Genomic DNA, 57,671 nt, shown 5'->3' with positions numbered 1-57,671 from the left:
AAATTACAAACACGCGATAATGGTAAGCCTTTAACCGAAACTCGTGGCTTAGTGATGAGTGCTGCGGCGACTGCACGTTATGTTGCAGCTGCATGTGAAACGTTGAATGACGAACTCACCACTCAACGTGCTCCAGACTTTATGACCATGAGTGTGCATGAACCTGTAGGCGTGGTAGCAGCAATTACTCCTTGGAACTCTCCAATTGCAAGTGAAGTTCAAAAGCTTGCTCCAGCTTTGGCAGCAGGAAATGCAGTGGTGTTAAAACCAGCAGAAGCAACTTCACTGATTGCTTTAGAGCTTGCCAAAATTTTTGAAGAAGCATGTTTACCAAAAGGCTTACTCAGTGTGTTAGTGGGGCGTGGTTCTGTGATTGGTGATGCCATTGCTCAGCACCCATTGGTTCGTAAAATTTCTTTTACAGGTGGAACAACCACTGGGCGTCATTTGGCACACATTGCCGCTGACAAACTGATTACCACTTCACTTGAGTTGGGTGGAAAGTCCCCAACCATCGTTTTGCCGGATGCAGATGTCGAACTGGCTGCTAAAGGTGTCGCGTATGGAATTTTTAGCTCGGCAGGCCAAGCGTGTATCGCAGGTTCTCGCTTGTTTATTCATAGCAGTCTTTACGATCAGTTTTTAACACGTTTGGTTGAAATTACCAAAGGCTTACGTGTGGGCCATCCGGAACAGGCTGGTGTGCATTTAGGGCCATTGGTCAATGACAAACATTTGCAGTCAGTTGACCGTTATGTGCAGCTTGCCAAAAGCGAAGGTGGTCAGGTTTTGATTGGTGGTGAAGCGCTTACGACTGGTGATTATGCCAAAGGAAGTTATTACTTACCGACCATTATCACGGGCTTAAATAATAGTGCTCAAACCTGTCAGGAAGAAATTTTTGGCCCTGTTTTAGTGGTTATGAAATATGACAACGAGCAAGATTTAATTGCTCAAGCCAATGACAGTTGTTTTGGTCTTGCCGCAGGCATCTGGACTGAAAGCTATCGCAAAGCTTGGCGTATTGCACGTGCATTAGAAGTGGGAACAGTGTGGATTAATACCTACAAAAAATTCTCGATTAGTGCACCGTTTGGTGGCTTTAAAGACAGTGGTATTGGGCGCGAGAAAGGCCGTTTGGGTATTTTATCGTACATGCAACAAAAGAGTATTTATATGGGGCTGAATGAACAGCCTAACCCTTGGTGCGATTAATAAATTCAAGGACTGAAAAAACAAATTTTGAGGAACAGACATGACTGAACGTGTAAATGTAGGCGAAGCAATCGCAAGAGTTTTAGAAGCGCACCAAGTTGATAGTATTTATGGTGTTATTTCCATCCACAATTTACCTATTGCCGATGCAGTAGGACGCCGTGAAAAAATGCGCTTTGTCGCAGCACGTGGTGAGGCGGGTGCGGTCACCATGGCAGATGCACACTCACGCTTTAAAGGCCTAGGTGTGGCGTTGACCAGTACGGGTGCTGGGGCAGGAAATGCGGTGGGTTCATTGATTGAAGCAATGAATGCAGGTAGTCCTGTATTGCATTTAACGGGTCAAGTTGAGCGTGAGTATCTCGACCGTGATGCAAGTTTCATTCATGAAACTAAAGACCAACTTACGTTTTTACGTGCATCAAGCAAAGCGGCATTTCGCATTACTAGTCCAGACAATGCTGTTGGTGTGATTCGTGAAGCCATCCGTGTGGCAACGACTGTTCCAATGGGACCTGTCAGTGTCGAGCTACCAATTGATGTACAAGCAGCAGAAATTGATTTGCCATTTAACTTAGGCCCAGTGAAAGCACTTGAATTGCCACAGGCAGAACAAGCTGAAATTGATCTTCTTGTGAGTGAAATCAAAAAAGCAAAACGCCCGATTTTCTGGATTGGTGGTGGAACTTTAAATAGTGTTGCCGAAGTTAAAGCAATTGCAGATTTAGGTATTCCGGTTGTTTCATCTACACACGGCCGCGGTGTGTTGGCAGATGACCATCCACGTAGTTTAGGTGCATTCCATAACTCGGCAGGTGTTGAGCAACTATTAAAAGATGCTGACTTAATGGTTGTGGTGGGTTCTCGTTTACGCAGTAATGAAACCAAAACTTATTCGGTTGAGTTCCCTGAAAATATTATTCAGGTTGATGCAAACCCAGTGGCTCAGCAACGTAATTACAAAATCCGCAACTTCATTTGTGGTGATGCCAAAGATGTCTTAACACGTGTGTTGGAACAGCTTCAAGGAACTTCAAAAGTTGATGCCGATTACGATGCTGCTGTAGTGGAGGCTAAACAGGCTGCAATTGATGCACTGCGTAAACAAATCGATCAGTACGCATTAATTTGTGATCACTTACGTGCAGCTTTACCGCAAGACGGCATTTTTGTACGTGACATCACCATGTCGGGTAGTACATGGGGCAGTCGTTTATTCCCTGTACAAGCACCAAACCAAAACATCCACTCACTTGCGGGTGCAATTGGTTTAGGCCTTGCAACAGCAATTGGTGCTTCGGTTGCTAACCCTGACAAAAAAGTGATTGGTTTAGTAGGCGATGGCGGCTTAATGCTTGGCATTGGCGAGATTGCAACCATGGTGCAAGAAAACACCAACATGGTCCTCATGATTATGAATGATGGTGGTTATGGCGTAATGCGTGGCATTCAAAATAACTACTTTGGTGGTCGTCAATATTTCAATGAATTGCATACACCGGACTATAAACTTCTTGGCGAATCAATGGGTGTGAAGAGCTGGAAAGTTGGTAGTGCAGATGAGTTTAAAACGGTTATTCAAGAGGCTGTCGCTTTTGAAGGACCAACTGTGCTTGAGCTCGATATGAACTCGATTGGGCCATTAAACTTTGCGGGTCCACCGCAAAAGAAACTGTATTAACCAGTTTGGATGGTTTAGTACATATGCGATGGGAGCTGCTAAGCCATCCTTTTTTTAGATAAAATTTTTTGTCTAAAAAACAATAAAAACTAAGTTTTACAGGTAAAACAAATAAAGTTCCAGCAGGACGCTGGAACTCAATCAAGGATGTAGAGATGAAAAAGACTTCATTGATCATGGCATTCATTGCACCGCTTACGCTGGGGGTAAGCGTCAATGCATTTGCAAAAGATTCATTGCTTGAATGGAAAAGTGATGATGGCACCGATTCATTAAAGTTAGGTGGGGTGGTGCGTTTAAATCAGCGTTATGAAGATTGGGAAGGGCCGAACCGTGGTTTTGGTAAGCTCCATTTTGATATTTTTAAGGTAGATCTCAAAGGTAAGTTTGATGATGCTTACATCAATGCCAGTTATATGGTTCAAGACCAACAAAAAACGTCCATTGAAAAAGCATATGTCGGCTATAACTTAGATGCCAATAACAGCATTGAAGCAGGTCTGGTTTATAAACCATTTACGATTTATCCCTATCCACAAAATGGCTGGACCTACCACATTCCATTCTTTTTAGGTTATGGCAACAACATTGCGCCCGGGATCAACTGGAATTATCACAACAAAGATTGGGATGTAAAACTCGGTTATTACCCGCAAATGTTAGAGACGAACTTGCGTTATTCACCTGAGAGTGCAACTTATGATGACTTGGCAGGAAATGCATTTCCATCTCAAAAAGCCTATCAAAATGAAAAGCGCAATCAGGTGAATACCCGCATTGTTCGCAAGTTAGAAACTGATTTTGGTAAACAAGAGTTTGGTGTTTCGGGTGCAATTGCTCAGCTACATAATGATATTACCGATAAAGACGGTAAATATTATGCAGTCGGTTTGCATACCGAAAACAACTACAAGCGCTTTAACTTACAAAGTTCGGTCATTCACTATCAGTACGATGCTAAAAATCCAGATGGTGTAAATAATGATATGACTTTGATGGGGGCAAATGGTCTTACACCTGCTTATTTCATTGCTTCGGAAGGGACCATTGCCAGTTTAAACCTTGCTTATACGTTGCCTGTGACCAATATGGGTAAGCTAAAAGCCATTAAGTTTTATAATGACTATAGTTATCTCGATAAAAAACGTGATGATTGGTCAGACTCGCAAATGAATACCACAGGGATGATGTTTATTGCTTCACCATTTATGGTTTGGGCGGATTATACGTGGGGTAAAAACTCCAACATTATTGGTGGCTCTACAAACTCAACGGGTTATACCTCTGCAACCTCGCCAAACAGCGACAAATGGTTATACCGTATTAACTTTAATATTGGGTTTACTTTCTAAACTGAACTGCATTAAAAAACCACGCAATCCGCGTGGTTTTTTAATGAGTAAAAACTTTTAATATCTGTTTTTTTCAAACTTATTCCAAAATACAAAAGCAGTCACAAAGGCTAAAATAGTCAGCGCGAAAATATAGTACATCGCACCAATATCACTATATTGACTGAGCCAATGCACTAAAGGCAGGGTCATACCACCAACAATTGCATAAGACAAATTATAAGAAAATGAAATGCCCGAGAAACGCACAGGCGCGGGGAACATTTTAACCATACTGCTCGACACCATGCCGACAGTACCAGAGCATAGGCCCAACAGCATATATAAACCAAAAATAGTTGAATGTGCGGCATGCCCCAAACTGTTATAAAAAACTGCTGCTGTGAGTGCTACGGCAAGCGCACCAAACATCATGACTTTGCCACAACCAAAACGGTCAGCAAAATAGCCTGCCAAAATACAACCGACCATTTGCATAACAATCGCGGCACTTTGCATTTCAAAAGTCTGTGCGCGCTCAAAGCCAAACGTACCAGTTAATAAATTTGGCATGGCTAAAATCACCACTACCACACAGCCTGTTAAAAACCATGTAAATAACATGCCAATCGCAACGGCTGTTTTATGCGTTTTTAATACTTGTTTTACAGGCATTTCTTTTGAAATTTCTTTACGAGCCTGCATGGCTTTAAACACAGGCGTTTCTTTTAAATAAGTTCGTAAATAAAGTGCAACCAAACCAAAAATACCACCTGCAATGAAAGGAATACGCCATGCCCAGTCATGGATTTGTCCTTCACTAAAATTCAGTGAAATCCATAAAGACATGAGCGCGCCTAGTAAAATTCCTAAAGACAGCCCAGCGGTGAGTAACCCATTTGCCAGTCCGATTTTTCTTTCAGGTACATGTTCAGACACAAAGGTCCATGCGGCTGGAATTTCCCCCCCAATTGCAATCCCTTGTACTACACGCATGAGTAATAAAAGTAGTGGTGCCAAATACCCAATATTTTCAAAAGTTGGCAAAATCCCGATAAACAGGGTAGGCAGTGCCATCAGTAAAATAGAAAGCGAAAATAGTTTTTTACGCCCGACCAAATCACCAAAATGGGCCATAACAACCCCACCCAAAGGCCTAAAAAAATAACCTGCTGCAAAAATACCGTAAGTATTAAGCATGGCCCAAAAAGGGCTAAGCGTGCTTGGGAAAAAGAGGTCGGAAATGATTTTGGCGTAAAACACATAAATCACAAAATCGTAAAATTCTAAAGCTCCACCCAATGAAGAAAGGGCAAGGGTTCGTTTATCTTCTTTATTAAGATAGTTCGCATCCTGCAAAGTTAAGTCCTGATCCATTTTTTACTTAATTGTTGTAATTGAAGTTTGGATATTAATGGAAAAGTGAAGTAAAAGTAAATGGAGGAAATTTGTTCTATAGGACGATGTCGATTGGACTTACTCAGAACAAAAAGCTTTAAAACAAAAAACGCTTTAGATGAAACAAAAACAGATGTAGGAATGACTTTTCTTTTGAGTCGTTCAGCGACACAATAAAACTTGTCATAGCCAGTTTAATGAGAGATTCAAAGGATGAGTGTAGTTCTACCTGTCGCGAAGCGTGGCGAAGATATTTTAAAACTAATTGCGGTTCCCGTTTCGGTAAATGAGTTAAACAGTAATTGGCTTTATCAGCTTGCTGACGCTATGCATGCAACAATGCTTGAGCGTAATGGGGTAGGGATTGCAGCACCGCAAGTTTACATCTCTAAACGCGTCATTATTGTGGCGTCTCGACCAAATCCACGCTATCCGGATGCACCTGAAATGGAAGCTGTAGTCATGGTGAATCCTGAAATTTTAGAGTTCTCAAACGAAGTGTGTTTAGGTGAAGAAGGCTGCTTAAGTGTACCGGATGAGCGTGGACAAGTTGAACGTGCAGAAATGGTGAAGGTGAAATATTTAACACTTCAGGGTGAGGTGGTTGAGACAGTTTTTCATGGTTTTCCTGCTCGTATTGTTCAACATGAGGTCGATCATTTAAATGGGATCTTGTTTGTAGAAAGAATAATCTAATCTTTAGTTTAAAGTTTTGAAAAACCTATAATGAGCTTGAAATAGATAAGACATCGGAATTAGAATACTTATATCGTGATTTTTAATCCATTACAAAAGATATAATTTTAATATTATCAGCAGGTTGTGCTGAAATTTTGCGCGATGTTGTGAATCTCCTCATTTAAGGTTACTGACCATGAAAACCCCTCTCCCAGATTATTTGGCAAATGTTATAGAAGCCTGTGACATCGATAACAGCGGTCATCTCGCTGATTATATTCCTGAGTTGGCAAATGCAAACCCAGATCGATTAGCTTTAGCAATGTCTACGGTAGATGGTGAAATTTATTCGGTTGGCGATGATGATGTTGAATTCACCATACAATCGATTTCTAAACCATTCGTATATGCCTATGTTTTACAACAGCTTGGCATTGATGCAGTGCTTGATAAGGTAGGGGTAGAGCCTTCAGGTGAAGCCTTCAATGAAATTTCATTGGGTAAAGATGGCCGTCCAAAAAACCCGATGATCAACTCTGGCGCAATTACTGTACATTCCTTGATTCAGGTCAAACATGGTTTGCATAGCGCAGAAATTCTACGCCGTTTTATGAGCGAGCTTGCAGGTCGCGAATTAAGTTTTGATGAGTCTGTCTATGATTCGGAAGTCAAAACTGCTTACCGTAATCTTTCGATCGGTTATATGTTGCGAACTGTGGGGATTTTAGAAACAGACCCAGTCGATATTGTGAATGGGTACATTCGCCAATGTGCGATCATGGTTACGGTTAAAGACTTGGTACGTATGGGCAGTGTGCTTGCCAATGGTGGGGTAGACCCTAAAACTGGAAAACGCCTATTGAACCGATCTGTGGTTAGACAAGTGCTCAGTGTCATGATGAGCTGTGGTATGTACGATGCAGCGGGAGACTGGCTTTCAACTGTAGGTATTCCTGCTAAAAGTGGTGTGGCAGGTGGTATTTTAGGTGTGTTACCGGGTCAGGTGAGTATTGCCGCTTTTTCTCCTCGTTTGGATGAGCATGGTCATAGTATTCGAGGTATCGATATTTTAGAGCGATTATCTCGTGACATGGGGCTACACCTCATGGAAGGTACACCTTCTGCACAAACCATTGTCCAAAGCCATTATCGTACAGGCAAGGATGCATCATTAAGTGTGTATGTGCTTCGAGGCGTATTGAAATTTACCGAAGCTGAAATGTTGTTGCGTATTTTACAAGACGAGACTACTGACCAAAGCACAATCGTGATTGATTTAACCCAGATTTCACTTATTCATGATGTGGGTAAACGTATGTTCTTAGAAGGGGTAGACCGTCTGATTGATGATGGTCATACCCTTGTTTTGGTTGACCCCGAACAGCGCCTAGATCATGCGAGAACCGCCAAAGATCGAGAACTTCATGTCTATCATGATTTCGATGATTTATTGGAAAAGCATGAGATCCGCGCTAAAAAAAAGACTTATAGCGACATCGCGGCACTTCTAAACTGTTGAGGTGTTTTTCCTAGATGTCGCTTAAACATTGCACTAAACGCGCTGGGGTTTGTATACCCCAGTGACTCTGAAATTTGAGCAATAGATTCACCATTCGCGATTTTACTCAAGGCAAGTGCAATATGCATTTGCTGTACCCATGCCCGATAAGATAGCCCAGTTTCTTTTTGGAACATACGCATTAAAGTTCTAGAGCTCGCGCCAATATCATCAGCCCAATCTGTTAAATCTTTTGAATGGTCAGGCGTATGTAATAACTCTTGGCAAATTTTTAATAATCGTTTGTCTTTCGGCCACGGAATCTGAATAGGCAACAAATTAGCGCGATGAATTTCTTCAAAAATTAAGATTTGTAAAGAACGTGAAAGCTCTTGGGAAGTCGCAGTATTAGGCGCGTCTTCTCGTTCAATTTCATTTAAACGAATTAAAAGTTCATGCAGCAGATTACTGACTCGAATAATAAAACAATGTTGTCCCATTAGAGCGGCTGCATTTACTTCAACCAATGCCGTATTTAACTTCACGTGACTCAGTGAAATCACGCTGTGCTCAACATGTGCTGGAATCCATAACGCACACATGGGCGGCACAATCCACACATGATTGGGTGTAAAAACCTGAATATTTCCTGTAGACGCATATAAAAACTGTGCACGTGTATGCGTATGGGTAGGGGTGATTTCTCGGTAAGAATGTTCAGAAGAGAGTCCAATCACAAGTTCAGACAAATCAGACTGAATAAGAGAATCGGACATAAATTATCCTAAAAATTGTCACTTATACGATGATTATTGGAAGATAACTTTATAAGCGACAATTTACAATAAGCATCTCATTTAAAAATATTGGAGTTTTTCAGGTATGACGTCTTCAATACAATTGAAAGATGGTATTGCCAATACCGTTGTAAATGATCAGCCTCAGGGAATGATTATTAAGATTGTAGGCGCCGTGGCGGTCGCACATTTACTGAATGATTTAATTCAAGCAGTGCTACCAGCCATCTATCCAATGCTAAAAGCAAACTTTTCGCTGAGTTTTGCTCAAGTCGGCCTGATCTCGTTTGTATATCAAATTACAGGTTCGCTGCTCCAGCCTTGGATTGGACTTTATACCGATAAACATCCAAAACCATATCTGCTCCCACTCGGAATGGTGGTCACATTCTGCGGCATTATTTTGTTGGCATTTTCACCAAGTTTTGCTGTGTTGTTATGTGCATCTGCGCTAATTGGGGTAGGCTCTGCAACTTTTCATCCAGAAGCTTCGCGGGTGGCGCGAATGGCATCGGGTGGACGCTTCGGTACAGCTCAGTCCACTTTCCAAGTGGGCGGGAACACGGGTACAGCCATTGGCCCATTGTTGGCAGCTTTACTGATTGTTCCATTTGGACAGCATGCAGTTGCGGGCTTAGTGATATTTGCACTTTTAGCGATTTGGGTTTTATTTGGTGTAAGCCGTTGGACAGTGAGCCATGCTAAAAGTCAGGTGGTTACACGTGCTACCCAAGCACATACTAAATTGCATGGTCGTAAGCTAATTATTGCTTTGAGCACAATTAGTGTGTTGATGTTTGCCAAATTTACCTACATTGCCAGCATTAGTAACTACTTTACCTTTTACTTAATTCAAAAGTTCCATATCAGTATTCAAACAGCTCAGTTGCATTTATTTGCCTTTTTGGCAGCCGTTGCTTTAGGTACATTTGCAGGTGGTCCAATTGGTGACAAAATTGGCCGTAAAGCAGTGATCTGGGTTTCATTTGTTGGTATGGCACCGTTTGCATTAATGATGCCGTATGCAAACTTATTTTGGACAACAGTTTTCTCAATTATTGCAGGTTTGGTGTTGTCGTCGGCTTTTGCAGCAATGGTGGTCTACGCACAAGAAGCTGTTCCGGGCCGTGTGGGCATGATTGCAGGTTTAATGTTCGGTCTCATGTTTGGGGTAAGTGGTATTGCCGCAGCAGGCTTAGGACATTTAGCGGATATTAACGGCATTGAATGGGTATTTGGTTTATGTTCATTGTTGCCATTACTTGGTTTTGCAACTGCATTTTTACCAAACACAAAAGTTAAATAAATGAAAAGACTCTCAGTCATATTCAACTGAGAGTCTTTTTTAAATAACGTTAGTTCTAAGTAAAAAACTATTTTTGAATACCAAACTTAAATACGGTAACACTGTTATACGTTTGATTTGGGTTTAAACGTGTAGACGGGAAAGATGCTTGATTCGGGCTATCTGGAAAGTGCTGCGTTTCTAATGCTAGCGCGTCTGCCTGTCGATAGAGCACACCATTTGCGCCAACAATATTTCCTAATAAATGATTGGCTGTATACATTTGAACACTTGGTTCAGTGGTTAAAACCTGCATGGTCCGTTTAGATTTTGGATCAACCACACTAGCTGCAAGATTTAATTTCCCTTGAGACTTTTGATTAATTACCCAAGTTTGGTCATAGCCGTATCCATAGGCCAATTGCTGATGATTCGCTCGAATATCTTTCACAATGGCTTTAGGCGTCCGAAAATCAAAAGGCGTACCTGCAACTGAGACAATTTCACCTGTTGGTAAAGAGTTTTGATCGGTTACCAATATACGGTCTGCATTGAGTTGTACCACATGATCTAGTACGCCATAAGGATTATTCCCAGCGCCTGATAAGTTGAAATAACTGTGGTTGGTGAGATTAACGACTGTAGGCTGATCAGTTTTAGCCTTATATTCAATTTGGAATTCATTTCGATCTGAAAGACTGTAGATTACTTCTACATCTAGTTTTCCGGGAAAACCTTGATCTCCATTTGGACTGGTTAACTTCAGAGAAGCTCTAACGGTTTCACCTTTAGAAACGAGGGGCTTAACTTGCCATACACGTTTATCAAAACCAGGATTCCCGCTATGTAATGAATTCGGCCCATTATTTTTTTCAAGATTATACGTTTTTCCATCTAAGCTAAATTTAGCATTACCAATACGGTTAGCATAACGGCCAATCAATCCGCCAAAATGAATACCTGCATTGGTGTCAGTAACTTCATAACCTTTTAGATCATCAAAGCCCAAAACGATATTGTTTTTTTTGCCTTGGGCATCGGGAGTCAAGATTTGTGTAATTACACCACCAAAACTAATAAAAGATACCGAGACTCCATTGTTATTACTCATGGTGTATAGATCAACTTTTTGGCCGTCTTGAGTTGTGCCATATGGCTTTACATTTAATGTTGCTGCATTTGCAAGTTGCGCAAAGCTATAAATGGTAACACCTAAAATTACTAATTTTTTCATGCTTATACTCTATATTGTAATAGTTGGACTGGATGAATATAAAATTGATTTTTCATCTTTTTAAAGAGGTTTTTATTATATGTAGTGTTAATAATAATCGAGTGGTTAATATTCAATATTGGAAAACTGGTTCAATTTACGCTTATAAAGAAATTAAAATTATGAGCAATGTTTTTACTTACTTTGTATTTGTTCGAGAGATGATGCATCACTTAAGAGTTGAGAAAATTCAAATCATTTAAAAATTACTTTCTCAATCTGCCAACTCATCATGAATCCAGCTTAAAAACAGCTCAATTTTAGGAATAAACTGATGGGTCCGTGGGTATACCAAATGATGAGCAGAAATAGGAATCGACAGCTCATCTGCGAAAACTCTAACCAACTTTCCAGATTCCAAATAATTTTGAGTAAGTAAATTACTTTCTAAAACAAAACCTAGTCCATGTGTGGCTGCCTCAAGTGACATATAAGAGCGGTCAAAACTCAAAGTATAGGGAAACTCAGGAATGCTTAAACCCTGATGGGCAAACCATTGGGGCCAAGTAACTAAGGTTGAACGCGATAAAATCAGTTCTTTCTTTAATAAATCTTGAGGTTTATGCACAGGACTACGTTCAAGTAGCTTGGGGGATGCAAGCACTTCCAGCTTTTCATTACGAATGGTTCTGATTTCTACGCCTGTCCAGTTGGGCAAACCATGACGGATATCAATGTCAATCTTGTCACGGGTGAAGTGCAAATTTTCATATGAACATGACAAGTTGACCTGAATCATTGGAAATTTTTCTTTAAATGACTCGAGGCGAGGGAGCAACCAAAGCAAACCAAAACTTGGGGATGAATGAATATATAAACTGTCTTTCGGGCTTTTATCGGCAGCTTTTTCAGTTGCTAACATCAGGTTATGCAAAATGGTCGTGACATCTTGAAAATAGCGTTCGCCAGAAGGGGTCAGTGTCACACCACGGGCACCACGAATAAATAAACTCTGCCCAATCATTTCTTCAAGCTTAGCAATTTGATGACTCACTGCGGAAGGCGTGAGATTCAAATGCTCCGCTGCCTTGGCAACATTGCCGAAACGGGCGGTTTGTTCAAAAGCCTGTAATGTTTTAATTGAGGGCATCTGATTGAAATTGTTTTCACTGCTATCCATGAAATGATCCGATTTTATCTCTAAAACTTATTTGAAAATAGCATAGACATGAATTTTTTTCATGCCTTGTTGAATTCGAGCTGATTGCTGGGCTTTGTGAAAAAAGAGATTCTAAGTCAGAACTCAGGAAATAAAGCGTAAAAAGAGGATTGAACATGTTACTACAAGGAAAAGTGGCATTAATTACGGGTGCAGCATCAGAACGTGGAATTGGGCGAGCAACCGCAGAAATCTTTGCACAACAAGGTGCCAAAGTCATTATTGTTGATTTAGATCTTGCTCAAAGCCAAAACGCTGCAAAGGCGCTTGGTGAAGGACATTTAGGCCTTGCTGCAAACGTTGCGAACGAAGAACAGGTCAAAGTAGCTGTTGAACAAGCATTACAGCACTATGGCAAGATTGATATTTTAATTAACAATGCGGGTATTACTCAGCCAGTTAAAACACTTGATATTCAACGCAATGACTATGACCGCATTTTAGATGTTAGCCTGCGCGGAACACTCATTATGTCGCAAGCTGTTATTCCATCAATGAAGGCAAATGGTGGTGGAAGTATTGTGTGCCTATCTTCAGTTTCAGCACAACGCGGCGGTGGTATTTTTGGCGGGCCACATTATAGCGCTGCAAAAGCAGGTGTGTTAGGTCTGGCAAAAGCGATGGCTCGTGAGTTTGGTGGAGATCAGATTCGTGTAAATTCTCTTACTCCGGGGCTGATCCAGACTGATATTACTGGCGGTTTAATGAATGATGACCGTCGTCACGACATTTTGGCAGGTATTCCACTTGGCCGCTTAGGTAAAGCACAAGATGTTGCAAATGCAGCATTATTTTTGGCAAGTGATCTGTCAGCTTACTTAACTGGTGTCACACTCGATGTAAATGGTGGCATGCTGATTCATTAAGGCTTGTCATTTAAAAACTAAAAATAGAATGATGGTCACAAGAGGATACTGTGGCCAAATGTAAAGGGATTCGCATGATGGATACAGTATTTTCATCTGAAGTAGATACAACGGTTCGTAAATCGGCGTATCGAAAAATTGCATTTCGGCTCATGCCATTTTTAATGCTTTGTTATTTTTGTGCCTATTTAGATCGAGTAAATGTAGGTTTTGCCAAGCTCCAGATGATGAGCGATTTACAGTTTAGTGAAGCTGTATATGGGTTAGGCGCAGGGATTTTCTTTATTGGTTATTTTCTCTGTGAAGTGCCAAGTAACATTGTACTCCATAGGGTAGGTGCGAGACGTTGGATTGCCCGTATCATGATTACTTGGGGTGTTTTGTCAGGCTGTTTTGCCTTTGTTCAAACCGAATGGCAATTTTACACCTTACGTTTTTTACTGGGTGTTGCCGAAGCTGGTTTGGCTCCGGGATTGTTGCTCTATCTTACTTACTGGTTCCCGTCTTACCGCCGTGCACGCATGACTGTACTTTGGTTTATCGCGATTCCAATTTCGGGAATGATTGGTGGGCCGCTTTCAGGCTTAATCATGGACCGGATGAGCGGTGTACATGGTTGGTTTGGCTGGCAGTGGATGTTTGTGATCGAAGCTATTCCTACTGTACTTGTTGGCCTATTGGTACTCGCTGTTTTAAAAGACTCTATTCAAGATGCTAACTGGTTAACCCAAGACGAAAAAAACTTGGTGAAGCAAGAGCTTGCTCAAGATAACCAGCACAAAGAAGGTCATGCTAGCGTTAAAGATTTCATCGCAGATAAACGGTTATGGTTACTGGCGGGCATCTACTTTTGTGTAGTGATGGGCCAATACGCCATTACCTTTTGGTTGCCAACTCTTATTCGTAACTCAGGCATTAGCGATAACTGGCATATCGGTTTGCTCACAAGCCTGCCTTATATGTGTGCCATTGTGGTCATGATTTTGGCAGGGCGTAGCGGTGACCATTTCCAAGAACGCCGCTGGCACTTAATTATCCCGATGTGTGCAGGTGCTATAGCACTCACATTTGCGACCTTATTCGCTTCAAATCTAACGCTCTCTTTAATTTGCCTTTGCATCGCAGCTTCAGGTGTGCTGACGGCATCCTCTTTATTCTGGATGCTACCGACCAACTTTTTGGGTGGTGTTTCCGCAGCGGCAGGTATTGCAGCAGTGAATAGTTTCGCTAACCTTGCCGGATTTTGCTCACCTTATCTAATTGGTTGGATTACTACCAACACAGGTTCCAATGCAATCGGCATGTTCTTAATCACAGCAGTATTAATTTTCGGTGCCAGTCTGGTTCTGCGTGTTCCGGCAAAACTGGTCAATCGTTAATAAGGAAATAGTAAATGACAATATTAAATGTTGATAAAGCAGGCCAAATTGCCGAGTTGCAACAACGTGCCTACCACATTCGCCAACATGCTTTACGTATGGGGCAAGTACAAGGTCAAGGTTATGTCGGACAAGCTTTAGGTGCAGCAGATCTACTGGCAGTATCTTATTTCCATGCCATGAAATATCAGCCAGAAAACCCTGAATGGGAAGGCCGTGACCGTTTTTATCTGTCTATTGGGCACTATGCGATTGCACTTTACGCAGCCTTAATTGAAGCAAAAATTATCCCGCTTGAAGAACTTGAAACCTACGGTGCAGATGACAGCCGTCTACCGATGTCGGGCATGGCTTCATATACACCGGGCATGGAAATTACAGGTGGCTCATTGGGTCATGGTCTTGGAATTGCAGTCGGTGCATGTCTAGGACTGAAACAGAAAAAATCAGATGCTTTTGTCTATAACTTACTGTCCGATGGAGAGCTAAATGAAGGCTCAACATGGGAAGCTGTAATGTCTGCTTCTCATTGGAAACTAGATAACTTGATTGCGATTATTGATGTGAATAATCAGCAAGCAGATGGACACTCAAGCGAAATTTTAGCGTTTGAGCCGATTGTAGACCGTTGGCAGTCATTTGGTTGGTACACGCAGCGCGTAGATGGCAATGACGTGGAAGCTTTACTTACGGCATTCGACCAAGCACGAAACCATGAAGGAACATGCCCACGCGTCATTATTTGTGACACCAAAATGGGTAAGGGCGTATCGTTCTTGGAAAGCCGTGAAAAAACACACTTCATTCGTGTTGATGAACATGAATGGGATGACGCTTTAAATATTTTGACCCACTACGGACAGTAAGGAATACACCATGAGCCAGTTAGCCAATCCTCCTAAGAAAAAACTAACCACTTCGGCAATGATTGCTTCTATTGCTGCCGAGGGTCAACCGACCAAACCAGCACCATTTGGCCATGCACTGAATGCCTTGGCAAAAGAGCGTGACGATATCGTAGGTTTATCAGCAGATTTATCAAAATATACAGACCTGCATATTTTTGCTAAAGAAAACCCAGACAAGTTTTTCCAAATGGGTATGGCAGAACAACTTTTGATGAGTGCAGCAGCAGGACTTGCTCGTGAAGGATTTGTTCCTTTTGCAACAACTTATGCCGTGTTTGCATCACGCCGTGCCTACGATTTTATTTGTATGGCGATTGCAGAAGATAACCTGAATGTCAAAATTGTGGCAGCACTTCCGGGTTTAACTACGGGCTATGGCCCAAGTCACCAAGCGACAGATGATATTGCGATTTTCCGCGCTATGCCGAACTTGATGGTCATTGACCCATGTGATGCCTTAGAAATCGAACAGGCAATTCCACAAATTGCTGCGCATAATGGCCCTGTATATATGCGTTTATTACGTGGTCAGGTTCCATTAGTACTCGATAAATACAATTACCAGTTTAAATTGGGTAAGGCACAGGTGATTAAACCGGGTAAAGATTTACTCATTATTTCCACTGGTTTATTGACCATGCGTGCGCTTGAGGCAGCCGAAGACCTTGAAAAAGAGGGCATTGAAGTTTCAGTGCTGCATGTGCCTACCATTAAGCCTTTAGATGAACAAACCATTTTGGATGAAGTTGCAAAAGGTGGCCGACCTGTTTTAACTGCCGAAAATCATTCAGTCATTGGTGGCTTAGGCGAAGCAGTTGGCTCACTACTTCTAAGAAATGGACAACATCCTCGTTTTGACATGATTGGTTTGCCTGATGCATTTTTAGATGCAGGGGCATTACCTACTTTGCATGATCGCTATGGTATTTCAACTGAAGCAGTTAAAGAGAAGATTAAGTCACATTTGAATTAGAAATCTTAACTTACCAAATTGAAGAGGGCGTGACAGGATTTACCTTCACGCCCTATTTTTTAAACGGGGTTATTTAAAAGCTTAAACAATCGAATCATCTAAATTCGGCGCTAACCAACGTTTAGCTTCATCCAGTGTCCAACCTTTACGTTTCGCATAATCTTCAAGTTGGTCTTGAGAGATTTTACCCACATTAAAATATTCACTTTGAGGGTGCGAATAATAGAAACCACTTACCGAAGATGGTGGCATCATTGCAAAGTGTTCAGTGAGTTTAGTACCGATTTTGTCGGTAGAACCTAACCAATCAAACAACACTGCTTTTTCAGAGTGCTCAGGGCAAGCAGGGTAGCCTGGGGCAGGGCGAATACCGACGTATTTCTCTTTAATCAGTTCTTCATTGCTAAGCTGTTCATCAGCTTTATAACCCCAGAACTCTTTACGAATGCGTTCATGCAAGTGTTCTGCAAAGGCTTCAGCAAAACGGTCGGCTAGTGACTGAACTAAAATTGCAGAGTAGTCATCACCTTTGGCTTTGTATTCATTTGCCAATTCTTCTGCACCAAAAATCGATACAGTGAATCCGCCTAAGTAATCCTGTTGCTCACGGTCACTACGAATGTAATCTGCCAAAGACAAGTTTGGTTTGCCTGTCACTTTGTCAGATTGCTGACGTAAGTGCTCAAAAGTATGTGTAACATTTTGACCAGCTTCATCAAATACGCTCACTGTGTCGGCGTTAGTGCGCTGAGCAGGGAACATACCAAATACAGCACGTGCATCAAAACGATTATTGTCGATAATATCTTTCAACATCGCTTGAGCTTGATTGTACAAATCTGCTGCAGCTTCACCAACCACTTCATCTTCTAAAATTTTCGGGAATTTACCTGCCAAGCTCCAAGAAATGAAGAATGGTGTCCAGTCAAAATACTCTACAAGGGTTGCAAGAGGGTAGTTAGTGAGAACTTGTGTTCCCAAAAGATTTGGTTTTGGTGGTACATAGCTTTCGTCAATTTTAAAACCGTTTTCAACTGACTCTGCATAAGTCAATTTTGCAGCTTTTGGCTGTTTGTTGGCTAAACGCTCGCGAATCTTGGCATATTCCGCACGGTGCTCTGCAATAAAGTTTCCACGCATTTCTTTCGAAAGTAAGGTTGTTGCAACACCTACAGCACGTGAAGCATCAGCCACATAAATCACCGCATCGTTTTGATACTGAGGATCAATTTTTACGGCTGTATGTGCTTTAGAAGTAGTCGCACCACCAATCAATAAAGGAATGTTAAACCCTTTGCGCTGCATTTCTTTCGCAACAAACACCATCTCATCTAAAGATGGGGTAATCAGGCCAGATAAACCAATGATGTCACATTTCTCATCAATAGCAGTTTGCAAGATTTTCTCGCAAGGTACCATTACACCAAGATCAACAATGTCATAACCATTACAGCCGAGTACTACGCCTACGATATTTTTACCAATATCGTGTACGTCACCTTTAACAGTTGCCATGAGGACTTTACCTTTAGATTGGCTACCTGTTTTTTCAGCTTCAATGTACGGGTTGAGCCAAGCCACAGCCTGTTTCATGACACGTGCAGATTTCACAACCTGTGGTAAGAACATTTTGCCTGAACCAAACAAGTCACCAACCACGTTCATACCATCCATCAAAGCGCCTTCAATTACATCTAAAGGACGTTTAGCTTTGAGGCGAGCTTCTTCGGTATCTTCATCAATATAAGTCGTGATACCTTTAACTAATGCATATTCAAGACGCTTTTCTACAGATTCATTACGCCATTCAAGGTTTTCAGCTTCTTTTGCAGCACCGCCTTGTCCACGGTATTTTTCAGCCACTTCAAGCAATTTTTCAGTCGCCGCCTGACCAGACTCACCTTGGTTTTGATTTAAGATGACATCTTCAACTGCTTCTTTTAGCTCGGCTGGAATATCATCATAAATTGCCATTTGGCCAGCATTTACAATACCCATGGTCATTCCTTGCTTGATGGCATGGTACAAGAACACAGAGTGAATCGCTTCACGAACAGGTTCATTACCGCGGAATGAGAACGAAACGTTCGATACACCACCAGAAATCATGGCGTGAGGTAAGTTTTGTTTAATCCAACCTGTGGCCTCAATAAAGTCGACGCCATAGTTATTGTGTTCTTCAATACCTGTTGCTACTGCAAACACGTTCGGGTCAAAAATAATATCTTCAGCAGGGAAGCCTACATCGTTAACCAATACATCATAAGAACGTTTACAGATTTCGCGTTTGCGCTCAGCAGTGTCGGCCTGACCTTTTTCGTCAAATGCCATGACAATAATCGCAGCACCATATTGACGGCACAGGCGAGCTTTTTCGACAAACTCGTCATAACCTTCTTTTAATGAAATCGAGTTAACAACGGGTTTACCTTGTACGCATTTTAAGCCAGCTTCAATGATTTCCCATTTTGATGAGTCAATCATGATTGGCACACGTGAAATATCTGGCTCGGAAGCTACAAGGTTTAAGAAATGCACCATCGCGTTTTGCGAATCGAGCATCCCTTCATCCATATTAATGTCGATAATCTGTGCGCCAGCTTCAACTTGCTGCTGTGCCACTTCTAAAGCTTCGGCAAAGTTTTCTTCACGAATTAAGCGTAAGAATTTTTTTGAACCTGTAACGTTGGTACGTTCACCCACGTTTACGAAAAGTGAGTCATCATAAATATTAAATGGTTCTAAACCACTTAAACGACAAGCCGGTACAGTTTCAGGAACTTGACGAGGTGAAATATCTTTTACCGCATTGGCAATTGCACGGATGTGGTCAGGCGTTGTACCACAGCAACCACCGGTAATATTAATTAAGCCACTTTCTGCAAATTCTTTTAAGAATGCCGCAGTTTGCTCTGGTGTTTCATCATATTCACCAAAAGCGTTTGGTAAGCCAGCATTTGGATGTGCTGAAACAAACGTATCTGCGACATCAGAAATCGTTTTAACGTGAGGGCGCATTGCATCTGCACCAAGTGCACAGTTAAAGCCAATCGATAACAAGTCGCCATGACGTACAGAGTTCCAGAAAGCTTCAGCAGTTTGACCTGTTAAGGTACGACCTGATGCATCGGTAATAGTCCCTGAAATCATAATTGGTAATTCGTGACCAATTTGTTTAAAGACTTCTTTAACTGCAAAAATTGCTGCTTTACAGTTTAAGGTATCGAAAACGGTTTCAATTAGAATAATGTCTGCACCGCCTTCAATCAGCGCATGAGTCGCTTCAATATAGTTTTCTTTTAGCTCATCAAAGGTGATATTACGAAAGGCAGGGTCATTTACATTAGGTGAAATTGAACAAGTACGTGATGTTGGCCCAAGCACACCTGCTACAAAGCGCGGTTTATCTGGAGTCGAATACTTTTCACAAGCCGCTTTAGCTAAACGTGCTGCTTCGCGGTTAATCTCTGGAACAAGATCTTCCATGTGGTAATCAGACATTGAGACACGCGTGCCGTTAAAGCTGTTGGTTTCAATAATGTCTGCACCAGCATCAAGATAAGCTTCATGAATACCTTGAATGATTTGAGGCTGTGTCAGAACTAAAAGATCATTGTTACCTTTTAAGTCATGTGCCCAATCGGCAAAACGCTCACCACGGTAGTCTGCTTCTTCCAATTTATGGCGCTGAATCATGGTACCCATTGCACCATCAATAATCAGAATACGTTTGGCAAGAAGCGCTTTTAGGGTGGCAAGCGTGGACATATAAAACCCCGATATTGTACGAATTTAAAAATGCGGCGCTATTGTAACAGAATAGTTGCGCAATAGATGACCTATAACGACCCATCATTCACTGTAAATCATCCCCTAAACAAGTACTTTATGACAAAGTGGCGAGTGATTTTTCATCAAATATTCATCAAATGATCATGATATTGAAATATTTCATCTCCAATATTCGGTTTTATGACAATTGTGGTGTTTAAAAAATAGCCGTTTAGGTAATTTTTTAGATCTTTTTGCTTCAAAAATAGTCATAAATTAGATGGGTGGGGACTTATGTAAGTTATTGTATTTTTATAAAAAAATAAAAATCGTAGAGGAAAGGTGCATCAAATGAGGTCAAAATATGAAAAATTGACTTCATCGGGCGCTGCTTTGTCATATAATTGTCATAATTTAATTTAAGAATACAGAGGATTTTTTTATCCTCTTACCGTCTGCATGAATTCTAATCTACCCCCTGTTTCGGATTCAAAACTTGCGGCAAACCTGCAAGTCAAATCGACGAATGTACATGTCCCGACACCTAAATTTTTTATGCCGGTGTTTCTGACGATTATTGTTGCAACACTTATTTATATTGGATTTCAGGTGAGTGCTGATTTAGCACATGTACCACCTTTGAGTCTTTATTCAGTTATTCTTTTATCAACTGCACTCTTGATTGCTTTAGGCTTTGAGTTTGTAAATGGCTTCCACGATACTGCAAATGCAGTAGCAACAGTGATTTACACCAATGCTTTACCAGCACCGGTTGCAGTCATGTGGGCTGGTTTTTGTAATTTCCTTGGGGTAATGGTTGCAAGCGGCGCAGTCGCTTACGGCATTATTGCATTGTTGCCTGTTGAACTGATTATGAATATGGGCAGTGGTGCAGGTTTCGCAATGGTTTTTGCATTGCTTATTGCTGCGATTCTATGGAACTTAGGTACATGGTTCTTAGGTATTCCTGCTTCAAGCTCTCATACCTTGATTGGTTCAATCTTGGGTGTGGGTATTATGAACCATCTATTGAGTGCATCGACTGGCGTAACAACCAGTGGTGTAGACATGGATCAGGTGATTAAAGTCGGTAAGGCATTATTATTTTCACCTTTAATTGGTTTTGCTTTTGCAGCGATTGTATTCTTGTTGGTTAAAACTATTTTTAAGCGCCAGTTAGAATTATTCCAGCCGCCTGAAGGTAATAAACCACCACCAGCAATCATTCGTGCAATTTTAATTTTTACCTGTACAGGTGTAAGTTTTGCACATGGTTCTAATGACGGCCAAAAGGGTATGGGACTCATCATGCTGATTTTGGTTGGTCTAGTGCCGTTGGCTTATTCATTAAATAAAAACCTTGATACACAACAAATTCAATCATTCCATCAGCTTTCTTCTCAAACTGCCGTATTTTTGAATCAAAATCAGCCAGAATTAACCGATGAAAAAGCACGTGTTATTCTGACTACCTATATTCAAACTAAACAGCAAACTCCGGAAGTTATGCCTGCATTGGCAAGTATGACTGATCATTTGGGTGAGCGCGTTTCTAGCTATAGCAACTTAAAAGATATTCCTGAAGCTGCAATTAGCGAAATTCGTAATGACATGTATTTAAGCACCACTACATTTAAACGTTTGGATAAAGCGGATGCTTTACCAAAAATGGATCAATCACAAAAGAAACTTGTGAAAGAATACCGTAGTAGCTTAGATTCATTCTTACAATACATTCCAACTTGGGTAAAAGTCGCGGTTGCTTTAGCACTTGGCCTAGGCACAATGGTGGGTTGGAAACGTATTGTTGTGACTGTAGGTGAGCGTATTGGTAAGCATCACATGACTTATGGTCAAGGGATGTCTGCTGAGCTTGTCGCAATGAGTACAATTGCAGCTGCCGATGGTTTAGGTATGCCGGTTTCAACAACACACGTTTTAAACAGTGCTGTTGCGGGTACGATGGTCGCGAATAAATCAGGTTTAAACTTTAATACCGTGAAGACAATTTTATCTGCATGGGTATTTACTCTTCCTGCAACAATCTGCTTGTCAGGTGGTTTGTACTGGTTATTCTTACAGTTTGTATAAAAGCATTTAAAAAATTAAAGCCACTGTTCACAGTGGCTTTTTTATTTGTTTAGTTTTTAAAATTAGGACTATTTTTCATATACATTCATCTATAAATTAATAAGTTGTTATAGGTTATCAAACAGCTTTATAGGCTGGGCTTAAACTTTTATATCAGGATATATTATGAATGCGGTTCAAATAGATCAGTTAAAACAACAATTTCCACTTATTGAAACACTTCAAGCCTATCAAGAAACATTTTGGTTTACACCTCATCGTTATCCTTTAAAAGAAGCTTTAGAAAAAGTTGGACTAACCGCTAAGGATGTAAGTGAAGCAGAAGCAAGACTAGCGCGTTTCGCACCTTATTTGGCAAAGGTATTTCCCGGAACTCAAGCACAACACGGAAAAATTGAATCAGATATTGTTGAAATTGCTCATATGCAACAAGCGCTTTCTTCAGCGAAACAAGTACAACTTAATGGAAAATTCTGGCTGAAAAAGGATAGTCATTTACCTATTTCAGGTTCTATTAAAGCACGTGGTGGTATTTATGAAGTTCTTACTCATGCTGAAAAACTTGCCATGCAGGCAGGATCACTCAAATCAGAAGATGATTATAGTAAATTAGATCAAGATTCATTTCGGGCTTTCTTTTCTAAGTATCAAATTGCAGTGGGTTCTACAGGCAATCTTGGACTTTCTATAGGCATTATGAGTGCCAAACTCGGCTTTAGAGTCACTGTTCATATGTCGGCTGATGCGAGACAGTGGAAAAAAGACAAACTACGTTCCCTGGGCGTTAATGTTGTGGAATATGCGAGTGATTACGGCGTAGCTGTTGAAGAGGGGCGTAAAGCCGCAGAGCAAGATCCTCACTGCTTTTTTATTGATGATGAAAACTCAACAACATTGTTTTTAGGCTATGCCGTTGCAGGAATACGTTTAAAACAGCAATTTGAGCAAAACCAAATTAAAGTCGATGCTGAACACCCATTATTTGTTTATTTGCCGTGTGGCGTCGGTGGTGGTCCTGGTGGGGTGAGTTTTGGACTAAAACTTGCTTTTGGTGAGCATGTACATTGTATTTTTGCAGAACCAACCCATTCGCCGTGTATGTTACTTGGTGTCCACACAGGTTTGCATGATCAGATTTCAGTAAATGATATTGGTATTGATAACGTTACTGCAGCAGACGGTCTTGCGGTAGGGCGTGCTTCAGGTTTTGTCGGTCGTGCGATGCAACAGTTAATCGACGGTTACTACACCATTCATGATGAACGTTTATATGAGCTCATTGCGCTTTTAAATCAAACTGAGAATATTCAGCTGGAGCCTTCTGCGGTAGCAGGCATGATGGGACCGTATTATGTTCAGACTAACTCTGATTATTTGGCTTTACATCAGTTAACAGCTGAGCAGTTGCAGCAGGCAAATCATGTGATATGGGCGACTGGAGGCGGTATGGTGCCACCTGATGAAATGCAAAAATATCTATCGCACTTTCAAGGTAAATAAAGACACTTTAGAAAAAAGCCCAATTCTAGGATTGGGCTTTAATCAAATTATTTTTTAGATGACTTTCTAAAAGGTAGCTTTTCGGTAGCAAAGCCATAAATTGCAGCGAAAGGCAGGGCAGTTCTTGCTAAATAAGCCACACGCCATAATCCACCATGGTTAGCACCTTCCATCATCAGCTCAAGTGGATGATCCAATACAGTTTCAGGATTTGCCACAGAAGACTCATTTCTTAAATCATGAATCCAGAGCGCTGCCATAATGGCATTGGTGGTTTCAGGGCTAAATGCTTCTACATCGAAAAGCTCTGCGCCATTAAAAGCTGCTTTCAGCAATGGATTTTTAGTCACTGAGTGAGTTGTTGTCGATGGTGCAATATTAATGCTGACACGTTGCCCTTGATGGCGAGCCAAAATTGCACGCCATTGTTGAATACGTTTTGCCAAAGCATAGTTTGGTCCTTGTTCAACCACTAAACAGTCAGCAATACCATAAGTTTTTCCATTTTCACATGTAACCAAGTCTTGATATGGCGCTTGAAAAAAACGATTGAGAGAAAGTGTGGAAACACCTTTCACAGCTAATTTTTGTATTTTTTTGCGTGCTTTAAATTTCTCTTGAGCAGCCTCTGCAACTTCCTTTGGTACTGCATAAACATCGGTTGGTGTACACATAAACATAAGGCTCGTATCAGGCTTATGCTCGCTTACATATTGCATGATACTGTCCATGGCCATGGAAACACGGACATGCTTTTCACCATCTAAATAGGCGATTGCTGCCAAATCTAACTTTTGTGGAAACTGAACCAACCACTGCGCAATTTCTGGTAATTGAGTCAGTAAATTTGCACCTAGCTTATCTTTTAACTCAGAAGCTTTTGCTGAAGAATCAATTGATTCAAAACATGGTGCAATGAGTGTGGCATTCCCTTGTTGAATCGTATTTAAGATTTTGCCCCAGACTCGTGAGTTTGGTAAATCTACCGCAACAATATTCGCTTTCCATTTAGCTAACCAAGGGAGAGGACCTGCTTCTGACGCAGCTCCAAACAGCACCATGGTACGGTCAGATAAATCGAACCATTCTGGGTGAGCAATAGCTTCACGCAAAGCCTTTGCATGGCTTGGTTCAATAATACCAGCCACTTCCCAGCGTTGAATTTGGTTTAATAAGCTTTGTCCACTTAATTTTTGTCCTTTATAAGGAACATACCATTCAGGTGCTACGTCACTTTCACCTTTAAGTTTTACTGTATAAAGTGGTTTAGATGAAGCAATATGAACGGCATCTTTTAAAAGGTAGTGTTTATTATCACGATAATAATCAAAAATATGGTGAGCTTTATGCAAACCTTGCTTCGCAATAGTAATTGGGTTGTTACTGTTAGAAATTCCTTGTTTAACAAGTGCTTTAAAATATTCAGGATAGTTTTTTCGCCAGTTTTTTTCATTCAACACTTGTTGTGCGGTTTTATTATCTACAATAGATAAAGCCTCTGACAAGATCTCTTGGCCTGTAAGAGATGTGCTTTGCTTTTTTGTTGAGGCGTGTACCGGAAATTGTAGACCTTCGACTTGACTTGTGCTGGACATAAAATATCTCGTTTATACGACTGGGTTAATATACAGATGTATACATTATCTATGCCAATGAAAGGAAACGAGTGGCAATAACTGACAAAATAATATTGATTATTTGTGTGATGAAACTTGAAAGAGAAAGTTATTATGATAAATTCATCTCATTTTTGTCTGAATTTTTTTCACATTTTTATAGACTTACGTTACATAAATGATTATTTTGTATTAAGCAAATACATCAGCTTTAACCTGAAGGTAAAATGTTCAAAATGTATCAATAATAGAGATACAGAAATGATTAAAAACTAGACTTTTTTCTTAAGTGATAAGACAAGTCAAACGAAATAAGAAAGAATTGGGGTGAAACTAGATAGAAGACAACGTAAGATTGTCTTTTAAAAATCTTGGGGATATGGTGATTTTTTTTACACCATAATTTTCTAGTTTCATCCCATCTATTTTTGGGCTGGAACCCTCCATTTAGTATTCAATTTATCAATTGATTGAAGCCTGTTTCTTTAGAGTAACTTCAAAACTACTTTAAAAGAGGGTATTTCTAACAACGACCTTTTTTAGCTTGTCCTGGTGGGCAAAAGTCTCCAGGGTGTCCGTAGTGTGGTGAATCTGGGTCAATCACAATACTACCGTCGGGAGTATGGACTGCACAGGCCGATAGAGACATCGTGAAAATTGCTGCGGCGCAAAGAAGTAAAGTTTTCATGTTGTTCTCACTTTTTTATCATTCTCATTTGTACTATAAAAATATTTTGATTATTTTTCGATCTAATTTTGGTTAAAAAATATCTTTAAACAGCCTAATTAAGAAGAAATTAAGGAGATCGTAAAATTGTTCGAAATCCAACATGTGTCGCAGCTAAATCAAAATCCTGTGGATAACGGCTACTACTACGATAACGGGAACAATAATTTTGAGCACAAAGAAAAGATCCGCCTTTAATTACATATTGGGTACTAGTGATTTGTTGTTGTCGTAAATCAGAATAATTTCCCATATGTTGGTCATGAGCACCTTGATATGGAGAGGACGTCCATTCCCATACATTTCCAATCGTATCAAATAGTTTGAAATAGTTTGATGCAAAACATCCAACGGGTGCAACACCTTTAAAGTGATCTTGATTTAGGTTTTGAAAAGGGAATTCACCTTGCCAATAATTTGCTTGTGGATGTTGGTGTTCATTGGTAGGAGCTTGATGTAAAGGAGTATCCGTTTTTGAATTGGCTTTAGCTGCATATTCCCATTCTAGTTCTGTGGGTAAATCACGTCCTAGCCAGACTGCATAATGTTCAGCATCATTTTTACTTACATATCGCACAGGCTCATTAGGATTTGCTACAGCGCCTTTATCACCATTTGGGGTTTTCCACGTATATCCTGATTTTAATTGCCACCATTGCTGTGGATGATCAGAATCTGGTGAAAAAACAGCAGCCTGCTTTTGTTTTTCGGCATCGGTAATATAGCCTGTTGCTTTTACGAAGCTTGCAAATTGGGCTACGGTGACTTCGGTCTGATCAATCCAAAATCCTTTAACTTCTCGTTGTTTTGTTCCAAAATTAAGTTCATCGGGATAGGCTTTCTCAGAACCAAAATTAAAATGCCCATCGGCAATTAAAACCATCCCAGCTGTAGGTAGTTTGAGCCACCCTTGAGGCAGTCCTGTGTAGTGTTGACACTTTTCAATAGAACCCAAGTCAGCTAAAGAAGTTGGTTTTTGAGCCGAAGATGTAGACTCAGAAATTTTTGAAGATTGGCTACAGCCTGTCATAAAAGACAGGCCGATTGTGATAACTAAAAATGGTTTTAATCTCATTTGGCGTTATATTCCTGCACACCATTTTTCTCAGTATATTTTTGATAGACTGATAACAGCTCTTGAACTTTAGCTGGGTAAAGCTGTGCAACGTTTTGTCTTTCACCCCGATCCGTTTTAAGGTTATATAACTCCCAAGTTCCTGTACCTAATTCAGGGCGTCCTTGGAGTGCAATTTTCCAATCACCTTGTTTTGCATATTTACTACCATGTAACTCATCGGCAAAACTAAAATTGGCAGGGCGAATCGTAGTTGTTTTATTTTCAAGTACAGATTTCCATGAGTAGCCAGTTGGCGTATTGATAGTACGTCCATTGTATTGGCCTTGAGGTACTGGAATATGAGCATAATCTAGTAAAGTTGGGAAAACATCGAGTACAGATGCAAAGCTATGATTGGTTGCTTGTGCTTTTTTCTGATTCGGTAATTTCACAATGGCAGGGGCTGTCGTTGCACCTTCACCCGCCGTGTCTTTCCACAAGTGAAAAGGTGCGGCACTCACTTCGGCCCAACGTGGTCCAATATAATGATACGAAGTAGGTGTACCTACGTTTGCTACAGAGTTATCAAAACCAGATTCACTGCCATATCCTCCACGTACAAAACCTTCTGCGCCATTGTCTGAAACAAAGAAAATTAAGGTATTGTCATAAAGATTATTTTGTTTGAGATATTGAATAATACGACCTACATTGGCATCGAGATTCTCGATCATGCCCGCATAAATTTCCATTTTACGGGCTTCGAGTGCTTTTTGTTCAGTTGTTAACTCATCCCACTTTCCATATTTCTGTGGGGCATTTTGAGTTGTAATTGGTTCTGCTGCCTCAAAGTTTGCAGGAATAATCCCAAGCTGTTTTTGCTTAGCAATACGGGCATTACGAATTGCATCATAACCGACATCATAAACCCCGCGATATTTTTCGCGATATTCGGCTGGTGCCTGAATTGGCCAGTGAGGTGCTGTGTAGGCAGCATAAGCAAAGAATGGTTTACCACTATTTTTGCCTGAATCTAAGTAGCTTAGTAATTTATCGGTAAAATAGTTCGTCGAGAAAAAGTCGTCAGGCAATGCTGAAACAGGAACAATTTGTCCATCTTCGGTATAAGTTGAATTTCGTTTAAACGCACTTGGAGCCTGCTTAAAGTGATGGTCTAAACCTTGTAATAAAGTAAATGAGTGGTCAAAACCTTTAGCATGTGCATTAGTTTCAGATGTTAGTCCTAAATGCCATTTACCACTGATGTACGTGCGGTAACCATTGTCTTTAAGTACTTGTGCAATCGATAGCGAGCGTTCGTTTAAGTAGCCCTCATAGCCTGGTTGTCCCTTTAAATGGTCAGGTGTGAGCTCAGCCATTGCCCCAATACCAGCTAAATGGTGATCAGTACCAGAAATGAGTTGAGAGCGTGTTGGCGAACAGGTCGGGGCAGTATGATAATCCGTTAAAAGGCGACCTTCTTGAGCCAAACTATCAATATTCGGCGTATGAATTTCACCACCAAAAGCCCCTAAATCTGAATAGCCTAAGTCATCAGCCATGATAAATAAGATATTGGGTTGCTTAGGTGTACTTACGACATTTTCTTGATTATCGTTGTCATTACATCCAGCCAAAGATAAGCTAAATAATGCAATGGAAAGGCTAGATAAAATTGCTTTGTACTTCATTGTATCATCTGAATTATTAAAAGAATTGGCATGAGTTTAATCAGATGGTTTTTGCAAACAAAACAACGAATTGATCAAAGAAAATCAGAAAAAAGACTGAGAATTTATGCAGATAAATAAATAAGAAAAAAAGAAAAGCCCACATCGGGCTTTTCGTTGTTTTATTCTATTTAGAAAGGAAGGCGAGTAAGTTGGTCTAGGAAATGTGGAATAACTTTAGGTTCAAGTAAAATGGTAACGATGATCCCGTAAGCTGCACCCCACAAATGAGCACTATGATTGATATGACTATTACCTCGTTTACCTGCCCAAATACTGTACGCCACATATAAAATGGCGAAAATAATAGCGGGTACGGGAATGAAGAATACAAAAATCAGCTTCCATGGCTGAAACAGAATATAAGCAAATAAAACTGCTGAAACAGCACCTGAAGCGCCTAGACTGGCCCAATTCGCATCGTTTTTATGTTGTAAATAGCTTGGTAAAATCGCGAAGATTAAGCCACCTAAATAGAACAACACGAAACCCATGTCATAAAAATATTGGCGATAAAAACTTTCAATAATACTGCCAAAGAAGAATAGGGTAATCATGTTGAAAAGTAGATGTGTTCCATCGGCATGAATAAAACCATGCGTGATGAAACGATCAAACTGCCCACGTTGCATTGCTGGTGGCCAAAAGATCAGGCGGTTCATTACATTTTGATTGCTAAATGCAAGTAAAGAGACAATGACCGTAATAATAATAAGGGTAATGGTATGGTTAAACGGCAAATGCAACATAAGAAATATTTAAAAAATGATCAATACTGAGGTCAATAATGCCATTAAAAACTTAACTTGAAACCCTGTTGTGTATAAATCCGACAAATTTAGTTGATTTTTTTTAAATCTACCTCATCTTCGGTTAATATAAAGGCATCAGCTTGAGGAATATTGTTATGTCGACTGAGAACACCAACACTGCTGTTGCAGAAGAAATTCCAAACCTTTTGATTACACCATCTGCACAAGAGTATTTGCACGATTTACTAACGAAGCAAAATACTCCGGGAATTGGCGTTCGAATTTTTGTTGAGCATCCGGGTACGCCACGTGCGGAATGCTGTATGGCATATAGTGCGCCAGAAGAAGTGATTCCAACGGATTATAAACAGGATTATCCTGATTTTCCTGCGTATATTGATGCGCCATCTATTCCTTATCTTTTAGATGCCGTAATCGATTACAACAAAGACCGTTTTGGTGGTCAGCTCACTTTCCGTGCTCCAAATTCTAAAGTTCCACGTGTTGGTCCAGATGCTTCAATTGAAGAACGTATTACTTACATTCTTCAAGCAGAAATTAACCCAGGTCTTGCAGGGCATGGCGGAAATTGTAGCTTGGTAGAAGTACAAGATGATCCAGAACACGGTTTAACTGCTGTATTAAAATTTGGTGGCGGTTGCCAAGGCTGTTCAGCAATTGACGTTACCTTGAAACAAGGTGTCGAAACCACTCTAAGAGAGAACATTCCTGAGCTTCAACGTGTGGTTGACCAAACTGACCATACGCAAGCAGAAGGTGCTTATTTCAAATAATTAATTTATTTGAAAAGTGAAATAAAAAAGCCTCAAAATGAGGTTTTTTTATACCTATTAATTGAAAATAATTATCAATATTATTTATCTTTTTATTTAATTTTGTTACATTTGTTAAGGTGAAATTCACAATTTATCCATTATTTGATCTGCTGGAGCAGGATATGACTAAATATATTTTCCAATCTGTATTATCTCTATCGATATTTACAGTTATGTTTCCTATGGCTTACGCTTCTGAAAATGAAAATAATTTAGTTGATTCTTCAAGTGAAAATAAAAAAGAAGTTACCCAATTAGAAAAAATAGTCGTAACAGCGAGTGGTTTTGAACAAAATATAAAAAAGGCAGCCGCTTCTATTTCTGTTTTAACTCAAGATGAAATTAATAAAAAAGCATATCGTGATGTAACTGATGCACTTAAAGATGTACCAGGCGTGGTTGTTACTGGTGGTGGGAGTTCATCTGATATCAGTATTCGCGGAATGGGTAGCGCATATACCGTTATTATGGTTGATGGTAAGAAAGTAAATACACGTTCTGTGCGACCAAATAGTGATAATTCAGGTATTGAGCAAGGTTGGTTACCGGGAATCGAAAGTATCGAACGTATTGAGGTTATTCGTGGTCCAATGTCTGGCCTATATGGTTCAGATGCGATGGGTGGTGTTATTAATATCATTACTAAAAAAGTTGCAGATGTTTGGAACAGTTCGGTTAAGTTAGATACAACGATTCAGGAAAATAATAAATCTGGAAATCTTTACCAAGCCAATACTTATGTGTCGGGACCATTAATTAAGAATTTACTTGGATTAAAAGCCAACGGCACATTTTCACAAAGAGATGAAGATGAAATTATTGGTGGTTACAACAAACAAAAAATTCGTGCAGGAGGGGCGACTTTAAGCTTGACTCCTAATGATCAACATACCATTGAGCTTGAATACCAGCGTTCTATCCAAAATCGTAATGCCACAATTGGTAAAACAGTTTCACCTATTCAGACCGGTCGTAATCCACCAGCAGATTCATTAACAGACTATTATCGTACAGAATATAGTTTAACGCACCGTGGTGACATCGGTCCTGTAAAGACTCATTCTTATATTCAGCGCGAAGAAAATAACAATCCATCTAGAAATATGGAAGCTGTAAATACTACATTTAACACGCTTAATCAGATCACACTCGCAAATCATGCGCTTAGCGTGGGCGGAAGCTATTTAAAAGAAGAATTAGACGATTTAGGTAACCAGTTAAAAGTAGGTGGCTCACAACCTGTTTCTAATTTAGATCGTTATAGCTGGGCATTATTTGCAGAAGATGCATGGAATATTATTGATCCTTTCACTTTAACAATGTCATTACGAATGGATCAGGATGAAAAATTTGGAGATCACTTTAGTCCTAAAATATATGGTGTATGGACTTTAAATGATAACTGGATTATTAAAGGCGGCGTATCAACAGGTTATAAAACACCTGCACTACGAGCGACCGTAGCAGAATGGGGACAAGCTACAGGTGGTAGCAGTTCTGCTGGAGTGATTGTAGGTAATCCAAATTTAAAACCAGAGAAAAGTACCAACTATGAGCTGTCATTCGCGTGGGATAATTTAGATAATTTGAATGCTGGCTTAACGATTTTTAATAGTGAATTTAAAGACAAAATTACAGAAGTTAGAACGTGCTCAGGAGATGCAGGTGCTCGCGAGTGTAAGTGGTTAGGTCTAGATTTTGATTTTGTGAGTCAACGCACAAATGTGGATAAAGCCAATATGAGAGGTGTTGAAGCGACATTTGGTTGGTTAATTTCACCAGATTTAAAAATGAATGCCAATTATACGTATACCGATACTGAGCAAAAAAGTGGTCAATTTAAAGGTCAACCTTTAAATGAAATGCCGGAACATATGTTTAATACCACTTTAGATTGGCAAGTTAATGACTTAGTCAACATGTGGAGTCGCTTGAATTTCCGTAGTAAAACTTCTGAGTATTTAAGCCGTACCTCAATGGCTGAAGGGAAGCCTGCTTATGGACTGGTTGATGTTGGTATGAACTATAAGCCGACTGATAAAATCCAAGTTGCGGCAGGCATCTATAACTTATTTGATAAAGACATTGATGTAGCAACTTATAATTATGTCTTAGACGGACGTCGTTATAATTTAGGTATTATTTATAAATTTTAATTAGTTAAATAACAAAGGCGCTTTAAGCGCCTTTGTTATTTAAAATCTGTAATGCTTTTTCAGAATAATAAAACTTCTCTAAGTACACACGGGCACGACGTCTTAAATGTCCAGTTGTGACTAATTGTTGTAGTACGGGTACAAGCAATGCGGTCAGTTCATGCTTCACTAAACTTTCGTCAATATTGAGGTCACGAAGTAACAAGTCAAAATTACGTTCCTGATTACGTACATACCAAGTGTAAATTCCATCATGTACTTGTTGTTTTAAATAATCGGTTTGACGAATGTGGTCCCAGATTTCATGTCCTAAACCAACCGTTTTTGATAAGTCTTGAGCTTCTACATAATTTTTTAAAACAGACAGCGGCATCGTTTTAACTTTATGCCAAACATTTGCCTGAAAATGGTAGAGCTTATCATTGTCAAAATGTTGGTTTAAAACACGCTCGCTCATTTGGCTGAGTTTTAAAATATTCTTTTGCAAATAATGATTAATCGTGTCATCTAGATTTGAATCGGTTACGGTTTCTAAAACAGATTTCCCCATTTTCATGAAACGACCTACACCTGGGACACGCTTTGACATAGACTCATCTAAATAATCATGCATTGTTTGCTGAATCAATTGAGTCAAAAGTGCTGAAAAGGCAGGGTTATTCACAATCGTTTTAATCAGTTTTTTTCGGTGCTGCTCTTTACTCGCAACGTACTGTGCAATTCGGTCAATCGTTAAAACAGGAATAACATCTTCAACAGTTGCCGTTTCATTTGCAGGATGAATCAGCGCAAAACGAATATGCTCAGCGATCTGTTCAATCAGAAAATCAGAAGCGGGTGTATCTAGAATCTGCTTTTGAATCAGCCGTTGAATCTGTTCAAAAGTCCAAATGTGTTGTAATTGCCGACTTCCCAACCAATGATAAAACTGCTCAAACTCTTGTTGAATCACTTGAGTCTGAGCAAATTGCTCATCTAAAAAATCTAGATGAGCTTCAATAAGTTTTTCAATGATGGTTTGGGTAGACATAAGGTCTCACAAATTAAAAGTTTTATTTAAGGGGTAGTCGTTTTTAAAGACTGGTTTGCTTCTACTTTCAATAAAAACGGTACATATTGTTGAATGACCAACTGTTCAGCTTCCAAAATTGGCATATGACCTACGTTTTCCAAAATAATGGGAGGTTGGGCATTCTTTAAAAGCCGTTTCAGTTCATTTGCGACTTCTACATTAATAATTTTATCTTGTTTACCCCATAAAATGAGCGTCGGTGCATCAATCGTTTTGGTAAGTACGGCAAATGAATCTGGCGTATAAACCTTATTAAGTGCAATTAGTTGATCAACCAGTTTTTGTGTTTGAGGTGCCTGATCAATCATCAACTTTTCTTGAGCCTGCAAAAACTCTTTAGGAATAAACGGAGGATTAAACATGGTTTGTTTTAATAAATAATTAAAGTCACCTTTTTTAGATACTAAGAGTTGTTTTAGATAAGCAGGATCTTTTAGATAAATTGTGTTGGCTGAACGAAAAATACCGCCGCTATCTACTAAAAATAAACTTTTGGTTTCAAATGGATATTGTCCAGCATAGAGCAGGGCAATAGAGCCGCCGAGTGAGTGCCCAGCAATGTGGATCGGACCTTTTAAATTTGCAGCTTCAACAAATCGACGTAATTTTTCTGCAAGATTTGGTACCGAATAATCGAAGTCTTGGGAAACGATAGTTTCACCACTACCCGGTAAGTCAGGAATAATGACATGATAATTTGTTGTGAGATAACGGGCTACTCGGTTCCAGTTATCACGGCTGCCCGCTAGGCCATGAATGAGGAGTAAAGTTGGTTTTGTTGTAGAGCCGCCTTCGCTATATGACCAAGTCACATCGCCTACTTTTAGACTTTTACTTTGTAAACCCGCCCAGCTACGTTCTTGTTGTAAAACATTCTGGAACGTCACATCAATATTGTCGGCTGCCTGGACTTGAGAAATGCTCATGACTGACAATAAGCTACAAGCTACAGTCAGTGCGGTAGCAGTTTTTTTCATAGAGGCTTTAATTGATGTGGACAGCCTTGTCATTGATTTCATCCTTGATGCTTAAGCGAGTTTGAAAAATTATTGAAAAACTTTGCCAATGAGTCATTTGCCAAATGTTTGGAATGAAGAAAATTATAGTCAATCGGAGAAGCAAAGTATGTCTATTTTTTCGCTAAACAGCAGGGAATTGCCGTAAAACCTACATTAAATAGGATGAGGTGCTTTTCATTTTTTTCATGAAAAAGGATTTATTTTTTGTCAGTGACATTCAAATTTTGACACATTAAAATGCTTTCTAACCTTGAAAAAACAATGGAAATATAAAATGCCTACTGCGCAAGAAGTTTTAGATCGTCTGAAAGCTGGTAATCAACGATTTGTAAATGGAAATACTTCCCTTGCAAAAACCTTATCGCATCATGAACGCGCTGAAATGGCAAAGGATCAAAATCCTTTTGCGATTGTATTAGGTTGTTCAGATTCACGTGTTCCAGCAGAAATGGTATTTGATCAAGGTCTTGGTGACTTATTCGTAATCCGTGTTGCTGGTAATGTGGTTGCACCTTCACAAGTCGGTAGTGTCGAGTTCGCTGCAGAGCGTTATGACTGTCCGGTTGTAGTGGTATTGGGACATAGTCATTGTGGCGCGATTCAAGCAACAATTGATACGTTAATGAATCCTGATCACCCGCCATCATCTAACTTAATGTCGATTGTGAACCGTGTTCGCCCATCAGTTGAAATTTTAATGCAAACTGATTTAAAAAATGATTTGAAAAAACTTTCATGTCATGCGGTGCGTTCAAACGTTTTTGCTTCGGTAAATCAATTACGTCATGGTTCGGCTGTGTTAGAGAGTTTGATTGCAAAAGGTGAGTTGATTGTTGTTGGCGCTGAATATTCACTAGAAACTGGTGAAGTTACTTTTTTTGATTTCTGATCATATTAAAAAGAATACTTAAAGATAAAAGGTGCCTATAGGGCACCTTTTATATATGGATAAGCCAAATTAAGTAATTTTGACTGGGCTTGAGCATTTGGATGAATCAAATCATTTTGCATAAGCTGTTTTTGACCCGCAACGCCATCTAGAAAGAACGGTAGTAATTTCACCTGATATTTTTGGCTTACAACTTTATAATTATTTTCAAAAGCCTTGCTATATGCAGCCCCATAATTTGGCGGGATTTTCATGCCAAAAAGAATAACTTTGGCTTTTTGTTTTTGGCTTAGTTGAATAAGTTGATCTAGATTTTTTTGAATCATTTGAGGTGGTTGACCACGCAAGCCGTCATTTCCGCCTAATTCAATCACAACTACGTTGGGCTTATAGGTCTGCAGTAATTTAGGTAGTCGTGCTAAAGCGCCGCTGGTTGTTTCTCCACTAACACTTGCATTGACCACTTTATGTTGTTTGGGATACTGTTGGTCTAAGCGTTTTTGCAGTAATTGTACCCAACCTTGTTTGGGATCAATTCCGTAACCGGCACTGATACTATCTCCTAAAATCAAAATAGTTTTCGCCGATACAAGCATGGGCAGCATACTTAATGAGATGAGCATGATGCTTTTAGAACCAATCAAAAAAGATTTAGACATTTGTACTTCGACCCTGATTCTGAATACATAGGACTTTTTACATCATGCCACAACCCATCATTGCTGCCCATCAAGTTACACAAACTATTCAGATTAACCAAAATCAGTTTACGATTTTAAAAGATATCGATTTAGAGATTTTTGAAGGGGAGCAGGTAGCAATTACGGGACGTTCTGGCTCAGGTAAATCAACATTATTGGGAATTTTGGCGACTTTAGATCAGCCATCAGAAGGAGAGATTTGGTTGTGTGGACAAGCTGTTCATCAGTTAACAGAGGAACAACGTGCCCAGATCCGAATGCAGCATATTGGTTTTGTATTTCAGTCTTTTCAACTTTTACCTCAGTTGAGTGCGCTTGAAAATGTCATGTTACCTTTGCGATTGCGTAAAGATTTTGATTATAAAACCGCAGAGAAAAAAGCTTTAGATTGGTTGCATCGAGTAGGTCTTAGTCGTCAAGTTGAACAAACACCTAAAGTCTTATCTGGAGGAGAACAGCAGCGTGTGGCAATTGCACGAGCTCTCATTGCAGAACCACAAATTATTTTTGCGGATGAACCGACAGGAAACTTAGATGGTCAGACAGCACAAGAAGTTGAAAGCCTACTCTTTGATTTAAACCGAGAGTTAGGTACGACTCTGATTCTGGTGACTCATGACCGTAATTTAGCGACCCTTTGCCAGCGTCATATTGAATTAGATGATGGCCGATTAAAGACAGTACAGGGTGGTTAACTTATGCGTAATCTTCTAAAACCACTTTTACTACAAAGTTTTCGCACAGGTGGGTTGTACCTGCTTATTATTGCCTTATCACTTGCGATTAGTGCAACAACTGCTCTGAAATTTAGTAACGACCAAGTTAAAAATGCAGTAAGTCTGCAAGCTTCACAAATGCTGGGTGCCGATTTAGTTCTTTCAAATAATGAGCCGATTGAGGCCGCATGGAATAAAAAGGCGCAGCAGCTTGGTTTAAAGCAAACTCATGTCACCATGTTTAGTTCAATGGCGCATACCCAAGATCAGTTTGTTATGGTCACTGTAAAAGCGATAGAGCCCATATTTCCACTAAGAGGACAGCTTGAGATTAATCCCCATGCTAAAGGCATTCAGTCTGGAGAAGTCTGGCTAAGCCAAAGAGCGGCAGATTTATTAAAAGTAAAACTGGGTGATGCTGTTTCTATTGCTGACGCTACCTTCCGTTTTAGCGGTGTGATTGTGCGTGATTCAAATCAGGAACTCGGTTTTTCAGGCTTTTCGCCAACTGTCATTATTCATCAAGCCGATATTGCTAAAACGCATGCGATTCAAACAGGCAGCAGAATTGACTATCGTTTATTAATGTCGGGTAGCCCTGAACAGGTTCAAAGTTTTTCAAAGCAATTTAAGCAACAGCATCAAACCTCTAAAGAACCAGATGAAACGGTTGGTTTGCGATTGCGTGATGCAAGTGAATCAAATAGTAGGTTATTACGTCCGCTTGAAAACCTAGATACCTTTTTGCAATTGGCCAATATTTTAACGATTTTATTGTGTGGGATTGCCATCGCTCTAACGAGTCAACGTTATGTGCAGCAAAACCAAGATCATATCGCTTTAATACGTTGTTTAGGTGCCAGTAAGTTCCAAATCTTGTGGGCATATATTGGATTGCTTTGTGTTGTCAGTGCGATTTCAATTGTGTTGGGAAGTCTGTTAGGTTTGATCATGGGTTTTGGTCTGCTGCAACTTATGCTGCAATTGATTCCTCAATTAGAGCTAAGTTTTTCGGTCATACCACTTTTAATCGGGCCTTTACCCATTGCTATTTTTACGAGTGTGATCGTATTGCTTGGTTTTATTTTGCCAAGCATCTGGGAGCTTTTAAATACACCTCCAATTCGAGTGATTCGAGAACAAGCCAAATCTCGTAAATCTTTATTTTTTATGTTTTTTGCAGGGATCACTAGCCTGATCGTTTTTAGTTTGGTGTTGAGCGAAAACTTAATGCTCAGCATTCTGGTTTTGGCTGCCATTATTATTCTTTGTATTTTGCTTTACGCCGTTGTTTGGTTATTGCTTCGTAGCTTAAAAAAGCTGAAAAATCGTTTGTCTTTTTATATTCGGTCTCCATCGCAAAGTGCCTTACAAATTACTGCATTGGCTTTAGGGTTAAGTCTTATTACAGTGTTGAGCGTATTAAGAACAGATTTATTGGAGCGTTGGCAGCAACAACTGCCTGAAGGTACGCCGAATCAATTTGTTTATGGATTGCCTCCATTTGATTTAAAAGCCTTTGAGCAACAGTTAAAGCAACATGGTTGGCAAAGCACGCCGTTATATCCAAATATTCGTGGCCGACTGATAGCAAAGAATGATGTGCCTTTTTCAGAAGAGGCGATAAAGCAAAATAATTCTTTACGCCGTGAATTGAATTTGACTCAATCAAATCTATTACCGAATGACAATGCAATTACAAAAGGACAAGCCCAGTTTAATGGCGTGGGGCAAGTTTCAGTCGAAAGTAAAACTGCCGAAAGTTTGGGAATCCAAATTGGGGATAAGCTTACTTTTAGTTTGCCCGAAGGCACATTGCAAGCCAAAGTTGTCAATTTTCGGAGTGTAGAGTGGGAGAGTTTTAGCCCTAACTTTTTCTTTATTTTCTCACCGAAAACCTTAGATGAAAATGCTGGAAGTTACTTGGGTAGCTTTTATGTACCTAAGCAAGACCAACCTAAAATGATCAATATTATTCAGCAGTTCTCAAATACCGTATTTATTGATGTTGATCGAATTTTAGATGAAGTAAAACGCTTAATGAATGTTTTGGTTAAAATAGTAACTGTACTGGCAGCATTAGTCGGTTTTTCGGGTGTATTAGTACTGATTGCTTGTTTAAATCTGTTAATGGATGAGCGATGCCGTGAAGTTGCTTTACTACGCTCATTTGGTTTATCTAAAAATAAAATGAAGCAAATGCTTAGTTTTGAGATTGGGTTCTTAGGTCTGTTAGCAGGCATAGTTGCCTGCTGTTTTGCAGAAGTGATTAGTGCCATTGCTAGTTATAAAATGAATATGGCCCTACAGTGGCATATTGAAATATGGCTGATTTTACCTCTTGGTATGATGCTGGTTTGCGCCCTGATTGGTCGTTATCGACTAGGTTACCTGTGCAATTTACCGCCTTTACAAAGTTTAAGAGAGTTAAATCAATTGTAGGTTAAGGAATAATGTCTGGGTTCTGGATGATGATTTCATGCCAGAGTGGAAGTAACGGTGAATTGATTTGTACACAGTACATATAAAAACCACCTGTAATAATTACTGCTCCTAATAACCCTAAGATTTTGAGAACATTTTTTAACTTGCTGACATAGCTTAAGTACCACATTAGGGCAAGGAATGCTCCAATAATCATGCCGCCAATATGCGCGGCATTATTAATACCCGTTGCGACAAAACCAAAAAAAAGATTGATGGCCATAACCATTAATAAGGCTTTTTTATCGAGTATGTAAGCTTGATGCGGAAGCGGAGGGAATAAAGAAAGAACAGTTAACGCAGCACCTAATCCCATTACGGCACCCGAAGCACCTGCACTGACATGAGGAAGTAAACTCTGATCGAAATGTTGTAGTAATTCATGTCCATTTTGAATCGTCATATAACTACTGAGAAGGCTACCGAATAAGCCAGCAAGTAAATACATGCCTATAAAGTAGAAGCGACCAAATAGTGACTCAGCAACATTACCGAAAATATAGAGTGCCCACATGTTAAGCATGAGGTGAACAAGACCAAAATGAAAAAACATGCTGTTAAATAAGCGTTCAGGCTGCCCAGAAAAAGTAAGTGGTGTAAAATCAGCACCCCAATGAATAGCATCTTTCATGGCTGGGTCGCTAATATCGACACCAGTTGCAATTTGCCAGACAAACAAACCTACATTAATTAAGATCAATAGGGCGGTCAGCCACCAAGTTTGTACATTGAGTTTACGATTAATGTGCGGAGGCTGATATTGAGTCATGCTATGCTTTTGTTATATATAAACATGCTTAACAGCTTAACATGAAAAAAGTTGGATACAGGAGATCAGGACGAACATGAAAGCTTTTATTGTTCGCGTGTTGTTAATTTTTATTGGGGCAATTCTCCTCATTCAACTTTGGATTTTCTCAAGTTTAGTCTGGTGGCGTACACATGAAGTTGATACCACCATGTTTATGCGATTAGATTATTGGTCAGATACATCCGAGCCGATCATTCATGAGTGGCTTGACTATGATGATATTAGCGACAATTTCAAACATGCGATTTTAGCTGGAGAAGACGCAAAATTTATCCACCATCATGGTTTTGACTGGGAGGGGATTCGTTTTGCTTTAGAGCGTAATAATGAAGAGGGTGAAGTAGTTGCTGGTGGTTCTACTGTGTCTCAGCAACTTGCAAAGAACTTGTTTTTATACAATAAGCGTTCGTTTATTCGTAAAGGCCAAGAAACTATCGCAACTTGGATGATGGAACGCATGTGGTCAAAACGCCGAATTCTTGAGGTGTATATGAACTCTGTAGAGTTTGGAAAGAATTTATATGGTGTTGAAGCTGCCGCGCAATATTATTATGGTAAAAGTGCTAGAAGCTTAACGCGCGAACAGGCTGCTTTTTTAGCCGCGTTATTGCCAGATCCGAAATATTACCAAGATCACCGCAACGATCGTAAACTACAATATAGAAAACGCGTTATTTTACGTTATATGAATAGCACCCAGATTCCTGAATAATGATGTTTAAAGATGTGTAAATTTTTTAGTTTTTACCAAATTGTCATATTTTTGCAGCATACTGTTTTATAGAGATTTTGGCTGGATAGAGAATTGAGTTAGACATGAATACAGCGATTACACCAACGACCCCAATAGAATATAGTTATAATGACCGTTATATAAATCGTGAATTGTCTATTCTTGACTTCCATTTGCGCGTATTGGAGCAAGCGGTAGACCCTTTACATCCATTGCTCGAGCGAATGAATTTCTTGCTCATTTTTTCACGCAATCTAGACGAGTTTTTTGAAATTCGCGTTGCGGGGGTAATGGAGCAATTTTCTCTAGGCAATGAAAGTCGTAGCCCTGATGGTTTAACCCCACGACAAGTCCTACAAAAAATCTCTGAAACTGCTCATGCCGCGATTGAACGTCAGTATCGTATTTTAAATGAAGAAATATTACCTAAGCTACGTGAAGAAGATATCTGCTTCCTCCGTCGTGGTGAGTTAACGCCCGCACAGTCAGCATGGATTAAGAAATATTTCCAAGAGCAAGTTGCACCTGTACTAACACCAATTAGCTTAGATCCAGCGCATCCATTCCCACGTCTCGTCAATAAAAGCTTGAACTTTATTGTGACTTTAGAAGGTAAAGATGCTTTTGGCCGTCAAATTGATTTAGCTGTGGTACCAGCACCACGTTCATTACCTCGCGTGGTTCGACTGCCAGATGAGTTAACAGGTGGTAAAGAACATCACGTGATGCTATCTGCCATTATCCATGAGCATGTGTCAGATTTATTCCCAGGAATGACTGCAACTGGATGTTATCAATTCCGTGTTACACGTAATGCGGACTTGGCATTAAATGAAGATGTTGAAGATTTAGCAAAAGCTTTAAAAGGTGAATTAAGTTCTCGACGTTTCGGTCGCGCGGTTCGTTTAGAAGTGACTCATAACTGTCCACAGCATATTTATGAGTACTTATTGGAAGAATTTGATTTAACCGATGAGCAATTATACAAAGTTGATGGTCCTGTAAACTTGGCTCGTCTGGTTTCAAATTTTAAACGCCCTCATTTGCGTTATGACTCGCATACGCCGGTTGTGCCTAAAGTGTTTAAAAAGACCGAGAGCATTTTCTCGGCAATGCAGAAGCAAGACATTTTGCTTCATCATCCATTTGAATCTTTCGCTCCCGTGATTCAGCTACTTCGTGAATCTGCTCGCGATCCACAAGTGTTGGCAATCAAGCAAACACTTTACCGTAGTGGTGCTGACTCTGAAATTGTACAGATTTTGGCGGAAGCTGCGCGTAATGGGAAAGAAGTGACTGCAGTGATTGAATTGCGCGCTCGCTTTGATGAAGAGTCCAATATTGAAGTCGCTAACGTTTTACAAGAAGCGGGGGCTGTCGTTGTTTACGGTATCGTAGGTTATAAAACTCACGCCAAAATGATTATGGTGGTACGCCGTGAAAACAACAAACTGGTGCGTTATGTTCATTTAGGAACAGGTAACTACCATGCGATGAATGCTCGAATTTATACAGATTATGGTCTCATGACGACTGATAAAGATCTGTGTGAAGACGTGCACCGCATATTCCAAGAACTCACGGGTATGGGCAAAATGGCGAAATTGAAAAAGCTATTACATGCGCCATTTACCTTACATGCTCAACTCATCAACTTTATTGATGAAGAAATTGCCAATGCTAAGGCAGGACGTAAAGCTCAAATTATTGTGAAAGTGAACGCTCTAACAGAAGTTCAATTGATCAATAAATTATATGAAGCATCTCAAGCAGGTGTTCAGATTGACCTGATTATTCGTTCTATTTGCTGTTTACGTCCGGGTTTACCTAACTTATCGGAAAATATTCGTGTACGTTCAATTGTAGGACGTTTCCTTGAGCATACTCGTGTTTATTACTTCAGCAATAATGGTGATGCACGTATTTACTGCTCAAGCGCAGACTGGATGGATCGTAATTTATTTAACCGTGTTGAAGCATGTTTCCCTGTTGAAGATCCTGCACTGAAAAAACGTATCTATCAACAAGGCCTCGTGAACTATTTGCAAGATAATCAGCAAGCTTGGTTACTACAGTCAGATGGTACTTGGGTGCGTGCTGAGCCAGCAGAGGGTGAAAAATTGCATAATGCTCAAAGAGCACTATTGGAAATCATTAAATAATGTATTTTCAGGATTAAATAAAAGCCGACATTCTGTCGGCTTTTTAATGCATTGAAATTCAAAATAATTTAATTAGTTTTTCTAAATGGTTGTTGGGTAAACGATAATAATTTGAAACACAGCAAGATGTTTTAAAAATATGTGATTTTTGCCATAAAACATTGAATTTTAAAAATATACAAATCATGTGAAATCTACTTTAATACGCCGCATTAAATATACTTAAATTTGGTAAATGAATAAAATGCAGTGCTTTATTAGAAGTTTACTTATTAAAATACTTTTGGGGATAATACCAGTGACCGCTTACGCAGATCAGAAGTGTTATGGGGATATCATTGTATTTCAAAGGTTTGATGATCAAGTAATATATCCTTATTTTGCGCCAGCTTCTAATGATAAAGCTAAAAAAAGTGAAGTGAGGAATAAAGCAATAATTATCCAGAAAAGAAAACAAAAGCAAGATGAGTTTTTAGCTCACAAGAAAACTGAGGATGTTCACACAAAGAAATTAGAAGAAAAGAAAAATTCTGAAAATAAAAAACAACTTGATGCTGCGATCGCTAAAGAAATTTTAGAAAATGGTGAAAAAAAGTGGATGGTACAGGTGGCGCTAGCTTCTAACCAAAATAAAGCAAATCGTGTTCAATCTCAGCTTGAAGCAAAGGGCTATAAGGTCGTAACCAGCTCAACGACTAAAGGAATACGGGTCATGATAGACCCAGCCAATGATTATGCTATCGCACAAATTATTAGAGAAAAAATTATTGCTGATAATAGTTTGAATATGCAATCTGCTTGGGTGTTTAAGTGGGCATCTCTTACAGCTCAGTAAAATAAAAAGGAGTCCGAAGACTCCTTTTTTTATTCGTGTAAGTTTGTGGTGATTTTTTGCATAATTTGCAGTAAGACATCAAACTCACTTTGTAGCGGTGTGCTTTTACGAGTGACTAGCGCTAAAGTCCGACTTGGGGCATCTTCAATTGGTTTAGCAGTAATTTGATCATTAAACTTGATCATACTGTTATCAATTGCAATTTCTGGTAAAAGCGTAAAGCCTAAATCAGAAGAAACCATTTCCACCAAAGTTGGTAAAGAGCTTGCTTTTAAACGGTTGTCGTTTTTACGTTCACCGATAGGGCAAGCACTTAAAACGTGATCACGTAAACAGTGACCTTCTTCAAGCAAAATTAATCTTGATAAATCAAGATCATCTAGAGAGTTTGCTTGTAAAGCATTTGCATCTTGTTTACTACACACAAGGTACAAGTTTTCTTTCGAGATTTCAGCGACTTTTAAGCCTCTAGTATCAAACGGTAGAGCAAGAACAATCATGTCTAGATTACCGTGTTCTAGACGCTCTACAATTTTTTCACTTTGAGCTTCATGCAGATGCAACTGAATTTTAGGTAACTGCTGATGCACTTCATCAAGTAAGCGTGTCAGGATAAAAGGTGCAATGGTTGGGATAACACCCAAATGCAAATCACCTGTTAACGGTTCACTCATTTCACGGCTCAAACGCATTAAATCTTGAGCATCTGCTAGTAGTACACGGGCACGAGCAACAACTTGTTCACCCAATGGTGTTAAACGCACATTCTGACGGTCACGCTCTACCAGAACGCCACCTAACAATCGTTCAAGCTCCATGATGCCGCCTGATAACGTCGATTGCGTGACAAAAGAGCGGCGTGCTGCTTCAGTAAAATGCAAAGTTTCCGACAACGTAACTAAATATGATAGCTGTCTTAGTGAGGGTAATGCAGCCATAGTGTCCTAGTATGATGATTTAAAATGATGCGCAAATAAACCGCTAAGCTGTGGAATAAAATGTGCAGGGATATCATGCCCCATTCCATCAATTAATTCAAACTTAGCACCGGAAATTGCTTTTGCTACAGCCTTACCATGACTAGGTGGAAGCAAGCGATCACGAGAGCCATGTAAGACTAATGCGGGTTGCTTAATTTCACGGTCCAGCTGAAGTAAGGAGCCTGTACATAATATTGCTAAAAACTGTTGAAGTACACCAGCAGGATAATAGCTACGTTGATAAAGTTTGCGTGCAGTTTGCATTGCTTCAATCTGGTTGACGTAACCAGGTGAACCAATCAATTGAAATAATTTTAAACTGTGATTAACAATACCATCTTCGTCACGTGACTCGGGTTTGCCAATTAAACTTAAAAGTTGTTTAGGAAAAGGAGGGGGTAAAAAAGGCTGATTATTACTGGTAAACATGAGCCCCAGTTTCTCAACCTTTTCAGGGTATTTTGCTGCAAGAATTTGAGCAATCATCCCGCCCATTGATGCACCAATGACATGCGTTTTAGTCACTCCTAGGCGATCAATAAGCATTGATACATCATCTGCCATATCATGCAGTGTATAAGGTGCACCTTGATTACTTAGCCCAAGTGCAAAGCGACCCATCAATTTAACCGTATTTAATCGCTTACCTTCATGACGCACTTTTGATGAAAGGCCAATATCACGATTATCAAAACGAATAACACGAAAACCTTGATCAATGAGTGATTTACAGAAGAAATCCGGCCAGAAAAGCATTTGAGCCCCAAGACCCATAATTAACAAAATGGTTGGATGATCCGGTTTTCCACCTACTTCTACATGTAGCTCAATACCATTGCCTAAGTTGACTTTGGTCTCTTGCATGAAAGATGTGTACGGTGAAATGTTAAACTGTAAGGCACTATTCATGTTATTCATTCCTCAAAGGAATACTCACAAAAGAGTATTCCTGATTCAAACCTTATGCTTGAGCTGGAATAAGATCTGGAACAAGCTTTGTTAAAGTTAAGCGTTGTTTACCTGCCGTTGCACCTAACAATACGAAACCACGCAATGTTCCATCATTGTCAATTGCTTTAGCAAGCATACCATCGTCGAACTCTTCTGTTTCCCAGTTCACTTCTACATCCACTGGAGCTGGTAACACTGTAAGTGGTGCTGCAGGAGTTTTTACTGCAACTGGCATAGCAGGGTAGTGCACGGCAGTTTGTTGTCCGCTGAGGGTTTTTGCAAGAGCACGAGCTTGCTGCATAATTGGCATTACATACGGAAGTAGCGTGCCATTTACTTCTGCACAATCCCCAATCGCATAAATGTCAGCTTGATTCGTTTCAAGTAAACTATTGGTAATAATGCCACGGCTTGTTTGAATATCTGCACTTTTCGCAAGTGAAATATTTGGCTGTAAACCAATCGCTGAAAGAACAATGTCGGCTACCAAAGTTTGGCCGTTTGCGAGTGTAATCGCATAGTCTTCACCATTATTAATTTTGCTGACTTTTTCAACGGTTGTGCCTAATGCAAATTTAACACCAGCCTCTTCGAGGTTTTGCTGGAATGCAGAAGCAATATGACCTGGCAACAAGCGACCTAATGGTTGAGGTGCCAAATCAATGACAGTGATGTCATATTCACTGTGAAGTAAGTCATTGGCAAATTCACAACCAATTAAACCGGCACCCAAAATAACAACACGTTTGTCTTTACGTTGAGCTAGATTTTCACGGAAAGCACGGTAATCAATTAGCGAGTTCACTACATGAATGTCATCACTACCATCACCTGCAATTGCAAGACGAATTGGGTTAGCACCAACCGCTAAAATCAGTTTTGAGTAGGGTTGATTCGAAGTTACCCCGTCTTTTTCAAGAACAAGCTCATGACGTTCAGCTAAAATTTCTTTTACAAAAGTGAAAGGCTCAATACGCATATTGAGCTGGGTACCCATTTTAGCAGCATCACCTAAAGCAATCTGTTCAGGTGCTTTTTTACCTGCAAACGCATTTGATAATGTTGGTTTTGCATAATTCACTGCATCATCCGCACAAATCATCACAAGTTCTTGCTCTGGGCTAAGCTTACGAAACTCACGTGCTAAGGTATAACCCGCCATGCCTGATCCGATAATGACGATAGGATGCATTTTTCTCTCCAGAGTTAGAATTGTTTATTTAATACGGTGATTGGTAATATTCGTAAAAAAGACCATGTCAATCATGGCCTTTTACTTTAAATCATTAGATTTCGATCATTTCGAAGTCAGCTTTTGAAACACCACAATCAGGGCAAGTCCAGTCATCAGGGATATCTTCCCATTTTGTTCCAGCTGCAATGCCGTCTTGTGGCCAACCTTCTGCTTCATCGTAAATCCATCCACAAACGATACATTGATATTTTTTCATGAGACTCTCCGCACTGATAAGTTTGCTCAAAGCTGCCTTTCAGTAAAACTATTCCATCTATTAATAATGTAACCACGATCCGGTCAATAATAACCAATGTGCCTTTGATCGGATATCAAATTTTTACGCAGTTCTACATTTAATGTAAAGCAAATAACGGAGTTTAATCATTCGTAAGCAAAGATGAATGGCAGGTTAGGACAAATAAGTGGTTATTTAGGCAAAACTTGAGCATAAACTAATAATAACTAATACATTCTTAATGTTAATTTAAAACTTAATGTTGTTTGTGAAATTATTGAGAAATAAAAAGTGTCTGCTCATTTAAAAGATTTATATAATAAGAAAGCTAAATAACAACAAATAAAGATTCAACAGATGTCATCATTAAACGCGAAAATTAAAATTCGACATCATAAAAATGGAACAAATCAGGGAAATGAACTATGGAAAATTTAGAATACGAAGTAGAAATTGAGGCGCCTATAGAAAAAGTATGGGAATTACTTTGGAATAACGAGACATATAATGCCTGGACAAAATTTTTTGCTCCAGATTCCTCAATGCGTACTGATTGGCAAGTCGGTGGTAAAACCTATTTCCTAGATGGTGAAGGTAATGGCATGGTTTCCACTATTGAAGAAATGAAAAAACCAGAAATCTTAATTTTTAAACATTTAGGAATGATTAAGGATGGTAAGGAAGATTTAGAAAGTGAAGAAGTTAAAGGTTGGAGCGGTTCATTAGAAAAGTATTTTTTGAGCCAGCAGGATAATGTAACTACTTTAAAAGTCGAATTAGCCACCTTACCTGAATATATGGGTATGTTGAAAAGTGGCTTCGTTCAAGGTTTTGACGTAATCAAGAAATTGGCAGAAGGAAAATAGGCAATCGTCATCAATTTAAGCCAAATATCTTTTATAAATTTTCATAATCAAATCATTGATACGAGAAGGATAGGCCAAACGATGGTGTCCGCCTTCAACCGTTTCAATATTCATGTAGGGTGCAAGTTTTTCTTGAACCTGATACATATCAAGTTGCTCGTCTCCTAATTCTAAATAGGCCATTTTAGGATTAGAGAGGATGAGTTCATCTTCTGACAATTGAGGGTAGTCAGGTCGAAAACTAGGTGTAAGACTTGGATTCGCCACAATAACAGCTAATTTATGTTGAGCGGCAGTTTTTAAGGCCCAATATCCTCCAAGGCTGTGACCAACCAGTAAATCAGGTTTGATCGTCTGAATAGCCTGATGATAAAAGTACTCAACAGATGCATAACTTAAGTTACGATAATCAACGTCAATACAAAATTTTTCAGGATGTAAAATGGCGTGGAACTTTGTTGATTCACGAGAAGAATCCAAGCCATGTAAAAATAGAATTTTCATTATTTGCGACACAATCTCATTGATAAAATACAAGGCAAATAGGGCCTTTGAATATCGAGGTTATTTGGATTTTTTTATATTTTACTAAAAGCTTTTAAAAATGATCTTAGCGATTGGTCTAAGTCATTTTGTCTTTAAAAAGTACTGCTCTTTTCCATAAATTGTCTTTTTTCATTTTTGTTTGATTGAAATCATTCGAAAAACTCCTGCAATCTGTTAAGCTATGCCACTTCATTTTTACTTAATCGAGGCAGAGATGACGCAACAAAACGCTCAATCGACTTCTGAACCAACTATTTCCGAAAACGATTTAATTGCACAGCGTCATGCCAAATTAAAGCAAATCCAAGATGTTGCAAAGGAAACTGGAAAGAGTCCTTGGCCAAATACTTTTAAGCGTGAACATTACGCTGCTGATCTACAAGAACAATTTAAAGATCAGTCGAAAGAACAAATTGAAAGCGCTGAGCATGTCTATGTAAAAGTGGCTGGGCGTGTCATGTTAAACCGTGGTTCTTTCATGGTGATTCAAGACATGACAGGTCGTATTCAGTTATATGTTGACCGTAAAGGCTTACCAAAAGATATTCTTGAAACCATTAAAGGTTTAGATCTTGGTGACATCATTGCTGCCGAAGGTTATATCGGACGTTCAGGCAAAGGTGACTTATATGTTCATCTTGAAGGTTTTGAACTTCTTACAAAATCTCTTCGTCCGTTACCAGATAAATTTCATGGCTTAAATGACACAGAAGTTAAGTACCGTAAACGTTACCTTGACTTAATCGTGAATGAAGAGACACGTAAAACTTTTGAAATCCGTGCCAAAGTTGTTGCAGGTATTCGAGCATTTTTAAACAATGAACGTTTCATGGAAGTTGAAACGCCAATGATGCATGTGATTCCGGGCGGTGCTTCTGCGCGTCCATTCGAAACACATCACAATGCTTTGGATATGCCTTTATTCTTACGTATTGCACCTGAACTTTATTTGAAGCGTTTAGTTGTTGGTGGGTTTGAACGTGTTTTTGAAATCAACCGTAACTTCCGTAATGAAGGGGTATCAACACGTCATAACCCTGAATTCACGATGATTGAGTTCTATCAGGCATATGCTGATTATAAAGATTTAATGGCATTGACTGAAAATATGCTTGAAAAGTTGGCTTTGGATATTCTAGGTACAACTGATGTTCCTTACCAAGGTGAAGTATTTAGCTTCAAAGGACCATTCAAAAAAATCTCTATGTTCGATGCGATTTTAGAGAACAATCCGCAGTTCACACCTGAAAATGTAGGTGATCGCGAGTTTCTTGCAAAATTTATTCGTGAAGAGTTAAAAGAAGAAGTTAAGCCAGGTTTTGGTTTAGGCAAGCTTCAAACGATCGTATTTGAAGAAACTGTTGAGACTAAACTTCGTCAGCCAACTTTTATTACTGATTACCCAGCGGAAACTTCTCCATTGGCGCGTCGTAATGATGACAATCCACACGTTACAGATCGTTTTGAATTCTTCATCGGTGGTCGTGAGTTAGCAAATGGCTTCAGCGAGTTAAATGACCCGATTGATCAGGCTGAACGTTTCCAAGCTCAGGTAGCGGAAAAAGACGCAGGTGATGATGAAGCAATGCATTACGATGCAGATTTTGTTGAAGCACTTGAATATGGTTTACCTCCAACAGCAGGTGAAGGTATCGGTATCGATCGTTTAGTTATGTTATTTGCTGATGCGCCAAGTATTCGCGATGTAATTTTATTCCCGCACATGCGTCGTAAAGAAGGTTAATCTTCTAAGATGCAAAAAGGCAGTATTTATACTGCCTTTTTTATTACTTTTTATATCTAGAAACTTACCTAATTATACTAACCTTAAGATAGCGTTAAAAAATGTAATTGCACAGTTTAACAATTGCAAAGTTGTGATAAAAAATTTAAGGTGTTGCTCATAAATAACTTTGAGAATTGGCTGGCATGTTTCTAAGAAAAACACTTTCGATTGCAATATTGGCAACTGCTTCATCCGCTATTTTTGCACAAGGTTTAGTGCTAAATAATGAAGACTTACGTACCGACTTAAATTGGTTAAATCAACAAGGTGTTATCAATATTAGCACTTCAACTTGGCCGTTAAGTGGTGATGAAATTCAGCGTGCGCTCTCTCAGGCAAAAGTGTCTCATCCAGCTCAACAAAAAGTTATTAACTCAGTTCTTAATGCATTAAAAGCAGATAACAATACAGTTAAAGTAGGTGCTTTTGCTGAAACTGATATTAAAAATATTCCACAAGCATTTGGGGATAACCAAAAAGCTCAATATCAAGGTTCATTAGAGTTTAATGCGGGTGGTGAAAACTGGGATGCTAAAATCCGAGTAAATGCAGAAAAAGATCCTCAAATTGATAATGGGCAAGACGTTAATGTTGAAGGCTCATATGTTGCAGGTAAACTTTGGAATCAGTGGGTAGTAGCGGGTCAAATTCCAACATGGTGGGGTCCAGGTCATGATGGTAGCTTAATTCGTGGCGATGCTAGCCGCCCAGTTTATGGTGTAACGGCACAACGTGCTGTACAAAATTCTTTTGAGACAAAATGGTTATCTTGGATTGGTCCTTGGCAATATCAAGCTTTTGCTGGTCAATTAGATGATTATAAAGCAGTTCCAGATGCTAAATTAATTGGATTACGTTTAACTGCACAACCATTACCATATATCGAGTTAGGTGCATCGCGTGCTATTCAGTGGGGTGGAGACGGTCGCTCAGAAAGCTTTAGCTCTTTATGGGATGCAATTAAGGGTAATGATAATGTCTATGGAGATACCGAAAATCCATCAAATCAGTTGGCTGGCTTTGATGGTCGTTTGTCATTGCAACCGTTGTTGAATATTCCAGCAAGTATTTATGGCCAATATGTAGGTGAAGACGAAGCTGGTTATTTACCATCGAAGAAAATGTATTTAGCTGGGGTTGACTATTCATCTAGCTATAACAACATGCCTTATCAACTTTATGCGGAATGGGCTGATACACGTACAAATGGAGATGTAAAGAGTATCTCTTATACGCATTCGGTTTATAAAGATGGCTATTATCAACATGGTTTCCCGTTAGGCCACGCGATGGGTGGTGACGGGCAAATGTATTCAGTGGGTGGGGATATCCGCTTTGATGTCATGAACCGTTTAAGTGGTCGTGCAATGGTGGTTAAAGTTAATCAATCTAACTTGGCAATCAATAAAGCATTCCCTAAAGACGATGAAATTAAAGCCCTTGATTTAACTTGGACGCATTTCATCAAACCTGATCTTCCATTAAAAATTAATGGGTGGGTAAGTGACTCGGATCTTGAGGGTAATGATGCAGGTGCATCTATTGGGATTGAAATTCCACTAGAACGAAAAATGTTTGGTTTCTAAGATTAGATTATGTTTAAAAAAAGGGAAGCTAATGCTTCTCTTTTTTTATGGTTTTTAGAGAAATCTAAAGACTAGAACATGATTTGCTTAAGTTGAATACACAAGCTACGATTGTGAAGTTATGCAGATGAATCAGCATATTACATGTATATGATTAAATCGAATATCAATATGAAAAAACAAGCAAAAGGAATCGGTTTTAAATCACTATAATGCATAACTAATGCTATAAGCCATATAAGGGCTTGTGGTTAGATTATCTATCACGAAAAATTGGAGTTGTTATGGCACTCGTTCCTCCACATGGTCTTCTAGGTGGTGGTTTAATACTACTTCTAGATTTTATGGGCAAAATGGATAGAGAAGGACGTGTTCATGACTGAATCAAGACTCACACATCTCAAGCAACTTGAAGCCGAAAGTATTCACATTATTCGTGAAGTTGCTGCAGAATTCGAAAACCCAGTCATGCTTTACTCAATTGGTAAAGACTCGGCTGTTATGCTTCATCTTGCGTTAAAAGCATTTTATCCAGCTAAACTTCCATTCCCATTATTACATGTAGATACGGGTTGGAAGTTTAAAGATATGATCGCATTCCGCGATAACATGGCAAAAACTCATGGTTTTGACTTAATTGTTCACCAGAACAAAGAAGGCCGTGAAGCTGGAATCAACCCGTTCGATCATGGTAGTTCAAAATATACAGATATTATGAAAACCCAAGCTTTAAAACAGGCTTTGGATAAATATCAATTTGATGCTGCTTTTGGTGGTGCACGTCGTGATGAAGAAAAATCACGTGCTAAAGAGCGTGTTTACTCATTCCGCGATAGCAAGCACCGTTGGGACCCGAAAAACCAACGTCCTGAACTTTGGAATCTTTACAATGGTAAAGTGAACAAAGGTGAAAGTATTCGTGTATTCCCTTTATCTAACTGGACTGAGTTAGATATCTGGCAATATATCTATTTAGAAAATATTCAAATCGTTCCTCTTTATTTCTCTGCTGTTCGTCCAGTAGTAGAGCGTAGCGGTACGTTAATAATGGTTGATGATGAACGTATGCGTTTAAAAGAGGGTGAAGTTCCACAGATGAAGTCTGTACGTTTCCGTACACTTGGCTGTTACCCGTTAACTGGTGCAGTTGAGTCTGAAGCAGATACGTTACCTGAAATTATCCAAGAGATGCTTTTAGCCACGAGTTCTGAGCGTCAAGGTCGTATGATTGACCATGATGAAGCGGGCTCAATGGAAAAGAAAAAGCAAGAAGGCTATTTCTAAGACAATTTCTAAATTTGTGGAGTTTGAGCAATGTCTCATCAATCAGAATTAATCAGTCAAGATATCTTAGCCTATTTAAAGCAACATGAACAAAAAGACCTTCTACGCTTTTTGACTTGTGGTAACGTAGACGATGGTAAAAGTACGCTTATTGGACGTTTACTCTACGATTCAAAATTGATTTATGAAGATCAATTGCAAGCAGTAACGCGTGACAGTAAAAAAGTAGGAACTACGGGTGATGCACCAGACTTGGCATTACTGGTAGACGGTCTACAAGCAGAACGTGAGCAAGGTATTACCATTGACGTAGCTTACCGTTATTTCTCAACTGAAAAACGTAAGTTTATTATTGCGGATACCCCAGGGCATGAGCAATATACCCGTAACATGGCAACAGGTGCGTCAACTGCGGACTTGGCAATCATCTTGATTGATGCGCGTTATGGTGTACAAACTCAAACTCGTCGACATACGTTTATTGCAAGTTTGCTGGGTATTAAAAATATCGTTGTTGCAATCAATAAGATGGATTTGGTTGAGTACTCTCCTGAACGCTTTAATGAAATTCAGAGTGAATATGATGCTTTCGTAAGCCAGTTAGGTGATCGCCGTCCAGCCAATATTCAGTTTGTACCAATCTCTGCTTTAAATGGCGATAACGTTGTAAATCCGTCAGCTCATACGCCGTGGTACAAGGGACAAACCTTGATGAGCATTCTTGAGTCGGTGGAAATTAGTCGTGAGTCGAACAAACACGAATTTCGTTTCCCTGTTCAGTATGTAAACCGTCCAAACTTAGATTTCCGTGGTTTTGCAGGTACGATTGCTTTAGGTGAAATCAATGTGGGTGATGAGATTGTTGCCTTGCCGTCAGGTAAGCGTTCAACAATTAAAGAAATCGTCACATTTGATGGAAATCTTGAGCAGGCTGTAGCAGGCCAAGCGGTTACATTAACTCTAAATGATGAAATTGATATTAGCCGCGGTAACGTTTTGGTGCGTGCTGGCGAGCAACCATTAATTTCACGTAGTGTTCGTGCTTCAGTAGTATGGATGAATGAACATCCGCTCGTGAAAGGTAAGTTGTACAACGTTAAGATTGGTACACAGACCGTTCCGGCTAAAGTCACTAATATCCATTATCGTGTGAATGTGAATACACTTGAACACACACATGTGGAAGAGCTTGAGTTAAATGCGATTGCAGATGTTGTGGTTGAGTTCGATGCGCCAGTTGTATTTGATCAATATCAAGATTCTCGTTATACAGGTTCGTTCATCTTTATTGACCGCTTAAGCAACGTAACTGTTGGTGCGGGTATGGTTGAAGCTGCTGTTGAATGGACTGCGCATAGTAATCCTGTAACAGCTGAAGATCGTGCTGCACGTTTAGGTCAAAAGCCAGCGGTGATTGGGATTTCTGCACAGTTAATCGAGAAAGCTCAAGTTTTAGAAAGTTTATTGATCCAACAAGGTGTAGTTGCGATTGCAAAAGCTGATCTAACGGAAGAGCAAGTTGCTTTGCTGCGTCAAACCGGTGTAACTGTTTTAACGACAGTTGCTGAAGGGACTGATACTAGTATTACAACCGAAAATGTTGATGAGTTGGTTGAACAAATTATCGCGTTAGTACGTTTATAATTCGTTAAGTTCTTCAAAAGCCCTGAGTATTCAGGGCTTTTTTATTTTTAAGCGATAATGACCATATTCGTGAATATCAACAATAAGCAAAGTGTGTCAAAATACGCTCCTTTATCGATAGCACCGAAGGTCTTTCTATGGTTGATGTAACGCCAGCCCAAATCTTAAATCGCCTTAATGAACTTAAAACAGTAAATCTGGCGGAAGAAGCACAGCAAATTATCCGTGCGGGTGGCAAAGCCGGTAGACAAGAAAGCCATAAAAATGCCTTAGTTGTTTTACATCAAAATTTTGAACGTCATTTTATTGAAGCTGTGACCTTAGTGTTTAACTTATTCCCAGCTCAAGAAAAGAAAATGCGTTATAAGAAAGATCGTATTCGTCTTTTTAAGCAACATGGGATTGATTACAACCAGCTTGATGGTGCGGATACTGCTCAAGTTTTGGCACAAATTGCACAAGCGATTAGCTATGATGATGCAATCGTTACTCAAGATTTGCACGATATCTTCCCATTTTGGAAAGAAGGTTGGCCAATGGTTCAGTTCGATAATGCTTATAAAATTTTAGAAGAAGATATTACGTTGCATTTTCATATTGTGTTAGATCAATTAATTGAATATGTAGAAAAATAAAAAAAGCCCCGTTTGGGGCTTTTATTTTAGAAGAATAATTAAAGTGTGCTAAAAAGTGGGAAAACACCAATCACTAAAGCGGTCCCCATCAAAACCATACATGTTATAAATGCCCACTTGAGAGTGAATTTTTGATGGTCTCCAAAATCAACTTTTGCAAGGCCACATAACAAATAGGTGGATGGAACAAGAGGTGAGAGCAGGTGCACTGGCTGACCGATAATTGATGCACGCGCAATAGCTTCTGGGCTAATACCGTAATGCGAAGCAGCTTCAGCAAGAATTGGTAATACACCATAGAAGAATGCATCATTTGACATAAAGAATGTCAAAGGCATACTGACTAGAGCGGTAATCGGTGCGAGATATGGCCCCATGCTTGGAGGAATCATTGCGACGAATTCCTTAGACATCGCCTCAACCATACCTGTACCAGATAAAATACCTGTAAAAATACCAGCCGCAAAAATTAAACCAACAACTGCTAAGACACTATCTGCATGCATTGCAATACGTTTTTTCTGCATATCAACATTCGGATAGTTAATGAGCATTGCAATACAGAACGCTATCATGAATAGCACCGACATCGGTAAAATACCTTTGATTAATGCAATCATGAGAATAATCGTGAGTACCATATTCACTTTACGTAAATGTGGACGTGTCGCTTCAGGATCTTTTGATACCGTAATGTTGTCACCATGATGACTTTCAAGCTCAATCACGCCTAAACGTTTTTGTTCATAGCGACCATATAGGTATGCCAAGAAGAATAACCAACCAATACTAACGATCATTGGAAGAATCATTGGTACGAAAATATGGCTCGGATCAACTTGAAGAGCACTCGCAGCACGAGCGGTAGGACCACCCCATGGCGTTAAGTTCATTACACCACTACAGAGCAGCATCAGGGCTGTCATAATAAGAGTGTTCATGCCTAGACGTTGATAAAGTGGCAACATTGCAGCGACACAAATCATATAGGTGGTTGAACCATCACCATCTAAAGAAACGAGAGTAGTTAAAAAGACAGTTCCTAGGGTAATTTTTAAAGGATCGCCTTTAACTTTTTTTAAAATCCATTTAACCGGTGGGTCGAAAAGACCTGCATCGATCATTAAGGCAAAATATAAAATTGCGAATAAAAGCATTACGCCAGTTGGCGCTAATTTTTTGATGCCATCCAGCATCATCTCACTGAGACCTTTGAGTTCAATATGACTTAAACTTTCAAAGTAATGACCTAGGCCCCAAGCAATGAGAGCGAAAAGAAATGGGATGAGAATTAAAGCAATAATAGGGCTTAAACGTTTGGACATGATTAAGTACATGAAGCACAAAATCATGCCAACACCAAGTAATGTCAGCATACAATCAATCCTTTGCCTATAGTTTTACTGAACAAGTTTATTCAAAACTCTGACCTTGGTTATTCTTATTAATTTTTATTAAAAAGACAAATAATATATTTAGTTTATTTGGTTAATATATATTCATTTGAAAGGGTATATATAGATGAAATACTGAACATATATATTAAGATTATAATGGTATTATAATAAATGAACGTCATTATAAAATAGTATAAGAGTATTATAATTATAAAAATTATATGGCATTTTTTGAAATTATATATGTTTTGATGAGTGAAATGAGAAGAAGAAGCATTTAGGGGCTTACTTTGAGCTAAGTTACATAAGTTTGTTTGCAAAGTAAATGGGGCTTAATCACTTTATAGGCAGTTAAGAGATATAGATTATTTTATTAATTTTCAGTATTTAAGCTTTAATAGAGTTACTAAATAAAATAATAATAC

Annotated in this window: 48 protein-coding genes and 1 pseudogene (1 of these 49 running past the window's edge); 28 read left to right on the top strand and 21 right to left on the bottom strand. The window is 39.4% G+C overall.

Features of this window, described 5'->3' with window-relative positions:
• The 3 genes from AWW73_RS07440 to AWW73_RS07430 all read left to right on the top strand — a co-directional run.
• Positions 1-1,215, top strand: the 3' portion of a protein-coding gene (locus tag AWW73_RS07440; RefSeq protein ID WP_062849270.1) for an aldehyde dehydrogenase. The gene continues 252 nt to the left of window position 1, outside the view; 1,215 of the gene's 1,467 nt are visible here — the last part of the coding sequence; the start codon falls outside the window, past its left edge; the stop codon is at positions 1,213-1,215.
• A gap of 40 nt (positions 1,216-1,255) precedes the next feature.
• Complete coding sequence (locus AWW73_RS07435) at positions 1,256-2,896, top strand: thiamine pyrophosphate-binding protein (protein ID WP_062849269.1); 1,641 nt, start codon at positions 1,256-1,258, stop codon at positions 2,894-2,896.
• A gap of 155 nt (positions 2,897-3,051) precedes the next feature.
• Positions 3,052-4,248 (top strand): hypothetical protein, encoded by a 1,197-nt coding sequence (locus AWW73_RS07430; protein ID WP_062849268.1) that lies wholly within the window; start codon positions 3,052-3,054, stop codon positions 4,246-4,248.
• 57 nt (positions 4,249-4,305) lie between these two features.
• On the opposite strand, the gene AWW73_RS07425 is transcribed toward AWW73_RS07430, so the two are convergent.
• Positions 4,306-5,604: an MFS transporter gene (locus AWW73_RS07425; protein WP_062849267.1), complete on the bottom strand. Its 1,299-nt coding sequence runs from the start codon at positions 5,602-5,604 to the stop codon at positions 4,306-4,308.
• 234 nt (positions 5,605-5,838) lie between these two features.
• Here AWW73_RS07425 and def point away from each other — a divergent pair, with 234 nt between their 5' ends.
• Together def and AWW73_RS07415 are read left to right on the top strand one after the other, a co-directional pair.
• Entirely contained in the window at positions 5,839-6,321 is a 483-nt protein-coding gene (gene def, locus AWW73_RS07420; protein ID WP_031947636.1) for a peptide deformylase, read from the top strand.
• A gap of 178 nt (positions 6,322-6,499) precedes the next feature.
• Positions 6,500-7,822: a glutaminase gene (locus tag AWW73_RS07415; protein WP_062849266.1), complete on the top strand. Its 1,323-nt coding sequence runs from the start codon at positions 6,500-6,502 to the stop codon at positions 7,820-7,822.
• Here AWW73_RS07415 and AWW73_RS07410 read toward each other — a convergent pair.
• A complete protein-coding gene (locus AWW73_RS07410) occupies positions 7,789-8,577 on the bottom strand; it encodes an AraC family transcriptional regulator (protein WP_062849265.1) in 789 nt (262 codons plus the stop codon). The genes AWW73_RS07415 and AWW73_RS07410 overlap by 34 nt on opposite strands.
• Before the next feature lie 106 nt (positions 8,578-8,683).
• On the opposite strand from AWW73_RS07410, the gene AWW73_RS07405 reads away from it, so the two are divergent.
• Positions 8,684-9,904: an MFS transporter gene (locus tag AWW73_RS07405; protein ID WP_062849264.1), complete on the top strand. Its 1,221-nt coding sequence runs from the start codon at positions 8,684-8,686 to the stop codon at positions 9,902-9,904.
• 67 nt (positions 9,905-9,971) lie between these two features.
• On the opposite strand, the gene AWW73_RS07400 is transcribed toward AWW73_RS07405, so the two are convergent.
• A complete protein-coding gene (locus AWW73_RS07400) occupies positions 9,972-11,117 on the bottom strand; it encodes an aldose epimerase family protein (RefSeq protein WP_062849263.1) in 1,146 nt (381 codons plus the stop codon).
• A 170-nt stretch (positions 11,118-11,287) separates the two neighbouring features.
• Between AWW73_RS07400 and AWW73_RS19175 the strand changes: the two are divergent.
• Positions 11,288-11,359 (top strand): annotated as a pseudogene (locus tag AWW73_RS19175) (hypothetical protein); the annotation flags it as partial.
• Positions 11,360-11,370: 11 nt separating this feature from the next.
• Here AWW73_RS19175 and AWW73_RS07390 read toward each other — a convergent pair.
• The gene (locus tag AWW73_RS07390; RefSeq protein WP_081409539.1) at positions 11,371-12,246 is read right to left on the bottom strand and encodes a LysR substrate-binding domain-containing protein; all 876 of its coding nucleotides are present in this window, start codon (positions 12,244-12,246) and stop codon (positions 11,371-11,373) included.
• Between the two features lie 185 nt (positions 12,247-12,431).
• On the opposite strand from AWW73_RS07390, the gene AWW73_RS07385 reads away from it, so the two are divergent.
• From AWW73_RS07385 to AWW73_RS07370, 4 genes are all read left to right on the top strand, one after another.
• Positions 12,432-13,181, top strand: coding sequence for an SDR family NAD(P)-dependent oxidoreductase (locus AWW73_RS07385; protein ID WP_000926501.1), 750 nt, complete (start codon positions 12,432-12,434; stop codon positions 13,179-13,181).
• A gap of 77 nt (positions 13,182-13,258) precedes the next feature.
• Positions 13,259-14,560, top strand: a complete 1,302-nt coding sequence (locus tag AWW73_RS07380) for an MFS transporter (RefSeq protein ID WP_062849260.1) — start codon at positions 13,259-13,261, stop codon at positions 14,558-14,560.
• 20 nt (positions 14,561-14,580) lie between these two features.
• Complete coding sequence (locus AWW73_RS07375; protein ID WP_080749874.1) at positions 14,581-15,426, top strand: transketolase; 846 nt, start codon at positions 14,581-14,583, stop codon at positions 15,424-15,426.
• A gap of 10 nt (positions 15,427-15,436) precedes the next feature.
• A complete protein-coding gene (locus AWW73_RS07370; RefSeq protein WP_062849258.1) occupies positions 15,437-16,441 on the top strand; it encodes a transketolase family protein in 1,005 nt (334 codons plus the stop codon).
• Positions 16,442-16,522: 81 nt separating this feature from the next.
• Here the strand turns inward: AWW73_RS07370 and metH are convergent, their stop codons facing one another.
• The gene (gene metH, locus AWW73_RS07365; protein WP_062849257.1) at positions 16,523-20,209 is read right to left on the bottom strand and encodes a methionine synthase; all 3,687 of its coding nucleotides are present in this window, start codon (positions 20,207-20,209) and stop codon (positions 16,523-16,525) included.
• A gap of 462 nt (positions 20,210-20,671) precedes the next feature.
• Between metH and AWW73_RS07360 the strand changes: the two genes are divergently transcribed.
• Together AWW73_RS07360 and AWW73_RS07355 are read left to right on the top strand one after the other, a co-directional pair.
• The gene (locus AWW73_RS07360) at positions 20,672-22,303 is read left to right on the top strand and encodes an inorganic phosphate transporter (RefSeq protein WP_062849256.1); all 1,632 of its coding nucleotides are present in this window, start codon (positions 20,672-20,674) and stop codon (positions 22,301-22,303) included.
• Positions 22,304-22,468: 165 nt separating this feature from the next.
• Positions 22,469-23,803: a D-serine ammonia-lyase gene (locus tag AWW73_RS07355; protein WP_062849255.1), complete on the top strand. Its 1,335-nt coding sequence runs from the start codon at positions 22,469-22,471 to the stop codon at positions 23,801-23,803.
• Between the two features lie 47 nt (positions 23,804-23,850).
• Here the strand turns inward: AWW73_RS07355 and AWW73_RS07350 are convergent, their stop codons facing one another.
• The 5 genes from AWW73_RS07350 to AWW73_RS07335 form a co-directional block, all read right to left on the bottom strand.
• Positions 23,851-25,398: a hypothetical protein gene (locus tag AWW73_RS07350; RefSeq protein WP_062849254.1), complete on the bottom strand. Its 1,548-nt coding sequence runs from the start codon at positions 25,396-25,398 to the stop codon at positions 23,851-23,853.
• 544 nt (positions 25,399-25,942) lie between these two features.
• The gene (locus tag AWW73_RS18495; RefSeq protein WP_016144617.1) at positions 25,943-26,107 is read right to left on the bottom strand and encodes a hypothetical protein; all 165 of its coding nucleotides are present in this window, start codon (positions 26,105-26,107) and stop codon (positions 25,943-25,945) included.
• Positions 26,108-26,216: 109 nt separating this feature from the next.
• A complete protein-coding gene (locus AWW73_RS07345) occupies positions 26,217-27,221 on the bottom strand; it encodes an SUMF1/EgtB/PvdO family nonheme iron enzyme (protein WP_062849253.1) in 1,005 nt (334 codons plus the stop codon).
• Entirely contained in the window at positions 27,218-28,894 is a 1,677-nt protein-coding gene (locus AWW73_RS07340) for an arylsulfatase (RefSeq protein WP_062849252.1), read from the bottom strand. Before AWW73_RS07340 ends, AWW73_RS07345 begins: the two co-directional genes overlap by 4 nt.
• Before the next feature lie 170 nt (positions 28,895-29,064).
• Positions 29,065-29,682, bottom strand: a complete 618-nt coding sequence (locus AWW73_RS07335; RefSeq protein WP_031947651.1) for a rhomboid family intramembrane serine protease — start codon at positions 29,680-29,682, stop codon at positions 29,065-29,067.
• 158 nt (positions 29,683-29,840) lie between these two features.
• Between AWW73_RS07335 and nfuA the strand changes: the two genes are divergently transcribed.
• Positions 29,841-30,479 carry a Fe-S biogenesis protein NfuA gene (gene nfuA / locus AWW73_RS07330; RefSeq protein ID WP_002117617.1) on the top strand — a complete coding sequence of 213 codons (639 nt, stop codon included), beginning with the start codon at positions 29,841-29,843 and terminating at the stop codon, positions 30,477-30,479.
• Between the two features lie 164 nt (positions 30,480-30,643).
• Positions 30,644-32,677: a ligand-gated channel protein gene (locus AWW73_RS07325; protein WP_062849251.1), complete on the top strand. Its 2,034-nt coding sequence runs from the start codon at positions 30,644-30,646 to the stop codon at positions 32,675-32,677.
• Between the two features lie 22 nt (positions 32,678-32,699).
• On the opposite strand, the gene AWW73_RS07320 is transcribed toward AWW73_RS07325, so the two are convergent.
• Complete coding sequence (locus tag AWW73_RS07320; protein ID WP_062849250.1) at positions 32,700-33,707, bottom strand: hypothetical protein; 1,008 nt, start codon at positions 33,705-33,707, stop codon at positions 32,700-32,702.
• Between the two features lie 26 nt (positions 33,708-33,733).
• Positions 33,734-34,759 carry an alpha/beta fold hydrolase gene (locus AWW73_RS07315; protein WP_062849249.1) on the bottom strand — a complete coding sequence of 342 codons (1,026 nt, stop codon included), beginning with the start codon at positions 34,757-34,759 and terminating at the stop codon, positions 33,734-33,736.
• A 283-nt stretch (positions 34,760-35,042) separates the two neighbouring features.
• Between AWW73_RS07315 and AWW73_RS07310 the strand changes: the two genes are divergently transcribed.
• Complete coding sequence (locus AWW73_RS07310) at positions 35,043-35,657, top strand: carbonic anhydrase (RefSeq protein ID WP_004703121.1); 615 nt, start codon at positions 35,043-35,045, stop codon at positions 35,655-35,657.
• Positions 35,658-35,692: 35 nt separating this feature from the next.
• Here the strand turns inward: AWW73_RS07310 and AWW73_RS07305 are convergent, their stop codons facing one another.
• Positions 35,693-36,316 carry an arylesterase gene (locus AWW73_RS07305; protein WP_005129345.1) on the bottom strand — a complete coding sequence of 208 codons (624 nt, stop codon included), beginning with the start codon at positions 36,314-36,316 and terminating at the stop codon, positions 35,693-35,695.
• Positions 36,317-36,360: 44 nt separating this feature from the next.
• Here AWW73_RS07305 and AWW73_RS07300 point away from each other — a divergent pair, with 44 nt between their 5' ends.
• Both AWW73_RS07300 and AWW73_RS07295 read left to right on the top strand, forming a co-directional pair.
• A complete protein-coding gene (locus AWW73_RS07300) occupies positions 36,361-37,053 on the top strand; it encodes an ABC transporter ATP-binding protein (RefSeq protein ID WP_031947655.1) in 693 nt (230 codons plus the stop codon).
• A gap of 3 nt (positions 37,054-37,056) precedes the next feature.
• Positions 37,057-39,516: an ABC transporter permease gene (locus AWW73_RS07295; protein WP_062849248.1), complete on the top strand. Its 2,460-nt coding sequence runs from the start codon at positions 37,057-37,059 to the stop codon at positions 39,514-39,516.
• Position 39,517: 1 nt separating this feature from the next.
• Here AWW73_RS07295 and AWW73_RS07290 read toward each other — a convergent pair whose 3' ends face one another.
• Complete coding sequence (locus tag AWW73_RS07290) at positions 39,518-40,327, bottom strand: rhomboid family intramembrane serine protease (protein WP_062849247.1); 810 nt, start codon at positions 40,325-40,327, stop codon at positions 39,518-39,520.
• Between the two features lie 76 nt (positions 40,328-40,403).
• Between AWW73_RS07290 and mtgA the strand changes: the two genes are divergently transcribed.
• A complete protein-coding gene (gene mtgA / locus AWW73_RS07285; RefSeq protein ID WP_062849246.1) occupies positions 40,404-41,081 on the top strand; it encodes a monofunctional biosynthetic peptidoglycan transglycosylase in 678 nt (225 codons plus the stop codon).
• Between the two features lie 104 nt (positions 41,082-41,185).
• The gene (ppk1, locus tag AWW73_RS07280) at positions 41,186-43,264 is read left to right on the top strand and encodes a polyphosphate kinase 1 (RefSeq protein WP_016144629.1); all 2,079 of its coding nucleotides are present in this window, start codon (positions 41,186-41,188) and stop codon (positions 43,262-43,264) included.
• Positions 43,265-43,322: 58 nt separating this feature from the next.
• Here ppk1 and AWW73_RS18490 read toward each other — a convergent pair whose 3' ends face one another.
• Positions 43,323-43,451: a hypothetical protein gene (locus AWW73_RS18490; protein WP_081409531.1), complete on the bottom strand. Its 129-nt coding sequence runs from the start codon at positions 43,449-43,451 to the stop codon at positions 43,323-43,325.
• Positions 43,452-43,508: 57 nt separating this feature from the next.
• Here AWW73_RS18490 and AWW73_RS07275 point away from each other — a divergent pair, with 57 nt between their 5' ends.
• Positions 43,509-44,099, top strand: a complete 591-nt coding sequence (locus AWW73_RS07275) for an SPOR domain-containing protein (protein ID WP_062849245.1) — start codon at positions 43,509-43,511, stop codon at positions 44,097-44,099.
• Between the two features lie 29 nt (positions 44,100-44,128).
• Here the strand turns inward: AWW73_RS07275 and oxyR are convergent, their stop codons facing one another.
• The 4 genes from oxyR to rubA all read right to left on the bottom strand — a co-directional run bounded on the left by oxyR (position 44,129) and on the right by rubA (position 47,481).
• The gene (oxyR, locus tag AWW73_RS07270; RefSeq protein ID WP_016144631.1) at positions 44,129-45,037 is read right to left on the bottom strand and encodes a LysR family transcriptional regulator OxyR; all 909 of its coding nucleotides are present in this window, start codon (positions 45,035-45,037) and stop codon (positions 44,129-44,131) included.
• A 6-nt stretch (positions 45,038-45,043) separates the two neighbouring features.
• The gene (gene estB, locus AWW73_RS07265; protein WP_031947660.1) at positions 45,044-45,988 is read right to left on the bottom strand and encodes an esterase EstB; all 945 of its coding nucleotides are present in this window, start codon (positions 45,986-45,988) and stop codon (positions 45,044-45,046) included.
• 52 nt (positions 45,989-46,040) lie between these two features.
• Positions 46,041-47,222, bottom strand: a complete 1,182-nt coding sequence (gene rubB, locus AWW73_RS07260) for a rubredoxin reductase RubB (RefSeq protein WP_057068522.1) — start codon at positions 47,220-47,222, stop codon at positions 46,041-46,043.
• Positions 47,223-47,316: 94 nt separating this feature from the next.
• Positions 47,317-47,481, bottom strand: coding sequence for a rubredoxin RubA (rubA, locus tag AWW73_RS07255; protein ID WP_000760495.1), 165 nt, complete (start codon positions 47,479-47,481; stop codon positions 47,317-47,319).
• Positions 47,482-47,927: 446 nt separating this feature from the next.
• Here rubA and AWW73_RS07250 point away from each other — a divergent pair, with 446 nt between their 5' ends.
• The gene (locus AWW73_RS07250; protein ID WP_031947661.1) at positions 47,928-48,368 is read left to right on the top strand and encodes an SRPBCC family protein; all 441 of its coding nucleotides are present in this window, start codon (positions 47,928-47,930) and stop codon (positions 48,366-48,368) included.
• Between the two features lie 15 nt (positions 48,369-48,383).
• Here AWW73_RS07250 and AWW73_RS07245 read toward each other — a convergent pair whose 3' ends face one another.
• Positions 48,384-48,872 carry a YqiA/YcfP family alpha/beta fold hydrolase gene (locus tag AWW73_RS07245; protein WP_062849244.1) on the bottom strand — a complete coding sequence of 163 codons (489 nt, stop codon included), beginning with the start codon at positions 48,870-48,872 and terminating at the stop codon, positions 48,384-48,386.
• Between the two features lie 256 nt (positions 48,873-49,128).
• Between AWW73_RS07245 and lysS the strand changes: the two genes are divergently transcribed.
• The 6 genes from lysS to AWW73_RS07220 all read left to right on the top strand — a co-directional run bounded on the left by lysS (position 49,129) and on the right by AWW73_RS07220 (position 55,849).
• Positions 49,129-50,658 carry a lysine--tRNA ligase gene (gene lysS / locus AWW73_RS07240; RefSeq protein ID WP_062849330.1) on the top strand — a complete coding sequence of 510 codons (1,530 nt, stop codon included), beginning with the start codon at positions 49,129-49,131 and terminating at the stop codon, positions 50,656-50,658.
• Positions 50,659-50,843: 185 nt separating this feature from the next.
• The gene (locus AWW73_RS07235; protein WP_062849243.1) at positions 50,844-52,286 is read left to right on the top strand and encodes a capsule assembly Wzi family protein; all 1,443 of its coding nucleotides are present in this window, start codon (positions 50,844-50,846) and stop codon (positions 52,284-52,286) included.
• 284 nt (positions 52,287-52,570) lie between these two features.
• The gene (locus AWW73_RS18920) at positions 52,571-52,669 is read left to right on the top strand and encodes a hypothetical protein (RefSeq protein WP_004793966.1); all 99 of its coding nucleotides are present in this window, start codon (positions 52,571-52,573) and stop codon (positions 52,667-52,669) included.
• Positions 52,662-53,570 (top strand): sulfate adenylyltransferase subunit CysD, encoded by a 909-nt coding sequence (cysD, locus tag AWW73_RS07230; RefSeq protein WP_000140408.1) that lies wholly within the window; start codon positions 52,662-52,664, stop codon positions 53,568-53,570. The genes AWW73_RS18920 and cysD overlap by 8 nt, the downstream gene beginning before the upstream one ends.
• A 30-nt stretch (positions 53,571-53,600) precedes the next feature.
• Entirely contained in the window at positions 53,601-55,214 is a 1,614-nt protein-coding gene (gene cysN, locus AWW73_RS07225) for a sulfate adenylyltransferase subunit CysN (protein ID WP_062849242.1), read from the top strand.
• Positions 55,215-55,351: 137 nt separating this feature from the next.
• A complete protein-coding gene (locus tag AWW73_RS07220; RefSeq protein WP_016144638.1) occupies positions 55,352-55,849 on the top strand; it encodes a hypothetical protein in 498 nt (165 codons plus the stop codon).
• Between the two features lie 38 nt (positions 55,850-55,887).
• Here AWW73_RS07220 and AWW73_RS07215 read toward each other — a convergent pair whose 3' ends face one another.
• Positions 55,888-57,225 (bottom strand): CitMHS family transporter, encoded by a 1,338-nt coding sequence (locus AWW73_RS07215; protein WP_016144639.1) that lies wholly within the window; start codon positions 57,223-57,225, stop codon positions 55,888-55,890.
• Positions 57,226-57,671 lie beyond the last annotated feature (446 nt).

The organism is Acinetobacter lactucae, from assembly GCF_001605885.1.
GTDB classification, from domain to species: domain Bacteria; phylum Pseudomonadota; class Gammaproteobacteria; order Pseudomonadales; family Moraxellaceae; genus Acinetobacter; species Acinetobacter lactucae.
The sequence above is the reverse complement of the archived record's forward strand: the minus strand, read 5'-3'. Positions and strand labels throughout refer to the sequence as shown.

Bases quoted from the DNA above. Each gene is read 5' to 3' on its own strand.
- AWW73_RS07435 (WP_062849269.1), top strand. From the start codon at position 1,256: ATGACTGAACGTGTAAATGTAGGCGAAGCAATCGCAAGAGTTTTAGAA.
- AWW73_RS07430 (WP_062849268.1), top strand. From the start codon at position 3,052: ATGAAAAAGACTTCATTGATCATGGCATTCATTGCACCGCTTACGCTG.
- AWW73_RS07425 (WP_062849267.1), bottom strand. From the start codon at position 5,604: ATGGATCAGGACTTAACTTTGCAGGATGCGAACTATCTTAATAAAGAA.
- def (WP_031947636.1), top strand. From the start codon at position 5,839: ATGAGTGTAGTTCTACCTGTCGCGAAGCGTGGCGAAGATATTTTAAAA.
- AWW73_RS07415 (WP_062849266.1), top strand. From the start codon at position 6,500: ATGAAAACCCCTCTCCCAGATTATTTGGCAAATGTTATAGAAGCCTGT.
- AWW73_RS07410 (WP_062849265.1), bottom strand. From the start codon at position 8,577: ATGTCCGATTCTCTTATTCAGTCTGATTTGTCTGAACTTGTGATTGGA.
- AWW73_RS07405 (WP_062849264.1), top strand. From the start codon at position 8,684: ATGACGTCTTCAATACAATTGAAAGATGGTATTGCCAATACCGTTGTA.
- AWW73_RS07400 (WP_062849263.1), bottom strand. From the start codon at position 11,117: ATGAAAAAATTAGTAATTTTAGGTGTTACCATTTATAGCTTTGCGCAA.
- AWW73_RS07390 (WP_081409539.1), bottom strand. From the start codon at position 12,246: ATGCCCTCAATTAAAACATTACAGGCTTTTGAACAAACCGCCCGTTTC.
- AWW73_RS07385 (WP_000926501.1), top strand. From the start codon at position 12,432: ATGTTACTACAAGGAAAAGTGGCATTAATTACGGGTGCAGCATCAGAA.
- AWW73_RS07380 (WP_062849260.1), top strand. From the start codon at position 13,259: ATGGATACAGTATTTTCATCTGAAGTAGATACAACGGTTCGTAAATCG.
- AWW73_RS07370 (WP_062849258.1), top strand. From the start codon at position 15,437: ATGAGCCAGTTAGCCAATCCTCCTAAGAAAAAACTAACCACTTCGGCA.
- metH (WP_062849257.1), bottom strand. From the start codon at position 20,209: ATGTCCACGCTTGCCACCCTAAAAGCGCTTCTTGCCAAACGTATTCTG.
- AWW73_RS07360 (WP_062849256.1), top strand. From the start codon at position 20,672: ATGAATTCTAATCTACCCCCTGTTTCGGATTCAAAACTTGCGGCAAAC.
- AWW73_RS07355 (WP_062849255.1), top strand. From the start codon at position 22,469: ATGAATGCGGTTCAAATAGATCAGTTAAAACAACAATTTCCACTTATT.
- AWW73_RS07350 (WP_062849254.1), bottom strand. From the start codon at position 25,398: ATGTCCAGCACAAGTCAAGTCGAAGGTCTACAATTTCCGGTACACGCC.
- AWW73_RS18495 (WP_016144617.1), bottom strand. From the start codon at position 26,107: ATGAAAACTTTACTTCTTTGCGCCGCAGCAATTTTCACGATGTCTCTA.
- AWW73_RS07345 (WP_062849253.1), bottom strand. From the start codon at position 27,221: ATGAGATTAAAACCATTTTTAGTTATCACAATCGGCCTGTCTTTTATG.
- AWW73_RS07340 (WP_062849252.1), bottom strand. From the start codon at position 28,894: ATGAAGTACAAAGCAATTTTATCTAGCCTTTCCATTGCATTATTTAGC.
- AWW73_RS07335 (WP_031947651.1), bottom strand. From the start codon at position 29,682: ATGTTGCATTTGCCGTTTAACCATACCATTACCCTTATTATTATTACG.
- nfuA (WP_002117617.1), top strand. From the start codon at position 29,841: ATGTCGACTGAGAACACCAACACTGCTGTTGCAGAAGAAATTCCAAAC.
- AWW73_RS07325 (WP_062849251.1), top strand. From the start codon at position 30,644: ATGACTAAATATATTTTCCAATCTGTATTATCTCTATCGATATTTACA.
- AWW73_RS07320 (WP_062849250.1), bottom strand. From the start codon at position 33,707: ATGTCTACCCAAACCATCATTGAAAAACTTATTGAAGCTCATCTAGAT.
- AWW73_RS07315 (WP_062849249.1), bottom strand. From the start codon at position 34,759: ATGACAAGGCTGTCCACATCAATTAAAGCCTCTATGAAAAAAACTGCT.
- AWW73_RS07310 (WP_004703121.1), top strand. From the start codon at position 35,043: ATGCCTACTGCGCAAGAAGTTTTAGATCGTCTGAAAGCTGGTAATCAA.
- AWW73_RS07305 (WP_005129345.1), bottom strand. From the start codon at position 36,316: ATGTCTAAATCTTTTTTGATTGGTTCTAAAAGCATCATGCTCATCTCA.
- AWW73_RS07300 (WP_031947655.1), top strand. From the start codon at position 36,361: ATGCCACAACCCATCATTGCTGCCCATCAAGTTACACAAACTATTCAG.
- AWW73_RS07295 (WP_062849248.1), top strand. From the start codon at position 37,057: ATGCGTAATCTTCTAAAACCACTTTTACTACAAAGTTTTCGCACAGGT.
- AWW73_RS07290 (WP_062849247.1), bottom strand. From the start codon at position 40,327: ATGACTCAATATCAGCCTCCGCACATTAATCGTAAACTCAATGTACAA.
- mtgA (WP_062849246.1), top strand. From the start codon at position 40,404: ATGAAAGCTTTTATTGTTCGCGTGTTGTTAATTTTTATTGGGGCAATT.
- ppk1 (WP_016144629.1), top strand. From the start codon at position 41,186: ATGAATACAGCGATTACACCAACGACCCCAATAGAATATAGTTATAAT.
- AWW73_RS18490 (WP_081409531.1), bottom strand. From the start codon at position 43,451: ATGATTTGTATATTTTTAAAATTCAATGTTTTATGGCAAAAATCACAT.
- AWW73_RS07275 (WP_062849245.1), top strand. From the start codon at position 43,509: ATGCAGTGCTTTATTAGAAGTTTACTTATTAAAATACTTTTGGGGATA.
- oxyR (WP_016144631.1), bottom strand. From the start codon at position 45,037: ATGGCTGCATTACCCTCACTAAGACAGCTATCATATTTAGTTACGTTG.
- estB (WP_031947660.1), bottom strand. From the start codon at position 45,988: ATGAATAGTGCCTTACAGTTTAACATTTCACCGTACACATCTTTCATG.
- rubB (WP_057068522.1), bottom strand. From the start codon at position 47,222: ATGCATCCTATCGTCATTATCGGATCAGGCATGGCGGGTTATACCTTA.
- rubA (WP_000760495.1), bottom strand. From the start codon at position 47,481: ATGAAAAAATATCAATGTATCGTTTGTGGATGGATTTACGATGAAGCA.
- AWW73_RS07250 (WP_031947661.1), top strand. From the start codon at position 47,928: ATGGAAAATTTAGAATACGAAGTAGAAATTGAGGCGCCTATAGAAAAA.
- AWW73_RS07245 (WP_062849244.1), bottom strand. From the start codon at position 48,872: ATGAAAATTCTATTTTTACATGGCTTGGATTCTTCTCGTGAATCAACA.
- lysS (WP_062849330.1), top strand. From the start codon at position 49,129: ATGACGCAACAAAACGCTCAATCGACTTCTGAACCAACTATTTCCGAA.
- AWW73_RS07235 (WP_062849243.1), top strand. From the start codon at position 50,844: ATGTTTCTAAGAAAAACACTTTCGATTGCAATATTGGCAACTGCTTCA.
- AWW73_RS18920 (WP_004793966.1), top strand. From the start codon at position 52,571: ATGGCACTCGTTCCTCCACATGGTCTTCTAGGTGGTGGTTTAATACTA.
- cysD (WP_000140408.1), top strand. From the start codon at position 52,662: ATGACTGAATCAAGACTCACACATCTCAAGCAACTTGAAGCCGAAAGT.
- cysN (WP_062849242.1), top strand. From the start codon at position 53,601: ATGTCTCATCAATCAGAATTAATCAGTCAAGATATCTTAGCCTATTTA.
- AWW73_RS07220 (WP_016144638.1), top strand. From the start codon at position 55,352: ATGGTTGATGTAACGCCAGCCCAAATCTTAAATCGCCTTAATGAACTT.
- AWW73_RS07215 (WP_016144639.1), bottom strand. From the start codon at position 57,225: ATGCTGACATTACTTGGTGTTGGCATGATTTTGTGCTTCATGTACTTA.